Origin of the sequence: Photobacterium minamisatsumaniensis (assembly GCF_050336695.1) — a bacterium.
In the GTDB taxonomy this organism is placed as follows: domain Bacteria; phylum Pseudomonadota; class Gammaproteobacteria; order Enterobacterales; family Vibrionaceae; genus Photobacterium; species Photobacterium minamisatsumaniensis.
On record NZ_JAKJSI010000041.1, the window covers coordinates 1 to 57340 of the forward strand.

A 57340-nucleotide genomic window follows, 5' to 3' on the forward strand; every position below is an offset into this window, starting at 1 on the left:
GCTTATACCAAGAGCTGCGATGCACTACCAAGTGCGCTATTCAATGACTTCACTAAACACCCAAAACGAAAAAAGCCTGCGTCATAAGACCGGGACGCGCAGTTGAGGCTTTCGAAAAGTGGTCGGTGAAGAGGCCAAACCTAGGAAACAGGGAACCCCCGACCCTCTGGTCCGCTTATACCAAGAGCTGCGATGCGCTACCAAACTGCACTATTCAATGATTTAACCAAACACCCAAAACGAAAAAAGCCTGCGTCATAAGACCGGGACGCGCAGTTGAGGCTTTCGAAAAGTGGTCGGTGAAGAGGCCAAACCTAGTAAACAGGGAACCCCCGACCCTCTGGTCCGCTTATACCAAGAGCTGCGATGCGCTACCAAACTGCACTATTCAATGATTTAACCAAACACCCAAAACGAAAAAAGCCTCGTCATAAGACGAGGCTTTCGAAAAGTGGTCGGTGAAGAGGGATTCGAACCCCCGACCCTCTGGTCCCAAACCAGATGCGCTACCAAGCTGCGCTATTCACCGACTAAGTGAGCTTTGCGATGCCCTGCTCAAGGGTCGCCCTCTGGTCCGCTATTCCTAAAATCAGGATGCCCTACCAAGCTGCGCTATTCACCGACTTATATGTTTTACATCTTATCAGATGACTCTGCTCGACCGAAACCCAACAGATTAAAGAGTGGTCGGTGAAGAGGGATTCGAACCCCCGACCCTCTGGTCCCAAACCAGATGCGCTACCAAGCTGCGCTATTCACCGACTAAGTGAGCTTTGCGATGCCCTGCTCAAGGGTCGCCCTCTGGTCCGCTATTCCTAAAATCAGGATGCTCTACCAAATTGCGCTATTCACCGACATATATGTTTTACATCTTATCAGATGACTCTGCCCGGTCGAAACCCAACAGATTTAATAGTGGTCGGTGAAGAGGGATTCGAACCCCCGACCCTCTGGTCCCAAACCAGATGCGCTACCAAGCTGCGCTATTCACCGACTAAGTGAGCCTTGCGATGCCCTGCTCAAGGGTCGCCCTCTGGTCCGCTATTCCTAAAATCAGGATGCTCTACCAAATTGCGCTATTCACCGACTTATATGTTTTACATCTTATCAGATGATTCTGCCCGGTCGAAACCCAACAGATTTAATAGTGGTCGGTGAAGAGGGATTCGAACCCCCGACCCTCTGGTCCCAAACCAGATGCGCTACCAAGCTGCGCTATTCACCGACTAAGTGTAAAAAGCTCTTTTAAACTCTTTACTTGTCAACAGCAATGCTGCTGAGGTCGCTTATAATACCCAGCAAATTAAATTACGCAAGCAGAAAGCGTTTTTTTTTCTATTTCCAGATTTGATTGCCTATTGTTGCATCAATACACGTACAAAAGTGATCGTAAGCACATCATTCAGAACAATGATGGTACATATACTTAACCATTGATCCAGATCATCATAACAATTGCACGCCATTGGTTATCTTATAGCCATTCTCACGTACCCAGAGGCAATAATATGGATTTTTGGTTAGACCTTCTTTTTGGTAATGCCGTAGGCCTTTCTTCAATGATTGTTATCTTTGGAACGCTGGGATTAATGTTATTTTTTGGCGGTTATTTTATTTATAAAACACTGTCAGCACCCTCTCCTCACTAGAGCCATTTAGCAAAGTAATTTGCTTGCGCCAGAGCCAAACATGTCGGTGTTGGCTCTGGATTTCTTTTATGCCTATCTGAACTAAATTGATATAATCTACGTTATTAGTATTAGTTTCTAGCCTGTTAGCACTATGTCAGATAACGATGAACTCGATCTCTTTAGAGAGATGATGGCTGATGTCTCGCCTATACAACAAGACAAAGTTGAAGTTGCCTCAAAGCACCAAGTGACCGAGGCTCATCTCGCACGTCGCCTTGCTGCCCAAACCCTGTCCGATAGCGACCCTGAATACCTGTCACTTGATCACGCCACCATGCTAAAGCCTAATGATATGGTTGAATTCAAGCGTGATGGTGTACAAGAAGGCGTATTTAGAAAACTACGACTAGGCAAATATGATATTCACGCCAGACTCGACCTTCATCGTAAAACCCTAAAACAGGCTCGAGATGAAGTATTACATTTTCTCAAGCAATGCCAGCGCATGGATCTTCGTACCGTGATCATTATTCATGGCAAAGGGGAAAAGTCGAACCCACCAGCATTAATGAAAAGCTATATCGCAACGTGGTTGGAGCAGATATCTGATGTGATGTGTTTCCACTCGGCCTTACGGCAGCACGGTGGAAGTGGCGCTTTGTATGTCATGCTGAAGAAAAGCCCAGAGCGTAAACAGGAAAACCGTGAAAAACACAGTAAACGCCAACGCTAGAAACAACAAAGAGGAGTATTCACTCCTCTTTTTAGTACATAACCAGAAAGAATTACGCCTGTATAACCACTCGTAATGCCAGCAAAATCAACACGACCCCAGATAGCTGATCGATACGTTGTGCTTTGGTCCGTAATTTATCAAAGACTTTCGGGCTCGATAATACAAATGCGATAAAGGTGTACCATAAACTATCGACCATCATCGGTGTTGCCACAATAGCGGCACGACTCGTCAGATCGGTACCCACGGCAACAAACTGACTGAATAACGCCAAAAAGAATAGAGCCAGTTTCGGGTTAAGCAGCGAAATCATTGCACCATCTCGGGCAGCAACCCATAAACTCGTAGGCTCTCCAGCAGTCAGCTTAGCTGCAACACCACCTTTAGAGCGTAATGCATTAACACCTAAATACGCTAAATACGCAGCACCAGCATAAGTGATCACTGAAAATACCATTGGTGATTCTTTTAGAACAACGGCTAATCCAAGCAAGGTCAACAACGCATATAAACCAACCCCCAACGCATGGGCCCACGATGCCACGATGCCATGAAGACGCCCGCCAGAAAGGCTATGTTTTGCCACCACTGCCAAGCTTGGGCCTGGTGACATTGCACCCAGCATGCAAACCATTAATAACGAAAGCCAAATTGTAAATGTCATTGTGTATCTCCTTGTATTGCCAGCACAGTACCAATGACAGGGCATTCTTGGAAATCAAAAGAAGTCATTACCGCTATGACTTTAAGTCATAGCGGTAGTGTTTTTCGGGCGGGTTAATCGTGTACATCGATCCACGCATCACGAGTAAGACCTGATCTCTGAACCAGCGATGAGCCGGGTCGGCATCATATTTTGGATGCCACACCAGCCAATACCGATGTTCAGGCATCGGCACAGGTAAAGCCTTAAATGTAATCGGCAATGACCTCTGCATGTTCACCGCAATATGCTTAGGCGTTACCATTAACATATCGGTGCGACACATCGTTTGAAAAGCAGAGCTAAAAAAAGGAACAGAGAATTGTACATGACGAGATAATCCCAAGGCTTTTAGCTCTTTATCAATAAAGCTGTCTTTATCTCCCCCCGCAGATACACGCATATGAGCATACTGCACGAATTGCTCAACCGTAATGTCACTTTGCTGGGCTAATGGGTGTGTATCCCGCATAACACAGACGGGGAAATCAGCACCGATTGATGCACCACATAATCCATCAGGAATTGATGGCAACATGGTTGAGACCAGCTGCACATCTAGGTCTGGAAGCTGTGATAATTTTTCTGGCGACCACAGTTGGTAACGTAAATTTAAATTTGGCGCTTTTTGCTGCACGTGTTCGACAATGTCAGGCAAGATATATTGTGCGACATAGTCTGATGATGCGAGAACCATGGGCCCCTGCCATAAGTTCGGCACAAAATCATCACTGCTGAAAAGCGCATCACACCCAGCAAGTATCGCATCAACACGTGATTGTAACTGCAACGCTTTTGCCGTTGGCAGCAAACGGTTACCATCACGGATTAGCAGTGGATCAGCAAACAGTACTCTTAACTGATTAAGCTGACGACTCACCGCAGACTGAGTAACAAACAACCGTTCGGCAGCCCGACTGACATGACACTCCTCAAGCAATACTTGCAGTGTGCGCATTAAATTTAAATTGATTTGATTCATCACATTTTCAGCCATAACGGTCGTTACTGCGGCATTTTAGCAATCGGAGCAAACTGCCCAGACGTTAGTTGTATTAAATCTTTTGGTGCCAGTTCAATTTCAAGCCCACGGCGGCCTGCGCTGACGCAAATCGTCTCAAAACTCTGTGCGGAAGCATCCAAAAAAGTCGGCAAGCGTTTTTTTTGTCCAAGCGGGCTGATCCCTCCCACAATGTACCCCGTCGTTTTTTCTGCTATTTGCGGATCTGCCATATCCGCCTTTTTGCCACCAGCTGCTTTGGCAGCCGCTTTTAAATCAAGCATGCCAGCAACAGGGACAATAGCTACCGCTAACTTTTTCGGATCGCCATTGAGTGCAAACAATAATGTTTTAAATACCTGGTTGGGGTTTTGGCCTAATACTTCCGCAGCTTCTAAGCCAAAGTTTGTATTGGCAGGGTCATGCTGGTATTGATGAATGGTATGCGGCACTTTCTTTTTCTTGGCCAAGTTAATAGCAGGGGTCATGGCGGTTGAATCCAACATTAAAAATGAACTGCCAATATAGCCCAAAAAACAAAGCCCCAGCAAATGGCTGAGGCTTCAGGTCTGTATTTAAATAACCTTGGAGTTATTTATAAATCATCTCACCTTTTGGCGCGAATACATTCACGTCAATAGGGCTATTGGCTTGTAAGAACTCTTTCAGTACCTCTGCGTCCACAAAGCCGGTATTTACATGCCCTGAATGATTAGAGATTTTTGGATAACCATCACCACCGGCAGCATTGAAGCTCGGCACAGTGAAGCGATACGTACCATTCAAGTTCAACGGCTTACCACCAATACTCACGTTACTAACTTGATTGTTTGCAACTGTCATCGAAATACCATAGAACTGCGCGTAAGCACCTGAATCTATTGGCTTCGTCGCTACAACGTTCAAATAGTCCATCACTTCACTGCCGCTCATATCGGTATAAGTGATGATATTGCCAAACGGTTGAACGGTTAACACATCTTTATAAGTGATGTTACCCGCCGCAATTGAATCACGTACCCCACCTGAGTTCATTACCGCAAAATCAGCTTGTGCTCGCTGCATATGAGAAGCGGCAATCAAACGACCAAGGTTTGTCTGCTGATAACGCACTACATTACGGTCGCCTTCAAGTTTACCGTTCGACTCTGCAATTTTGATGTTTAACTGATCTTGTCCACGCTCTTGGTAAGGTTTGAGAAACGCTTTTACATCAGCGTTTTCTACGATTTCATCTTGAATAAAGACACGCTGCTTCGACCCATCAGCCAGCTTTACTTTTTTCTTCAGGTTAACTGGGATCAGATCATAACTGACCATTTGAAGTTCGCCATTTTGAAACTCAAAATCAGCTCGGCCGACATACTTGCCCCACTCATGAGCCTGAACAATCCATGTACCATTCTGCTGATCGGGCTGACATTCATCACCCGGATTGAAGTTCTTGTTGTACATGTTTGGGCCTTCCATGCAGACAGGCTCTTGTGAGTGACCACCCACAATCATGTCCAAATCGCCTTCATCCATGTAACGCGCTAAAGCCACATCACCCGGTGCATTCACACCACGGTTACCATTTTCATAATGGCCCATGTGCGTAGCCGCAATAATAACATCCGGATTTTCCGTTGCTTCTAGCTCTGCAATTAGCTTTTTCGCTTCCGCTTTAGGATCGCGAAAATCAACGCCACCGATATACTCTGGGTTACCAATTTTCGACGTATCCTCGGTGGTTAAACCAATGACAGCTATCTTGATGCCCTGCTGTTCAAAAATCTGATACGGCTGAAATAAACGCTCTCCCGACTCTTTATCATAGATATTCGCCGAAAGCATAGGGAACTCAGCCCATTCTTCTTGCTTACGTAATACTTCCAGTGGGTTATCAAATTCATGGTTACCAAGTGCCATTGCGTCATAACCCAACATGTTCATACCTTTAAAGTCAGGCTCTGCATCTTGCAAATCGGACTCTGGCACCCCGGTATTAATATCACCACCTGAGAGCAACAAGGTTGTACCGCCTTGCGCGGCAACTTCAGTACGAATTTGATCTAGCAACGTTTTACGAGCAGCCATTCCATATTCGCCGTACTGATTTTGCCAAAAACGGCCATGATGATCGTTGGTATGAAGAATGGTTAACTTGTACGTTTCATCTGCCTGCCAAGATGGCTGTGATATTTCAGATTGATTTGCACAACCGACAAGTGACGTCAGTACAGCGGCTGTTAATGCTGTTTTGGCGAAAAAACGTTGCTTCATGGGAGTCCCCTTAGCTTAATATTATTAAATCCCTTTACCGAATTTCTCGGTTTCTCTGCGCTAGTCTAAATTATTTAGTTAATAGCGTTATATTGTTCTCATTAATTTGTTGCTTAGATCACCATACTAAGCACTGAAAACCTCAACACTTAACTAGCAAGCATAAAAAAGCCTCGCAAGAGCGAGGCTATTGATAATACTGATTGTTCTTATATTTACGCTAAATTAAGCCGTTGCCACTTTTCGAGCTGGGTGCTTAATAAAGACGGCAACCACCGCCGCAATGGCTAGGAAGAAGCAATAGTAAGAGTGGCTGACCACTTCCAGTGGCGATAAACCAAATACCGAACCAAGCAATAGCGCCTGCGCACCATAAGGTAATACGCCCTGAACCACACAAGAGAAGATATCAAGTAGGCTCGCTGAACGACGCGGCGTTACACCATTCTCTTCCGCTAGCTCACGTGCCACGCCACCAGAAACAATAATCGCAACAGTGTTGTTTGCAGTACAGACGTTTGTCATGCCAACCAAGCCTGCAATACCAAGCTCACTCGCTCGTAGATTTTGGCCTTCTGTATGTTGCTTGCTAAAGACACGGATAACTTTGCTCACCAATTGTGTCAGGTAAGCTAGCCCACCTTGCTGACGCATTAGCTCACTGATACCACCGATTAACATCGACAGTAAGAAGATTTCCTGCATATTGCCAAAACCAGCATAAATATCTTGGCCGACATTAAACAAGCCATAATCGGCCACAGAGAACAGGCCAATACCACCCGCTAATACAATACCAACCGATAGGACAACAAACACATTCAAGCCAGAAACAGCCAATATTAGAATCGTGAGGTATGGAATGACCTTCAGCCACTCTACATCCGATGTCGCAGGTACTTCTGTTGCCGTGCTACTGAACAAGAACAAAGCGATAGCCGCAAATGCTGCAGGCAAAGCAATTCGAATATTTTCACGGAACTTGTCTTTCATCTGACAACCCTGTGAACGGGTAGAAGCAATAGTCGTATCAGAAATAATGGATAAGTTATCACCGAACATCGCACCACTTAACACCACACCAGCGGTTAGGGCGATATCAAAGCCAGCAACTTGGGCAATGCCGAGTGCAACTGGGGCAACCGCAGCAATGGTTCCCATTGACGTTCCCATTGCAGTCGCGATAAACGCTGAAATAACAAAAATGCCCGGTAGGATCATGCTCGCAGGCAACATCGACAAACCAAGGTTTACCGTTGCATCAACACCACCAGTCGCCTTCGCAACAGATGCAAACGCACCCGCTAAAAGGTAGATCATACACATCGCAATAATATCGCTATGGCCTACACCACGTAAGAACTGTTCGATGGCTTTATTTAGCTTTTCTTTGCTCAGCAAAATAGCAATCACTACCGCAGGTAAGGCAGCAACTGGCGCAGGCAATTGATAAAAAGCGAAGTCGACACCTTGCATCGTAAGGTAAGCACCTACCCCAATGAATAATGCAAGGAATACTCCCAGTGGAAGTAACGCCAGCGCAGATGGCGCGGGGGCAATATGAGTTTGTTGTGTTGTGTTTGACATGATGACTACAGGACATCTATTTTAAAATTTCGCCTAGACTAATCATTACCACTAGCCATGTCAACTTCTAGACGTCTAAACATCCAGACGTTGCATTTATTTACTGATAACCCGCTAGTCTCATTTTGATGAGGGCCAAAGCTACAATGCACCTGCTGCGACATAAATATGACGATTAAATTGAAAATACGTCAATTTTTTCACTTAACATTCATGCCGTTAATTTTTTTATGATATAGGTCACTTTTTCGTGCAGCATGCGTAAAAACGCTATAAAATCCACCACCTCTTGATGAGGAGCCACCCTCCCTCATTCCCCGAACCTTTCGGATTAAGTGAAGTAATGAAACTATCATTAAAACAAAAACTCATTGGAGCTAGCCTCTCCGCTGTGGTCATTATGGCCTCGGCGCTCACTTGGCTGGCAGCAGACCAGCTGTTTGAACAAACTCGTAATGGTATCTATTCCCGTGCAGAAAGCCTTGGTGAAGCCGCAAGCGAAGGTATTTCTGAATGGGTTGAGATCCGCCGTGATATCGCAAGCGCATTTAATGACTACAGCACCGAAGCTGACGTTGTTCCCTTTTTACAACAAGCTCGTAAAGCTGGTGGGTTTGATGACATCTTCTTAGGAACGCCAGCGGGTGATATGTATCGCTCCCACCCAGAACGCAACCGAGCAGATTATGATCCTCGTACCCGCCTTTGGTATCAAGATGCTCAACGTGCTGGTAAGCAAATAGTGACCACCGCCTATCGTGACGCCATTACTAACGCGCTGCTGGTTACTATTGCAGAACCCGTAACGAAAAATGGCACCATGATAGGTGTCGTCGGAGCCGATGTATTAATTGATCAGCTCGTACGTGACGTTATCAGCTTAGATGCCGGTAACAATGCCTATGCCATGTTAATTAACAAGCAAGACAACACCTTCTTGGCACACCCTAATGAGTCACTGCTACTTCAACCGATCAATCGCTTTACCAACCAGCTAACGATGGATGGAATTGAGCAAGCAGCACGTACTGGCAGCATTGAAGTTGCAACGATTAACGGTAAGGAGAAACTCTTCTACTTCACCAATGTGCCAAATACCGATTGGGTGCTGGGCCTCGAAATGGATCGTGCAACAGAAGAAGCCAGCCATACATCCCTACTTCGCCAGCTGATCATCACATCCATTATTATTACGCTTATTGTGGTGAGTGCAGTTGCCTTCTTAGTCGGCTACCTTTTCCGCGATCTTGCCCGAGTGTCAGACGCATTGGCAGAAATCGCCACAGGTGAAGGCGATCTTACCCAGCGACTAGAACCGCGCAGTGATGATGAAGTCGGTCTTCTTGCCCATAACTTCAACCGCTTTGTCGGTAATATGCACAGCATGGTGTGTAAGCTCAACGAGATCTCAAATTCGTTAAGCCAGCAAGCTCACCTTACCGCATCACAAGCTGAAGAACGCAGTACGCGTATTCAGCACCAGCAAGATGAAATTAATATGGTGGCGACAGCCATCAATGAAATGGCGGCGGCGACACAAGAAATTGCCGGAAATGCTGATAATACTGCCGCTACTTCAGGTGATACAGTGACCGTTGCTGAGCACGGTGCGACGCAAGTTAGTCAAAGCCAGCAATCAATCTCAAGCCTAGCAACCGAGGTGGATACTGCAACAGGTGTGATCAGCGAACTGAATACTCACGCTCAAAGCATCAATACCATCTTGTCGACCATTCAAGGCATTGCCGAACAAACTAACCTGCTAGCACTGAATGCGGCCATCGAAGCGGCCCGTGCTGGCGAACAAGGCCGTGGTTTTGCCGTCGTTGCTGACGAAGTACGCGTGTTAAGCCAACGCACACATGCGTCAACGCAAGAAATTCAACAGATGATTGAAACCCTGCAGCAAACAACCGGTCGTGCTGTCGGCATTATGGAAGACAGCCGCCGCCTTGCTGAAACCAGCGTTGATGACGCCAATTCAGCGTCTGCTAGCTTATCGCAAATCAACAGTGCCGTAACCAATATCAGTGACATGGCGACCCAGATTGCGTCAGCCGCTGAAGAGCAATCATCTGTCACCTCTGAGATCACTCGTAATACTGAAGGGATCCGCGATGTTTCAAATGAGTTAGCAACTGAAGCCAACGAAGCCGCCCAACAAGCCGCTGAACTCTCAGAACTTTCTCATCAGCTACATCAAGAAATCAGTCGATTTAAGCTATAAACCGCACATAATAAAAAGGCTTACCTAGCGGTAAGCCTTTATTTCTTCGTTATTCCAACGTATCAAATTACGCTAGAAAGCAAAAAAACCTATAATTACAATAAATTATAAACTATCGCGGATACCGCCAATAGACCCATCACTAAGATAAAGTACGTGCTGATATGACGGCGGTAGTGTGTTAGCGACTGCACTTTGAATATGGCCAACATTGGCATAACAAACAAGATCATCGCAATTACAGGGCCAGAGAAGGCTTCCATCATGCCAAGAATGCTTGGGTTTGCAATCGCAGCCCCCCAAATACTCATGAACATAAAAACAATACCCACCCTGTCAATGGTACTAGCACTGAAACGGCTTTGCTTTTGCAACATACCATTCAAGCTCTCGCGAGCGCCCAAAAAGTGCCCCAAGAAAGAAGAGGTAATCGCAATGAAGGCAATTAACGGCCCCAAGGCAACAATGAATGGGCTCTCATGAATATTCGCTAAGTAAGACAGCACTGAAACATTTTGTGTTTTGGCTTCTAACAATTGCTCAGGGCTTAAACTCAGTACACAAGAGAAAACAAAAAATAGGACAAAACCAATCAACATAGCTGAAGTACGCTTCAAGATATATTCTGTTTTCTCAACGGCTTTCTCACCATAATGGCGACGTTGTGCCCCAGCAAAGCTAGAGATAGCAGCCGCATGACTGAATGCAAAAACCGTCACAGGAATTGCAAGCCACAATGTCCCCAACAGTGCTCCCGCGTCTAATGACGTGTTCACCTCAGGCATATTCCAACTAGGGATCAGATACAGTGATAGAGCCGCTAGTATAACAGCTAACGGGTAGACAATAATTTGAAACGCTTTCAGCATGACTTTTTCGCCCGCCATCATAATGGCAAACATGCTAAAAATGAGTCCTCCCGACAATATTGTCCGTGAAGGAGAAGCCATACCCAACTGATTGACAAGAAAGCTGTCTACTGTATTTGTCAGCCCCACCCCATAGATCAACAGGATTGGAAAGATTGACAGGAAATACAAAACAGAAATAACCCGCCCCAACGACACGCCGAAATGGGTTTCCACCACATCTGTAAAATCGGCATCAGCTTGAGTAGAAGAAAGAACGAATCGAGCAAGACCACGGTGCGCCCAAAATGTCATTGGGCCAGCTAGCAATGCCATGATCACTAACGGCCAGAAACCACCCGAGCCAAGATTAATCGGTAAAAACAATATACCGGCTCCCACAGCCGTACCAAACAGACTCAACATCCAGCGGGTATCATGAGGTGTCCAATGATGTTTAAGGGGAACAGCCTGCTCAATGAGGTCCGATTGCGATAATGCCACAGTACATCCTATATATTCAAAATTAATTCGCGGCAAAGTATGCACTGGCAGAATAAAACACTCAAAAACCATATGTAACAGATATAACTCGACAATGGCACGCCTTGCAGTACCATTCGCTGATACAAATAAAATTAACACTCCACCCAACTGATTAATTGGCTATTAATGGTATTAAAAACCAAATTTAAACCCGTGGCGATATTTTATATATACACGCGGAATTGTTTAAAATAGAAACAACAAAAAAAACGGCTAAGTAGAACTCTCTACTTAGCCGCTATATCATTCATAATCAACGATATGAATATTCTTCATCCCATATTGTTGATGCTAGGAAAGCAATTAGTTGACCTCAATCGCCTCGAAGCCTTTAATCAGATCATCGAGCTGTTTAAGCTGGGTAAGGAATGGCTCTAGCTTATCCAGTGGGAACGCTGATGGACCATCACAACGCGCTTGATCAGGTGTTGGATGCGCTTCCATAAACAGACCAGCAATCCCCGTTGCTAGACCTGAGCGGGCTAAATCAACGGTTTGCTCACGACGGCCACCTGATGCAGCGCCTTGAGGATCACGGCATTGCAGTGCGTGGGTTACATCAAAGATAATTGGACTACCTTTAGACGCTTTTTTCATTACGTCAAAACCCAGCATATCCACTACAAGGTTGTCGTAACCATGTAATACACCACGCTCACACAGAATAATATTCTCGTTACCACATTCGGCAAACTTATCAATAATATTACCTACTTGGCCCGGGCTCATGAACTGCGGCTTTTTCACGTTGATCACAGCACCTGTTTTCGCCATCGTTTGTACCAAGTCGGTCTGACGAGCAAGGAAAGCAGGTAACTGAATAACATCAACAACATCAGCAACGGGCTGTGCTTGATGATGCTCATGAATATCAGTGATAATCTTAACGCCAAAAGTATCTTTCAGTTCTTGGAAGATTTTTAGGCCTTCCTCCATACCTGGACCACGGTATGAATGTACCGATGAGCGGTTAGCCTTATCAAAAGAGGCTTTGAATACGTAAGGGATCCCAAGCTTGTCTGTCACTTCTACATACTTTTCGCAGATCTGCATTGCTAGATCGCGAGACTCAAGTACATTCATTCCGCCAAACAGGACAAACGGCTTGTCATTGGCAACATCAATATCACCAACTCGAACAACTTTCTGTTCCATCATATTCTCTCTTTTATTCATTTAGCCTTAGCGCTACTGACGATTAGTGCAGTACTAACGGCTCTTGATTGAGCTCTTCAACCTGTAGTTTCAACAATTTTATTGTCGGGTCTTCAGGGCATTGCTCGATAAAATATTCAAAATCCATCACAGCAGCATGGCTGCATTCCAGCTGTTGATAAATATAACCACGATCACGAATTTCATGTGGGTCGCCAGGACGGAACGCATTTAACACCACATCACTACAACGCAATGCATCTGCAAACATGCCTTCACGTAACAACGCACTTTTCATGACGGTTAACCAACGGGCAAGTACATCGGTGTGCTCAGCGGTGTCAAAATACTCATTACGTAACTCACTGAATGGCCCACGATGGCCTTTTAGCCATGCTCCCATCAGTCGCTTACTCAAGTATTCACCGTCAAATGGGTTGATATACTGTGTTTCACCATCAAGCCAATCAACTTTCAGGACAAACTGAGTCGGAAAGCCGACACCGTGAACAGGTAAATCTAAACGTTCGGATAAATATAAAAAGATAGCACCGAGGCTAACGGGAATACCTTTCTTACGTTCTAGTACTTTATCTAAATAAATATTCTCGGACGAAAAGTACTGCTCATGATCACCAATAAAGCCCCATTCACGGTAGAACAAGCGGATCAAGCCTTCAAGACGAAGGTGTGCATTTGGCTCATGCATCAACCGTTGCTCAGCTTCTTGAGCCAAGCGTTCAAGCTGAGTTTTTACCCAGCCTGCTGGAAAGGCGGGATCAACCGCAGCAGTCACTTCCAATGCCCCTTCAGCCAGCGACATTTGAGCCAATTCTTGTTCTGTAAAACGTAGCATGATTATCCTAAAAACGACGATTTCGTCATTGCAATGTTTGCCGCTGCCATCACCCAACCAAGTGAACCTAAGAAGGCAAACGTCTTAAAGACTTTGTTAGAGCCTATTTTCAGAGTGAAGAAACCCAAGGCAATATAAGCTAACACACAACTCAATTTTTGGGTTAGCCAGCTACCCGCTTCAGTAAACGGCATGAAACCGGTAATCAAAATTAACGCAACACCTGATAACAACATAACGGTATCAACAACGTGTGGCGTGATTTTCAGAAATTTCTTTTCGTTAAGCGTCGAGTTAGCCATCATCAAAAAATAGCGAACCACAAAAAGCAGGACACTCAGCGCAATAGCAATCATGTGTAGGTGTTTAACAGCGGTATACATTCTTTTCTCTCTCTATCCTTGCCAACAGCCAAGAGTTACTCGGTCGAGTCCGGCATAATCCTGTGCAGTTGAGATCTGGTTATAACCCAGTTCCAGTAAAATGGCTCTTACAGCTTCACCTTGCTCAAAGCCATGCTCCATAAGCAACCAACCACCAGCTTGTAAATGCTGGCGTCCTTGCTCACTAATAATTCGAATGTCTGCAAACCCATTATCATCAGCAACAAGCGCACTTTTCGGCTCGAAACGCACATCGCCTTGCGATAAATGTGGATCGGCCTCGTCAATATAAGGTGGATTACTCACAATGACGGCAAAGCAATCGCTCGATTGAAGCGGGCTATACCAACTTCCAGATAAGAAATGGGCATTAGCAAGCTTCAAGTTGCTACCGTTTTCTTGTGCCAGTGCCGCAGCATCAGGGCGTAAATCAATCCCTGTTACTGCGATGTCACGGCGTTCTGATGCGATGGCTAATGCGATAGCACCAGTGCCTGTCCCTAAATCCAGTACAGCGCAAGACTGAGCGGGGATTTTTTCAAGAGCCAGCTCAACAAGACGTTCTGTATCAGGACGCGGGATCAACGTGTGAGGGGCAACTTTCAACGGTAATGACCAAAACTCACGCTCACCGACAATGTAAGCCACAGGCTCACCAGTTAAGCGACGTGTAATCACGGCTTCAAAGGCGGCAAGTTGCTCGTCATCCAGCACTCTTTCAGGCCACGTTAATAAGTAACTGCGTGGCTTATCCAGCACATGACACAGCAAAACGGCGGCATCAATGTGCGGGCTCTGAGAGCCCGCCTTGGTCAACTGTTCAACCGCAAGCTTAAGCTGGGTATCAATTGACAATGTCATTAGTTTTGGTCAGCCATTGCTGCCAACTGATCAGCTTGGTGCTCTTGTAGCACAGGCTGGATCAAGCTATCCATATCCCCTTCCATCACTTCATTCAAGCGATAAAGAGTCAACGTAATACGGTGATCAGATACACGACCTTGAGGGTAGTTGTAAGTACGGATACGGTCAGAACGGTCGCCTGAACCTAGCAAATTGCGACGTGTACTTGCTTCTTCTGCATGACGCTTTTCTTCTTCAGCTTTAATAATACGAGCAGCCAATACAGACATTGCCTTCGCTTTATTCTTATGCTGAGAACGCTCATCCTGACATTCAACCACAATGCCTGTTGGCAAGTGAGTAATACGAATAGCAGAATCGGTGGTGTTAACGTGCTGACCACCGGCGCCAGACGCACGGAATGTATCAACTTTCAAATCGCCAGCATTGATTTCTGGGATTTCAGCTTCTGGAATTTCAGGCATGACAGCAACAGTACATGCTGAAGTATGAACACGACCTTGTGATTCTGTCGCAGGAACGCGCTGAACACGGTGGCCACCAGATTCAAACTTTAATGTACCGTAAACCGCTTCGCCGCTAACTTTGGCAATCATTTCTTTGTAACCGCCCTGTTCAGAACGGTTTTCATTAACCACTTCGACACGCCAGCCTCGACGTTCCGCATATTTGCTGTACATACGGAACAAGTCTCCAGCAAAAATACCGGCTTCATCACCACCAGCACCAGCACGGATTTCAACAAAGCAGTTACGCTCATCGTTTGGATCTTTCGGGATTAACAGAACCTGTAGCTCATCTTCAAGGCGTACAATCTCGCTTTTCGATTCTTTGACTTCTTCCAGTGCCATTTCGCGCATTTCTGGATCGTCTTCATTTGCCATTTCTTCAGCGGTGAGCAGATCTTCTTTTGCTTGCTGGTAAGCTTGGAAGCATTGAGTCACCTCTTCTAGTTGAGAGTATTCACGAGATAGAGCACGGAACTTATCCTGATTGCCAATCACATCTGGATCGCCAAGCAGGTGCTGGACTTCTTCGTAACGCTCAACCAGCGTTTCTAATTTCACTAAAATTGAAGATTTCATAGTAGGTATCTATTGTTCCGTTTATGGCAGAGCGTTTCACTCTGCCTGATATTAATTTTTTAACGAGTCTAACCCAAGCGTCTCTCGGATCACTGCCAGCTTTTCGGGCTCACCATTATGGGCTGCCTGCTGCATGGCTCTCGTTGGCGCATGGATCAGTTTATTAGTTAGCTTATTACTGAGCTCAACTAACACCTTTTCAGGATCACCGCCATTGGCCAATGTTTGAAGACTACGAGCCACAAGATCCGCTTTAATGTCATCGGCTTGCACTCGGTATTGACGAATACTGTCAACGGCCTCTAGTGAGCGTAACCAGCGCATGAACGCTGCACTTTCTTCACTCACAATCGCTTCAGCTTGAATGGCCGCAACTTTACGTTGTTCACGATTTTTTTCAACGATGCTGTGTAAATCATCAACAGTATAAAGGTAAGCATCGCTTAACTCGCCGACTTCCGGCTCAACATCTCGAGGAACGGCAATATCAACCAATAACATTGGTTGATGACGACGGGCTTTAATGGCTTTTTCAATCATGCCTTTACCCACAATCGGCAATGGACTTGCTGTCGAGCTGATCACAATATCAGCTCGATGCAGGTAATCAGGGATATCTGGCAAGCCAATGATTTCCGCACCAAATTCAATGGCCAGATTTTCAGCCCTCTCTTTCGTGCGATTAGCCACAATCAATTTATTACACCCTTGATCAACTAAATGTCGAGCAACTAATTCAATCGTCTCACCCGCACCAACAAGCAATACCGTTGCCTCAGTCAATGACTCAAATATTTGCTTTGCTAAGGTACAGGCAGCAAATGCCACTGAAACCGCATTGCCACCAATGTCCGTTTCAGTTCGAACCCGCTTCGCAACGGTGAAATTTTTATGGAACAGTTTTTCCAACATGCCATGAATAGCGTCATGATCACGCGAGTCTGAATACGACTGCTTCACCTGCCCTAAAATTTGAGGCTCACCCAATACCAGTGAATCAAGGCCACATGACACACGCATTAAATGACGCACAGCGGCCTGCTCTTCATGGAAGTACAGGCTAGGCATTAATTCTTCAGTCGTGATCTGATGGAACTTAGTCAGCCAGTCAATCATGACTCCAGGGCCTGACTGATTAACATCACAATAAAGTTCTGTGCGATTGCAGGTCGAAACAATAACCCCACTGTTAACCTCTGGGTGTGTTTCTAGCTGGTGTAACGCCTGTTTCAGCTTTTCAGGTGAAAACGCAACACGTTCGCGTAAATCCACAGAGGCTGTTTTATGGTTGATTCCTAATGCAAGCAATGTCATGGAGACGGGGTACCACTTCGCCAGTGAAAAAGATCTAGGGCGGGATTTTACTTGATGCCCCATCGTAATAAAAGAACACAAACCTAATCAATATGGCATAACTAAGTAAAAGTTGATTTCTAAATACTTATTACACAATAAATTTTAACGATTATCTTGTTTAAGATAGATAAAAAAAATACCACTATAGAGTTGCTAAGAAGTTGGAAATCTATGACTTTACAGCTATTGTTTGCCACATCATACCCAAACGATAAGCAAAGCATACTATGCACATGACTCAGTCTGTTACTTATTTGCCTTCAAACAAAAAAAAATATTGGTTATTTTTTCCTTTCCTATTTTCTCTCTTAGCGGGCTGCGCGACTCAACCGCCGCCACAATCAACAACTGACTGGGAAAGCCATGAAGCTAAATTGAGAGAACTCAACACATATCAAGCAAAAGGTAAGCTCGGTTACAAGGGTAGTCAACGCTTTGGTGCCAACCTTATCTGGGACACACAGCCAAATAACGATCACCTACTATTGACTAACTTCCTGGGAAGCACCCTGCTAAAGCTTGATGCGAGCCCTGACAAGGTTACCTTGGTCAACCATGAAGGAAAAACATTTCATGGCACTGATGCTTCAGCCTTAATTTTAGAGTTAACAGGTATTAACTTGCCCATTGCACAAATGCGTGACTGGCTTATTGGCTTACCAACTGCGGCTGACACGTACCAATTAAATAATGAAGGCCGAGTGGGCTACCTTGCCAAACAAATAGACAACCAATATTGGCAACTCGATTACAACGAATATGACTATACTGTGAGCCCATCCCTACCTAAGCGTATGGTTTTAAGCACAACAGGGGTTACTATAACCCTTATTATCCACAACTGGTCTATCAATTAGAGCGTACTATGATCACCCGTACTACCTGCTGGCCAGCACCGGCCAAACTCAACTTGTTTCTGTATATCACAGGCCAACGCCCTAACGGTTACCATGAGCTACAAACATTGTTTCAGTTTATTGACCATAGCGATACGCTGACAATCACGGTAAATAATTCCAACGACATTACATTAACGCCAGCGATTGACGGTGTTGCAACCGAAGATAACCTGATATACCGAGCCGCTGATTTGTTGCGTAAGAAAGCAGGGATCCAGGCTGGCGCTGAAATCCATATCGATAAAATCCTTCCTATGGGGGGGGGATTAGGCGGAGGATCATCTGACGCGGCAACAACACTTATTGCGCTTAATTATTTGTGGCAGACCCACCTATCAACTGACACCCTAGCCGAGATCGGCCTAGCGCTCGGTGCCGATGTCCCCGTATTTGTAAGAGGCCACAGTGCATTCGCTGAGGGAATTGGTGAAGAATTGCAACCTGCAGATCCCACAGAAAAATGGTATTTGGTCGCAAAACCAGAGATCAACATTGCAACTGTCGATATTTTCACCCACCCTGAATTAAAACGTGACAGTAAAAAAAGATCACTGAATGCCCTAATAACGGGGGTTTACGAAAACGATTGCGAAAAAATTGTCAGATCACTGCACCCCGAGGTTGATAAGGCGCTTTCGTGGCTGTTAGAATATGCGCCGTCAAGATTGACCGGTACTGGCGCTTGTGTGTTTGCTGAATGTAGCACCCAGCAAGAGGCCGATGCAATACTGAAAAAATTACCTAACTGGCTTCATGGATTTGTCGCAAAAGGTGTCAACACATCTCCCCTTTTGACAACCTTGACCGCCCATTCTATGGACTGCCAGTAATTACAACTTGGACGCAACCTGAGGTTTCCACCGTGCCTGATATGAAGCTGTTTGCTGGTAACGCGACACCAGAATTAGCCCAACGCATTGCTGATCGTCTTTACATTTCACTAGGAGACGCAACAGTTAACCGTTTTTCCGACGGTGAAGTCTGTGTTCAGATTAATGAAAACGTTCGTGGTAGCGACGTATTTATCATTCAATCTACTTGTGCTCCAACGAATGACAACCTAATGGAATTGGTTGTTATGATCGATGCATTACGCCGCGCTTCTGCGGGTCGTATTACTGCTGTGATCCCTTACTTCGGCTACGCTCGTCAAGACCGCCGTGTTCGTTCTGCTCGTGTGCCAATTACAGCAAAAGTTGTTGCTGATTTCCTTTCAAACGTTGGTGTTGACCGTGTTTTGACTGTTGATCTACACGCAGAGCAAATTCAAGGTTTCTTCGATGTACCAGTAGACAATGTATTCGGTAGCCCTGTGCTACTAGAAGACATTCTGGCGAAAAACCTAGAAGATCCAGTGGTTGTTTCTCCTGATATCGGTGGTGTTGTACGTGCTCGTGCAATCGCTAAGCTATTAGATGACACAGACATCGCGATCATCGATAAGCGCCGTCCACGTGCTAACGTTTCTCAGGTAATGCACCTGATTGGTGACGTTGAAGGCCGTGACTGTATCATCGTTGATGACATGATCGATACCGGTGGTACATTGTGTAAAGCTGCTGAAGCACTGAAAGATCGTGGTGCTAAGCGTGTATTTGCTTACGCAACACACCCAGTATTCTCAGGTAATGCTCCACAGAACATCCGTGAATCTGTTATTGATGAAGTTATCGTTACTGACTCAATCCCACTATCACAAGAGATCCTAGACACTGGTCGTGTATCAGTACTGACTCTATCTGGTATGCTAGCCGAAGCAATTCGTCGTATTAGCAACGAAGAGTCTATCTCTGCGATGTTCCAGCACTAATCGCCCTTCTGCGATAGATTGCTAACGCCCCGCCTTGTGCGGGGCGTTTTTCGTTACTTAAGGTCACACCAACCGAAATAAGTATGAGATATCAATTCTGCCGTATTTGGTATAATATGGCGCGCGTTTTAAGCCCCTAAGAGTTGAGAGACTAGCGTGAGTAATAACATTCGCCTATTAGTCGGCCTGGCCAATCCCGGTGCCGAGTATGCTAAAACCCGCCATAATGCGGGCGCATGGGTGGTCGAAGAACTGGCCCGTGTACATAATATTAGCCTACGTGAAGAATCAAAATACTTCGGCCAAACTGGCCGGATCTTGGCGAATGGCCACGATCTTCGCTTGTTGATCCCTTCGACGTATATGAACTTATCCGGTAAATCAGTTGCAGCACTCGCAAACTTTTACCAGATAAAACCGGAAGAGATCTTAGTGGCGCATGATGAACTCGACCTACCACCCGGCGTTGCTAAATTTAAAAAAGGCGGCGGCCATGGTGGGCATAACGGTCTAAGAGATATCATCAGTAAAATGGGCAACAATAAAGATTTTTATCGCCTACGTATTGGCATCGGCCATCCGGGTGATAAAAACAAAGTTGCCGGCTTTGTTTTAGGCAAAGCGCCAGCCAAGGAACAAGATAATATTGATGCAGCAGTCGATGAAGCCGTACGCTGCATGGACGTTTTGTTAAAAGACGGCTTAAACAAAGCACAAAACCGACTACATTCATTCAAAGCCGAATAATTGTAGTTAAATCATCATATTTATTTTCATTAGCCCACCTATACGCGCTAATGAAATGTTTGACCGAATAATCACCAAAAGGGTTTCACACCATGGGTTTTAAATGCGGAATCGTTGGCCTGCCTAACGTCGGTAAGTCAACACTATTCAACGCCTTGACCAAAGCGGGCATCGAAGCAGCGAACTTCCCGTTCTGTACTATCGAACCAAACACTGGCGTTGTACCTGTGCCAGATCTACGCCTAGACGCACTGGCTGCAATTGTTAATCCAGAGCGCATCTTGCCAACAACCATGGAATTTGTGGATATTGCTGGTCTTGTTGCTGGTGCATCGAAAGGTGAAGGTCTTGGTAACAAATTTCTAGCGAACATCCGTGAAACCGATGCTATTGGTCACGTTGTTCGCTGTTTCGAAGACGAAAACATCATTCACGTCGCGGGTAAGATAAACCCGATTGATGACATCGAGGTCATCAACCTTGAGCTTGCTCTCGCTGACCTTGACACGTGTGAGCGTGCAATTTTCCGTCAAGCGAAAAAAGCGAAAGGTGGCGACAGCGATGCTAAGTTTGAGACCGCTGTATTAGAAAAACTACTGCCGACGTTGACAGAAGGCGGCATGGTTCGCTCTGTCGAGCTAAGTAAAGAAGAACTTGCAGCCATTGATTATCTGCACTTCCTTACTGTTAAACCAACGATGTATATCGCCAACGTCAGCGATGATGGCTTTGAAGATAATGAATACCTTGACATGGTTCGCGAATACGCAGAAAAAGAAAATGCTGTTGTTGTCGCGGTATGTGCAGCTATTGAATCTGAAATCGCAGAGCTTGACGATGCTGATCGTGAAGAATTCCTTGCTGATATGGGTATCGAAGAACCAGGCCTGAACCGAGTGATCCGCTCTGGCTATGAGTTGCTTGATCTGCAAACTTACTTCACTGCCGGTGTGAAAGAAGTGCGCGCATGGACAATCCCTGTTGGTGCAACAGCACCACAATCAGCAGGTAAAATTCACACTGACTTTGAAAAAGGCTTTATCCGAGCTGAAGTTGTTGGTTACGACCACTTCATCGAGTTCAAAGGTGAAAGCGGTGCGAAAGAAGCGGGTAAATGGCGCCTAGAAGGCAAAGATTACATCGTGAAAGATGGCGATGTTGTTCACTTCCGTTTCAACGTATAACTAGGAAGGCCATAAAAGCCAACCAGTTAGCGACAGTTATACTAAGCCAGCTTAATAGCTGGCTTTTTTTGTAACTAAGGTATTTATTCATTATCGCAATATAACCATGCGAAGGTCAGCCGTACGTTTAGTTCTGTGCGCTAAAAACCCCCAACTTAGCATGGCATTCGCCCAGTTCGTCCAAATAAGCAACGAACAATTCAATTTTCTAAAGATATTTAAAAAAACTATTGACCCTTTTCGCTGGTATGAGCATAATGCGCCCCGTTCCCGAGACAGCGGTCAACTATGGCAACTGCCACGGAAACAACAAAATGGCTACGTAGCTCAGCTGGTTAGAGCACATCACTCATAATGATGGGGTCACAGGTTCGAATCCCGTCGTAGCCACCATTTCTTTCTTCGGAAAGACATCGAAAGATGTAAAATTCTACTAGATGCGGAAGTGGCGGAATTGGTAGACGCACCAGATTTAGGTTCTGGCGCCGCAAGGTGTGAGAGTTCAAGTCTCTCCTTCCGCACCATTCTCTTTRYGAAGAGAAKTGTTCTTAAATGAACAACTGTAGGKCTATCGCCAAGCGGTAAGGCAGCGGCTTTTGATGCCGCCATCCCCTGGTTCGAATCCAGGTAGMCCTGCCACATTTAATTATGTGGTTTAATTATTTATTTTTGAAATAATTAATCAAACGGCATAAATAAAATGGCTACGTAGCTCAGCTGGTTAGAGCACATCACTCATAATGATGGGGTCACAGGTTCGAATCCCGTCGTAGCCACCATTTATTTTCTCTTTTTGAGATGATTTATGGTAAAAATATAAATACGCGGAAGTGGCGGAATTGGTAGACGCACCAGATTTAGGTTCTGGCGCCGCAAGGTGTGAGAGTTCAAGTCTCTCCTTCCGCACCATTTATATTTTGTGACTGTGATTTATCGCAGTAATACAGGTTGAGCTTTACCAGTTCTTCAATCTGTACAATAAGCTCTAGAGAACACTCGCTCGAATGTATTCGAATGAGAYAATATGCGGAAGTGGCGGAATTGGTAGACGCACCAGATTTAGGTTCTGGCGCCGCAAGGTGTGAGAGTTCAAGTCTCTCCTTCCGCACCATTCTCTAAGACTTATTAYTCTCTTTAAATAGGGAACTGTTCTTAAGTGAACAACTGTAGGGCTATCGCCAAGCGGTAAGGCAGCGGCTTTTGATGCCGCCATCCCCTGGTTCGAATCCAGGTAGCCCTGCCACATTTTATTATGTGGCTTGATGACTTCTTCATAAGAAGATAAATCGTTAAGCGATGTAAGCTCGTTAAGAGCAATAAAAYATGCGGAAGTGGCGGAATTGGTAGACGCACCAGATTTAGGTTCTGGCGCCGCAAGGTGTGAGAGTTCAAGTCTCTCCTTCCGCACCATTATTCTTTGAATAAAAGAATCGTTAATCATTCGGTGATTAACACATGTACAGTTCGAATTTTTACCAATTCTTAGATCTGTACAATAAGCTCTAGAGAACACTCGCTCGAATGTATTCGAWTGAGACAATATGCGGAAGTGGCGGAATTGGTAGACGCACCAGATTTAGGTTCTGGCGCCGCAAGGTGTGAGAGTTCAAGTCTCTCCTTCCGCACCATTCTCTAAGACTTATTATTCTCTTTAAATAGAGAGCTGTTCTTAAGTGAACAACTGTAGGGCTATCGCCAAGCGGTAAGGCAGCGGCTTTTGATGCCGCCATCCCCTGGTTCGAATCCAGGTAGCCCTGCCACATTTAATTATGTGGTTTAATGAGTTATCTTTCGAAGACAATTAGTTAAACGGCATAAATAAAATGGCTACGTAGCTCAGCTGGTTAGAGCACATCACTCATAATGATGGGGTCACAGGTTCGAATCCCGTCGTAGCCACCATTCTTTCTGCGGAAAGACATCGAAAGATGTAAAATTCTACTAGATGCGGAAGTGGCGGAATTGGTAGACGCACCAGATTTAGGTTCTGGCGCCGCAAGGTGTGAGAGTTCAAGTCTCTCCTTCCGCACCATCTATTCTTTAAGTTGGAACACCAATTCCCAGCTTAAACAATATAGTCAGAGATACAGCTGGTAACAGCATAAAAATGCGGAAGTGGCGGAATTGGTAGACGCACCAGATTTAGGTTCTGGCGCCGCAAGGTGTGAGAGTTCAAGTCTCTCCTTCCGCACCATTCTCTCTGATTAATTAAGTCTCTGAAAAGAGCATCTGCAGGTCTATCGCCAAGCGGTAAGGCAGCGGCTTTTGATGCCGCCATCCCCTGGTTCGAATCCAGGTAGACCTGCCACACATTGCTTAACGTTATAGTTATTTGATTGCTAAGATCAAACTAAACGAGAAGTATGCGGAAGTGGCGGAATTGGTAGACGCACCAGATTTAGGTTCTGGCGCCGCAAGGTGTGAGAGTTCAAGTCTCTCCTTCCGCACCATTATTTAAGGAACCCACTTTTTAGTGGGTTTTCTTATGTCTGCGATTTAAGTTTCTTAACTTGATAAACAGGCTACAGTTTTTACAACCTACTCAATGATCGTATCTCTCTGGTTGTTAAGCCGAATGTTTTCAATAACATTCGGCTTTTTCTTTACTGGCATAAAAAAAGTGAGCACTAAGCTCACTTTTCCCATCAATAAAGAGTCTATTTAGTGGTTACTGATAGACCTGATGTTACATCCCCATCGCATACTTCAATACTTTTTGCTTAATCGGCCCTGCGTGCTCGGCCAACTTAAGCCCTGCATTCCGTATAAACTTAATCGGTGCCAGCGAATTACTGAATGTGGTGTAAAAAAAGTCCATACCTGTTTGCATCATTACGTTATCTGGTCGTCTACGGCATTGATAAGCCTTCAATACCGAAGGTTTATCCCACGCTTGACCCGCCTTCTCTATTTCATGCAAAAGCACATCGACATCTTTAAAGCCCAGGTTGACACCTTGACCAGCCAGTGGGTTTATCGTGTGGGCAGCATCTCCCAGCAGCACAACACCAGACTTATAATAGCGCTGAGCATGCCTGCGAGTTAGCGGGAAGCTCCCGTGACCTTGTACCGTAAACTCGCCTAACTCTTTGGGGAAATGCGCCTGAATCTGCGCTTTTAGTTGCTCAGGTGCCATCACTGATAACTGTTTAATACGCTCAGGGGTGTCATACCACACCAGTGATCCTTTATGACCAGGCAGCGGTAAAAAAGAACGGGGACCATGTGGTGTAAACATTTGCCAAGTAATGTCCTGTTGAGCCATTTCGGTATCAATATTAATTAACATGCAATGCTGGCGATAATCCCAAGCCGTTATACCAATGCCAACTTGTTGCCGCACCTGTGAATTAGCTCCATCAGCCCCTACCAATAATCGAGTCTTAAGCTGTCGACCATCATCAAGCGTAACGATATACCCCGCCTCTGATTTACATTCATCTGCCTTGACGATTTTAGCGGGGCATAATGCAGAAAGTGTTGGGTATGAATCGAACTGTTGCCATAACGCCAATTGAATAACCCGGTTTTCAACAATGTACCCCAGGCGATCTAGATGCAATTCAGAGGCATTGAATCGTGTCCGGCATTCTGGGTGCTCCCACGTTTCCAGTCTTTTGTAGGGGCATAAACGCATTCCTAATACCGCAGGCCATGCACCAAGGCGCTCTAGCAAAGCAACAGAGTTTGGTGAAATGGCTGAGACGCGTAAATCCATCGCTTGCGAAGTATCAAAAGCCGCTGGTGCCGTACCTTCAATAACGGCGACATGTAACCCTTGCTGGGCCAAACCAACTGCTGTAGCCGCACCAACCATGCCGCCACCAGCAACAACAATGTCAAATTGCTCCATACCCATTCCTGTTATGCTCAACAAATTACCTACAATATTAACCAATTCTACCGAAAAACCAGTGGCGCATCAGCGATTAATCTCTTTGGTAACAAAACCACAATTTATTCGGGGTGGTGATGATCTAGTCAGACAAGGTTTAAAGCAGTACAATACGCGGCTTGCTACAGCTGACAGCTGGATTTAACCTGTCGGCCGAATGAAGCAATGTGGAATGCAATGATTAAACACTACGAGTGAAGAGTTAGACATGGCTAAGAAACTGCTTATCAAAACCTGGGGCTGTCAGATGAACGAATACGATTCATCAAAAATGGCCGATCTTCTCAATGCAGCCAATGGCTTCGAGCTAACAGAAGTCCCAGAAGAAGCAGATGTGCTGCTGCTTAACACCTGTTCAATCCGTGAAAAGGCACAAGAAAAAGTGTTCCACCAGCTAGGCCGTTGGAAGCGCTTAAAAGATAAGAAGCCTGATCTTGTGATTGGTGTTGGTGGTTGCGTTGCAACCCAAGAAGGTAAATCAATTCGTCAGCGTGCGCCGTATGTGGATGTGATTTTTGGGCCACAAACCCTGCACCGCTTGCCAGAAATGATTAAAAGTTCTCAATCTACTCACGCACCCGTGATGGATATCTCATTTCCAGAGGTTGAGAAATTCGATAATTTACCAGAACCGCGCGCTGACGGCGCAACTGCTTTCGTTTCTATTATGGAAGGTTGCTCTAAGTACTGCACTTATTGCGTAGTACCTTACACGCGTGGCGAAGAAGTAAGCCGTCCATTAGATGACGTTCTTTATGAAGTCGCTCAGCTTGCAGAGCAAGGTGTTCGTGAAGTAAACCTATTAGGTCAAAACGTTAATGCTTTCCGTGGTCCAACTCACGATGGCGAATTGGCAACATTTGCAGAACTGTTACGTCTTGTTGCTGCAATTGATGGTATTGACCGTATTCGTTATACCACCAGCCACCCAATCGAGTTTACTGATGACATTATTGATGTTTATACCGATACACCAGAACTCGTAGACTATTTACACTTACCAGTACAAAGTGGTTCAGACCGTATTCTAACGATGATGAAACGTCCTCACACGGTTCTGGAATACAAATCTAAAGTTCGTAAGCTACGCAAAGTACGTCCGAATATCACAATGAGTTCTGACTTTATTGTTGCGTTCCCTGGCGAAAGTGACCAAGATTTCCAAGATACGATGAAACTGATCCGCGATATCGATTTTGATATTAGCTTCAGTTTTGTCTTTTCTCCTCGCCCTGGTACACCAGCAGCAGATTATCCGTGTGATCTTCCTGAAGAAGTTAAAAAAGAACGCTTGTACGAACTGCAACAACAGATCAATACTCAAGCAATGCGCCATGCTCGCCAAATGTTAGATACCGAGCAACGTATCCTTGTTGAAGGCCCTTCTCGTAAGAACATTATGGAATTACGTGGTCGCACCGAGAATAACCGCATTGTAAACTTTGAAGGCTCTGCTGAATTAATTGGTCAATTTGTTGATGTGAAAATCATTGACGTATTTACCAACTCACTACGTGGCGAATTGGTGCGTACTGAAGCAGAAATGGATCTACGTGTTGCCATGACACCATTAGAGGTTATGGAAAAAGCACGCAAAGAAGATGAATTGGGTGTAGGCGTATATACTCCATAGTATAACGCCCGTCTCACGACAAGTAGGACGCGCCCAGAACCATGGCCACCCAACTTTTGCGGGTGGCCACATTGAAGAGGCAAATCTTGAGCAAAGTTATTACTGTAGAATTCAACCTGGAACCCGCCAATAACCAGCGCCTTTCCAGCCTTTGTGGCCCTTTCGACGATAACATCAAACAACTTGAACGCCGTCTGGGTGTAGAAATCAACCACCGAAGCAGTAGTTTTAGTGTGGTTGGCCAACCTCATACTGCTGAAGCCGCCGCTGATATCATCAAAACCTTGTATGTTGATACTGCTCCAGTACGTAATACAACCCCTGATATCGAACCTGATCAGGTTCACCTTGCCATTAAAGAATCTGGCGTGCTTGAACAGTCGACTGAATCAAGTATTCCTTACGGCAAGGAAGTAACGATCAAAACCAAGAAAGGGGTGATCAAACCACGTACGCCAAATCAGGCACAATACATCAGTAACATGGTTCGCCATGATATTACTTTTGGCATTGGCCCTGCTGGTACTGGTAAGACTTACCTTGCGGTTGCTGCCGCAGTTGACGCCCTTGAGCGCCAAGAAATCCGCCGTATCCTATTGACTCGCCCTGCGGTTGAAGCCGGTGAAAAATTAGGTTTCTTACCGGGTGATTTAAGTCAAAAAGTCGATCCTTACTTACGCCCTCTTTATGATGCTTTGTTTGAAATGCTCGGCTTTGAGCGCGTAGAGAAACTGATTGAGCGCAACGTAATCGAAGTTGCACCACTGGCTTACATGCGTGGTCGTACGCTGAACGATGCCTTTATTATTCTTGATGAAAGCCAAAATACCACCGTCGAACAAATGAAAATGTTCCTAACCCGTATCGGATTTAATTCTCGCGCGGTGATCACTGGTGACGTGACACAAATTGACTTACCTCGAGGCGCGCGTTCAGGTTTACGCCATGCTATTGAAGTGCTCTCTGACGTTGACGAAATTAGCTTCAACTTCTTCTTAGCTGATGATGTAGTACGTCACCCTGTCGTTGCACGTATTGTTCAAGCCTATGAGGTTTGGGAAAGTGCAGACCAAAAGCAACGTAAGATAAATGAACAACGCCGTCGAGATGAACAAGCAGCCATTGTTGCTGCAGCGACTGCCACAGTAGCAACATCAGCGGTTGATACGGAAAAAACAAATTAATGGCTATCTATTTAGACCTGCAAATGGCGACTGACGATCAGAACGGCATGCCAGGTGAGGCTGACTTTCAGCAGTGGCTCGACGCAACGATCCTTCTCTTTCAACCAAATGCGGAATTAACTATCCGTTTGGTTGATGATGCAGAAAGTCATGCTCTGAACCATGAGTACCGTGGTAAAGATAAGTCAACGAATGTACTGTCATTCCCATTCGAGTCACCACCAGGTGTTGAACTTGATCTGCTGGGTGATTTAATCATTTGCCGACAAGTTGTCGAAAAAGAAGCAAAAGAGCAGAATAAACCGCTTAATGCCCACTGGGCACATATGGTTGTACACGGCAGTCTTCATCTGCTAGGTTATGACCATATCGAAGATGAAGAAGCCGACGAAATGGAAGGCTTGGAAACAGAAATCATGCAAAAAATGGGATTTAATGACCCATATGCAGAAGAAAAACTGTAACCTTTCTTTGAGACTGTTGTCGTATAGGTGTTGCAGCCAATACAGGATGCAACACAACTCCCGTGGCACCGCCACTTAATTGATAGAGAAGTAATTCTTACAAGCAATGAACGAAGATAACCCCCAAAATTCTGAAGGTCCGAGTAGAAAGTCCTTCTTTGAACGTCTTGGCCAGCTTTTTCAAGGTGAGCCACAGAATCGTGAAGAACTCGTTGAAGTTTTTCGAGATTCAGAAGAAAACGATTTGATCGACCACGACACCCGCGACATGCTCGAAGGTGTAATGGAAATTGCTGAGATGCGTGTTAGGGATATTATGATCCCACGCTCTCAAATGGTCACAATCGAACGTTCTCAGAAGCTAGATGATCTGATTGATTTAATTGTTGATGCCCAGCACTCACGCTACCCGGTGATCAGTGACGATAAAGACCATGTCGAAGGAATCCTTCTGGCAAAAGATTTACTCCGTTACTTACTACCAAACAGCGAACCATTTGATATGGACAAAGTGCTACGACCTGCGGTTGTAGTACCTGAAAGCAAGCGTGTAGACCGTCTACTAAAAGAATTCCGCGAAGAACGTTACCACATGGCTATCGTTGTCGATGAATTCGGCGGGGTATCAGGCGTTATCACCATTGAAGATATTCTTGAGCAAATCGTTGGCGAAATCGAAGACGAATTCGACGACGAAGAAGAGCAAGAAGTCCGTCAATTAAGTAAGCATACTTTTTCGGTTAAAGCACTGACGACTATCGAAGATTTTAACGAAATGTTCCAAACTCACTTTAGCGACGAAGAAGTCGATACGGTGGGTGGTTTGGTAATGACCAGCTTTGGCCATCTACCCGACCGTGGTGAGATCGTTGAACTTGATGGTTACTCATTTAAAGTAACGTCAGCCGACAACCGCCGGGTTATCCAGTTGCAAGTGACCGTGCCTCACGAAGCACCCCAACCGACAACCACACCATAACGAATGACAAAAAATTCTTTAATGAAGTTGGGACAGCTAGCCTTAGCTGTTCCAGCAGGTGCATTAGCAACACTCTCTTTTGCACCTTATAATCACTGGTACCTCGCACCAGTATCTCTTTTTATCCTCTTTTTCTTACTCCAAAACCAATCAGCTAAACGATCTGGCCTTATCGGTTTCTTATGGGGACTTGGCTTATTTAGTACCGGGATCAAGTGGGTACATGTCAGTATTGCTAATTTTGGTGGTATGCCATGGCTCGCTGGCTGGGCATTAATGGCATTACTGATTGCCTACCTTGCCTTCTACCCTGCACTCTTTGGTTTTCTATTTAACAAATTCAATCGAGGGCGACCATTTCATCAACTGCTATTGAGTGGCCCAGTGATCTGGCTACTACTCGATTGGATACGTGGCTGGTTCATGACAGGCTTCCCTTGGTTATGGATGGGTTATGGTCAAATTGATGGCCCCTATGCCTCACTCGCCCCTATTCTAGGCGTTGAAGGGATAACGTTAGCATTAGTGCTAACCAGTGCAGCATTTGTTGCGGCGAGTTATTACCGCAATTGGAAGCCCCTGCTAATGCCTATCGGTATTATTGGGATCTGCTTACTGGCAGGCAATAAGCAATGGGTGGTACCGAATCCAGATAAAGCCATTGATGTCGCAATGATCCAAGGCAATGTCGCGCAAGAGATCAAATGGTTGCCGAGCCAACGCTGGCCAACCCTAATGCAATATACTGACCTAACCCGAGAAAACTGGGATGCCGATCTGATCATCTGGCCAGAAGCTGCGATCCCTGCACTTGAAGCACAAATCCCGACGTTCTTACAGAATCTGGATGCTGCTGCGCGCAACAACAATAGTACGGTTATTACCGGTATCCTTGATCAAAATGAACAAGGCCAGTACTTCAATAACATTCTTACGTTGGGTATGAACCAAGCTGGACCATATCAATACGAAAGTGCTGAGCGTTACACTAAGCATCACCTACTACCATTTGGCGAATTTGTTCCATTCGGCGATTTGCTTCGTCCAATAGCCCCGATTTTCAACTTGCCGATGTCTTCATTCAGCCGTGGTGAATTTATTCAACCGAACCTTGAAGCTAACGGTATTTCACTCGCACCAGCCCTGTGCTACGAAGTAGCCTTCAGTGAACAAGTTCGCCGTAATGTGAATATTGATACCGAGTTCTTACTCACGCTCTCGAATGACACTTGGTTTGGTACCTCTATTGGTCCTTTCCAGCACATGGAAATCGCCCAAATGCGCTCACTTGAGTTGGGCAAGCCATTATTACGCTCAACCAACAGCGGCGTCACCGCAGTTGTTGATCATACTGGTAAAATTACCGAACAAATCCCACAGTTCGAAGTCGGTGTACTACGTACCAAAGTGCTGCCAACAGACGGGATGACCCCCTATACCACCCTTGGTAGCTGGCCACTGTACCTATATATTTTATGGTCGGTCACCCTGTCGTGGATTTTAATCCGTCGCCAGAACGGCCGCTTCCGTGACGAGCAGCCACAAATTGACTATCACGACTAGCTTCAAGCTGATTCAAGCCTGAATCCCAGCTGAAAAATGATAAAAAGGCGAAGGTGACCCCTTCGCCTTTTTATTCACCTTGATAATATATCGACAGAAAAACATAAAAGCACAATACAACTCGCGCTACTAAGGGAATACACCCATGAAAATAATTACCAAGTTATTCACGACACTCAGCGCCGTCGCCATGCTATGCGTCGCTACCGGTTCAATCGCGAACGAAAACCTTGAAACTCAAGCGGCGTTAAACCAATTCAAAGCCTCTGCACAAACCCAACCCTTCTTTCTTTCATCATATGGTTATGCGGTCTTTCCATCGGTTGGTAAAGGTGGGTTCTGGGTTGGTGGCGCTTACGGCAGCGGAACCGTTTATAAAGATCATGACATTACAGGCACGGCAAAACTGTACCAACTTTCTTTTGGCTTACAATTTGGTGGCCAGTCATACAGCGAGATTATTTTCTTTCAAGACAAGCGAGCATACGAACGCTTCACCAGTGGTAGCTTTGAGCTAGACGCTCAAGCATCAGCTGTTGCACTTACAGAAGGCGCACAAGCCAAAGCCGGCACAGCAGGGTTTAGTGCCAGCGCCAGTGATAACTACGTCGATACCAATTATACCAACGGTATCTCTGTCTTCACCTTTGCAAAAGGTGGAATGATGGTTGAAGCTTCGCTGGCTGGACAAAAGTTCAGTTTTAAACCTCTGCATAACGCTTCAGCCGACACCCTGTCTCAAGATATCGCTCAAGACATAACTCAGCCGGTTCAGTTACCAGAGCCTGCTCCAACGGCTATGATTGTCGAGACGGTAGAGCGCCCTGAGTAATCAGACTCAATAACATCACAAATAAAATAGCGAGGCTAAAGCCTCGCTATTTTTATTTTTTCTCTCCGTCTCACTGGTTCAAATGTTAAGGAGATAATGGCCGGCGGGTAAAACGCTCATGACCACACTTTAAACACGGTTCTATTTTTTTTACGTGAGTGATCAATTCATGGTGTCCGCATTTTTCACAAACTAAATTTCCAAGGCCTATCACTTCACCACTTTGATAAACACCTTGGTGCTTGAGATCATCCATTACTTCACGCCACTCTATCTGCGTTTTATCCGTAATTTCGGCCAACCCTTCCCAAATGGTTTCCTTAACAACCTGATAAAACGGACTTTCTGAAAACGGCTCCGAACTTTCTTCTACATTTTGACCGAACTCTTTCAGGTCTCGCTTAACATAAGCAGAGATCAGTGCCAGTTCATCTTTGGTCATGTCACTTGCAGCCTGACGGTATTTTGCCGTTGTCTCTGCCCATTGTTTAAGTTCATCAGGACTATGCTTAAGGGTTTCAGTTACCTGCTCCAACAGGGCTTCGTACTCTGATCGTTGCTTAGCCATAGGTCACCTCCTATCTGCTATTTCAGCAGCAAATTACGTGCCGCAAGCCCATTTACCGCGATTAAGCGGTAACTATTACGGCCCGAAACGGCCTTAGCTATTGTTGACACCTTTACCTTTAGTTATTCTATGCCGATTATATTGAATGTGTTTGTACTTAACTCACAAAATCCCGGATGTCATCGATGCAAGAACAATATCGTCCACAGGACATTGAACAGAAAGTTCAAGAACATTGGGACAACAAAAAGACCTTTGTTGTAAGTGAAGACCCTAATAAAGAAAAATTCTACTGTCTCTCCATGTTCCCGTACCCAAGTGGTCGACTGCACATGGGTCACGTGCGTAACTACACCATCGGTGATGTGATTTCTCGTTACCAGCGCCTGCAAGGCAAAAATGTTATGCAACCAATCGGTTGGGATGCATTTGGCCTACCAGCAGAAAATGCGGCAGTTAAGAACAAGACAGCACCTGCGCCTTGGACTTACGAGAACATCGAATACATGAAGAACCAACTTAAACTGTTGGGCTTTGGTTACGACTGGGACCGTGAATTCGCCACCTGTACCCCTGAGTATTACCGTTGGGAACAGGAGTTCTTCACTAAGCTTTATGAAAAAGGCTTGGTTTACAAGAAAACCTCTTCGGTTAACTGGTGTCCAAACGACCAAACCGTTCTAGCGAACGAACAGGTTGAAGACGGTTGCTGTTGGCGTTGTGATACCCCTGTAGAACAAAAGAAAATTCCACAGTGGTTCATCAAGATTACCGAATACGCACAAGAGCTTTTAGACGATTTAGATAACCTAGACGGTTGGCCTGAAATGGTTAAGACCATGCAGCGCAACTGGATTGGCCGCTCTGAAGGTGTTGAGCTGAAGTTTGACGTGAAAGATCACGAAGAGCTAGAAGTGTACACCACACGTCCAGATACCCTAATGGGCGTAACCTACGTAGGCATTGCCGCAGGTCACCCACTGGCTGACGCTGCAGCAAAAAACAACCCAGAACTTGCTGCGTTTATCGAAGAATGCCGTAACACCAAAGTTGCTGAAGCTGAACTAGCAACGATGGAGAAAAAAGGCATGGCGACTGGCCTAACGGCTATTCACCCGCTAAACGGCCGTGAAGTACCAGTATTCGTGGCGAATTTCGTCCTGATGGATTACGGCACAGGTGCGGTAATGGCGGTTCCAGCCCATGACCAGCGTGATTTCGAATTCGCGACTAAGTACGGCCTAGATATCGTTCCTGTGATCAAACCTGAAGACGGTAGCGATCTAGACGTATCTGAAGCCGCTTACACCGAGAAAGGCGTACTGTTTAACTCTGGTGAGTTCGACGGCCTAGGTTTCCAAGCTGCTGTTGATGCGATTGCTGCGAAGCTTGAAGCGGAAAACAAGGGTAAGAAAACCGTAAACTTCCGTCTACGTGACTGGGGTGTATCTCGTCAGCGCTACTGGGGTGCTCCAATCCCAATGGTAACGACTGAAGATGGTGAAGTTCACCCAGTTCCAGCCGATCAACTACCAGTGATCTTGCCGGAAGATGTGGTAATGGACGGCGTAACAAGCCCAATCAAGGCTGATAAGTCTTGGGCTGAAACCACCTTTAATGGTGAACCAGCACTGCGTGAAACAGATACTTTTGATACCTTTATGGAATCATCATGGTACTACGCACGTTACTGTTCACCACAAGCAGATGACATCCTAGACCCAGAGAAAGCAAACTACTGGCTACCGGTTGATCAGTACATTGGTGGTATCGAGCACGCATGTATGCACTTGCTATACTCGCGCTTCTTCCACAAACTGCTTCGTGATGCAGGCTACGTAACATCAGACGAGCCGTTCAAGCAACTTCTTTGTCAAGGTATGGTATTGTCAGACGCGTTCTACCACACCAATGAGAAAGGCACGAAAGAGTGGATTGCACCAAACGATGTGACTATCGAGCGCGATGCCAAAGGTCGTATCGAAAAAGCGGTTGATGACCACGGTCGCGACGTTGCTCACTCAGGCATGATCAAAATGTCTAAGTCGAAGAACAATGGTATCGACCCACAAGAAATGGTCGACAAATACGGCGCCGATACTGTACGTCTATTCATGATGTTCGCATCTCCAGCAGACATGACGCTTGAATGGCAAGAATCTGGCGTTGAAGGGGCTAACCGCTTCCTTAAACGTGTTTGGAAACTGGTTAACGAACATGCAAGCAAAGGAACAGCCGACGCTGTTGATGTTGCTGCACTGTCATCAGCACAGAAAACACTACGCCGTGATGTTCACAAAACGATCGCAAAAGTGGGTGATGATGTTGGCCGCCGCCAAACCTTCAATACCGCTATTGCTGCTATCATGGAGCTGATGAACAAATTGGCTAAAGCCTCTCAAGAAAGCGCACAAGATCGTGCCCTACTTGACGAAGCACTGAAAGCAATCGTTCGTATGCTATACCCAATGACACCGCATATCTGTTTTGAAATGTGGGAAACGCTGGGTGAAAGCAACATCGATGACGCACAGTGGCCAATCGCTGACGAAAAAGCAATGGTTGAAGATGAGAAGCTAATTATTGTTCAAGTGAACGGTAAGCTTCGCGCTAAATTTACTGTTGCCGCAGACTCAACCAAAGAGCAAGTCGAAGCACTGGCTCTAGGTGATGAGAATGTCACTAAGTTCACTGACGATAAAACAATTCGTAAAGTGATCTATGTACCAGGTAAATTACTGAATATCGTTGCTAATTAATATCGCTGCGAACTAAAGTAATTTCCTAGTGCCTAATCTGTGACCCTGATAAAGGGTCACAGTTATTCCGGCTCACCTTCTTTACCAGCACCACCAACGTCAGCCGGTCAGTTTTCACTCATTTTTCATGGAGCAGACTCGGTGAAAGCTTTATTTTCCCTTAAAAGCACAATCCGAACCCTCTTTGTTGCAGTTTTGGCACTCGCCACTGCTTCCTGTGGTTTCCACCTTCGCGGTAACTATATGTTGCCTGATGATATTGCCAAACTTTCCCTTACGAGCTTTGACCGTTATGGCCAACTACACCGTCAGGTTAAGTCCCAATTTAAACTTCACGGTATCGAGCCCGTCGCCCCATCGAGTAAAGTGCCTAACTTACACTTGATCAGCGAATCAACAGGCGAGCGTACCTTATCCCTGTATCAAAATGCTCGCGCGGCTGAGTATGAACTTACTTATACCGTTCGCTATCGTATTGTCGTACCAAACAAAGGCAGCCAGACCTACACATCCCGTGTTAACCGAACGTTTTTGGATAACCCATTAACCGCCCTGGCAAAGTCTGTTGAACGTGACATGATTGAAGATGAGATGCGCCAGCAAGCCTCACGCCAAATTATGCGCCAACTTGCTCGACTCACCGCCGACTTCAATAAGATGGAAGCCAATGAGCTAGAGTTATTGCTTAAAGAAAATACGAATGAAGACGGTATAACAGTCACCACCGAAGAAGACACGGATCAACAAGCGGCGAATGACATTTTCAATAATGATTCGAGCAGCGATGAAGCCAACAATGCGAGTCGTACCAATCAGGTGACCACGGCAGAATGAGGATTTACCCAGAACAACTGGCGCAGCAATTAACAAAAGGGCTGCGCCAAACTTACCTGCTATTTGGCAATGAACCACTGCTAAAACTAGAGTGTAGTGATCAAATCAAGCAGGCGGCTATTACGGCAGGTTTTGAAGAGCGCCACACCTTTACGGTTGATGCCCAGCTTGACTGGAACCTTGTACTTGATTGCTGCCAAGCCATGAGTCTCTTTTCAGCTCGCCAAGTGATTGAGCTCATGCTCCCGGAAACGAGCTTGAGCACTCAGCAAGTAAAATCATTACAAGAGGTAACGGCCTGCCTGCATCCTGACATTCTTCTTTTACTGCAAGGCCCACGCCTGAATAAAAAGCAAGAAAGTGCAAAATGGTTTAAAGGGCTTGAAAGTAATGCCCTCTACTTACCTTGTAACACTCCCGATAGTCGCCACTTGCCAAGGTTCATCCAAGGCCGGTGCCAGCAGCTCAATTTAAAGCCCGATCATGAATCAGTACAAATGCTAGCGCAATGGCATGAAGGCAACTTACTTGCCTTATCACAAAGCCTGCAAAAGCTCGTGCTGCTCTATCCTGATGGTGAGCTTAACGTAGTCCGCCTTGAAGCGGCCTTAAGCCGTCATAACCACTACACGCCCTTTCAATTACTTGATGCCGTGCTCGCAGGCCAAGGCAAACGTAGTCAACGGGTACTTCGCCAGCTACAAGGTGAAGGCGTTGAAGCCATTATTTTGCTACGTACACTGCAGCGAGAGCTGACTCAACTGTATAAAATGCAAGAGATGGGCAGTAAAGGCACCCCGTTAAATGTGATTTTTGAAAATTACCGCATTTGGCAAAGTCGACGAGAAGTCTATATTGGGGCGCTGCATCGGCTACCACTTCCTGTACTAATTCGCTTATTACAGCAATTAGCACATTTAGAGGTTAAAGTTAAAACTGACTACGATTATCAGCCTTGGGCTGACTTATCAGCTCTTTGTGCCGAAATGTGTGGGATCCGCACTCACCTGAATGGCGAGTTTTAATACAATATCGCAGTATTATGTAAAGTTAATGCCAACTTGTATCGCATAAGGTTGTGCGTGCTATACTGCGCCGCTAAATTGTAGCCCATATAGTCTGGCTACATTAATGACATATACACTCAAATGAGAGGTTTCCTTTGCAGGTTCAAGAACTACACGATTTTATTGTTGATAAAGTTGACGATATTAAAGCCCAGGACATCGTTACTCTAGACGTTCGTGATAAGTCTAGCATCACCGAGTTTATGGTTTTGTGTACAGGTACATCTAACCGTCATGTTGCCTCAATTGCTGATCACGTTAACAAAGAAACTAAGCTAGTTGATTTCCCTCCGTTTGGGATCAGCGGCGAAGACGATGGTGAGTGGGTAATCGTTGATATGGGTAGTGTCATGCTGCATATCATGCAAGAAGACGCACGCAACCTTTACCAACTGGAGAAGCTTTGGGGCTAATTGATCATGAAGCTTCAACTGATTGCTGTTGGCACTAAGATGCCTAAATGGGTCGAGGAAGGTTATAAAGAATATAGCCGCCGCTTCCCTAAAGACATGCCACTAGAACTGGTAGAAATCCCTGCGGGTAAGCGTGGTAAGAACGCTGATATTGCGCGTATTCTGCAAAAAGAAGGCGAGGCAATGCTAGCTGCGGTTGCGAAAGGCAACCGTATCGTCACGCTTGATATTCCCGGTAAGCGCTGGGAAACCGAGCAACTGGCAGCGCAACTTGAAAGCTGGAAGCTTGATGGGCGTGATGTTTCGATTCTTATCGGTGGTCCTGAAGGTCTTGCACCTGCATGTAAAGCAGCAGCAGATCAAAGCTGGTCATTATCGCCATTGACACTGCCCCACCCTTTAGTGCGTGTCATTATGGCAGAGAGCCTCTACCGAGCGTGGAGCATCACTGCTAATCACCCGTACCACAGGGAATAGTGCCAATGAGACAAAAGCGAACGCAGATCCGCGATCATCGGGCTGAGTCGGCGCTATTTTTCCGTCGAGCTCTTGTCTCATTTATTGGCATTATCGTGCTGGTAGGTATTCTGCTCACCAATCTCTATCATATCCAGATCAGTGAGCATGAGGACTACCAGACACGTTCCAACGATAATCGGATTAAAGTTGTCCCTGTCGCACCCAATAGAGGCCTGATCTACGATCGAAATGGCATTTTATTGGCAGAAAACCGCCCCGTTTACTCACTTGAAATTACCAGTGAGAAAGTTGCCGATCTCGAAGAAACATTCCTAAGTCTGAAAGATTTAATGGGCGTGACCGATGATCAAATCGAGCGTTTCCAACGCGAGCGACGCCGTACCCGCCGTTTTAAATCCGTACCAATCTTGAACCAGATGTCTGAACAGCAAGTTGCCCTGTTTTCAGTCAATCAACACCGTTTCCCTGGTGTAGAAGTAAAAGCTTACCTTAAGCGCCACTATCCTTATGGTGAAGCCCTAACGCATGTGCTTGGCTATGTAGCCAAAATAAACGACCGTGACATACAGCGCCTTGAGCGTGAAGAAAAAATCAATAACTACAAAGCAACCCGTGATATGGGTAAGCTTGGTATTGAACGGTATTATGAAGACTTGCTTCACGGTACTTCCGGCTACCAAGAAGTCGAAGTAAACAGCCGGGGCCGCGTCATACGTACGCTAAAATATGTACCACCGATCCCGGGAAAAGACATTAAGCTCAACCTTGATATTGAGCTGCAACTTTATGTCAAAGAACTCTTAACCGTGCGTAGCCAAGATCCAGATACTGGAGAGGAGAAAATCAAGTACAGACGTGGCTCAGTTGTCGTCCTTGATCCGCGCGATTCATCTGTCTTAGCGATGCTTTCCAGCCCAAGCTATGATCCAAATTTATTCGTCCACGGTATTTCCAGCAAAGAATACAGTGCACTGCTCAATGATATAAACCGTCCACTGGTTAACCGAGTCACACTGGGAATATATCCCCCTGCTTCAACGATCAAACCTATGATAGCCGTTGCCGCATTAACGGAAGGGGTGATCACAACGCGCACAACGCGTAATGATCCCGGTTATTGGCGCATCCCTAATTCAAACAGTCGTCCTTTCCGCGACTGGCTACGCTGGGGCCACGGAAAAGTAAATATCCACAAGGCCATTGAAGAATCTGTCGATACCTTCTTCTACCAAATTGCTTATGATTTAGGGATCGACCGCATTTCAGGTTGGATGTCCCGCTTTGGTTTTGGTGAATATACTGGGATTGATATCCGTGAAGAGAGCAAAGCGAACATGCCAACACGTGAATGGAAACAGGCTCGTTTCCGTCAGCCATGGTATCAAGGTGACACGATCCCTGTTGGTATCGGCCAAGGCTATTGGACTGCGACACCAATTCAGATCGCCAAAGCGACCACGGTATTAGTGAATAAAGGCCGCGTACAGGCACCTCACCTACTCAAAGATATCATTGATGACAATGTTGAGATGCCTGCTCAATTTGATGACTATCCACCGATTGATAATGTCACCCCTGAAAATTGGGAGGTCGCCAAAGAAGGAATGCGTCGCGTACTGTTCGGTACTCGAGGTACGGCACGCCGCGCCTTCTATGGTTCAGAATATCAAGCAGGTGGAAAATCTGGCTCAGCGCAAGTCTTTGGCTTAGCAGAAGATCAGGAATATAACGCCGAGGAACTTGAAGAACACCTACGAGACCATGCCTTGTTTACCGCATTTGCACCGTATGACAAACCGGAAGTAGTGGTATCAATGGTACTTGAAAATGCGGGTGGCGGTTCATCAAACGGGGGGCCGGTTGCCCGTAAGATCTTTGACCACCTACTCCTCAAGCCAGATAGCTTAGAGCCAGAGGCGACCGTGAACAAAAGTAAAATAGCAGAGGTATCTCAATGACAGTGATGGCCGCCACGGGCAGCAAGCGTACCCTTAGTGAACGCATTCACATTGATGTGCCGCTGTTGCTCGGGATCCTTACCCTAATGGGGTTTGCGCTCATGGTTATGTACAGCGCCAGTGGCCAGAATTTACCAATGATGGAGCGCCAAGCTGTTAGGATGGTGCTGTCTTTGGGTGTTATGTTTGTACTTGCCCAAATATCCCCTCGCCACTACGAAACATGGGCACCTTACTTGTTTGGGATCGGGCTTCTTCTGTTGCTCGGGGTACTGTTTTTTGGTGAAAGCTCAAAGGGGGCACAGCGGTGGCTAAACCTTGGTTTTATACGCTTTCAGCCTTCAGAGCTCATTAAGCTCGCCGTACCGTTGATGGTGGCTCGTTTTATTGGTAGCCAGCCTCTGCCACCCAGTTTTAAAAACTTAGTCATTGCTTTGGTTATGGTTTTTGTCCCCACCATACTCATCGCGAAGCAACCCGACCTCGGTACTTCTATTTTAATTGCCGCATCAGGCATATTCGTCTTATTTTTATCTGGCATGAGTTGGCGTATTATTTTCGCCGCTGCCGCCCTCGCCGGGGCGTTTATCCCTGTTATGTGGCTATTTTTAATGCGCGACTACCAGCGTACGCGCGTATTAACACTGTTTAATCCTGAATCGGATCCGCTCGGGGCGGGTTACCACATTATTCAATCGAAAATAGCGATCGGTTCGGGTGGGCTAACGGGCAAAGGCTGGATGCAAGGTACCCAGTCACAATTGGAGTTTTTACCAGAGCGTCACACTGACTTTATCTTTGCTGTTATTGCTGAAGAGTGGGGCCTCATTGGTGTCATTTGCTTGCTGGCAATTTACTTATTTATTATTGGCCGAGGACTATTGCTCGCCAGCCGTGCCCAAACCGCATTTGGCAGGATGATGGCTGGAAGTATCGTACTCAGCTTTTTTGTTTATATCTGTGTAAATATCGGCATGGTCAGTGGTTTATTGCCCGTGGTTGGTGTTCCTCTTCCATTGGTCAGTTACGGGGGAACATCAATGGTTACCCTAATGGCAGGCTTTGGCATCCTGATGTCGATCCACACTCATAGAAAAATGTTGTCTAAGGCGACCTAAATGCGCAAATATCCTTTATTCCTATTGCTTCTTTTGGCTGGTTGTAGCTCAGCACCCAGTACTGAGCGCTATGACATCGCTGACGACATTGCGCCGGAATTATCACCAACGCTGGATCATATCGAAGATGCACAGCCCCGCTATGAAGCTAAAAGTTTAGCGGGAAATAAAGACTACACCTTACGCGGCCAAGATTACCAAATCGTTAGCAGTAATGAAGCTTTCACCCAAGAAGGTGATGCCTCTTGGTATGGCCAGAAATTTCATGGCCACAAAACCTCCAACGGTGAGGTTTATGATATGTACTCAATGACGGCTGCGCATAAAACCCTGCCGCTGCCGAGCTACGTAAAAGTCACCAATACCAACAATGGCAAAAACGCCATCGTTAGGGTTAATGATCGCGGCCCATTCCATGAAGGACGTATCATCGACCTCAGTATGGCAGCGGCAGCACGCCTCGATGTCATAAAACACGGAACAGCCCCCGTTAAAATTGAACTGATTCAAATTGAGAAGCCGGAAGATCCAGAAGAGTGGCAAAGTGCCAACCCAAATCTGTATTTTGTTCAACTCGCTGCCGTAACCAACGAGAAAAAAGCGCAAGAAATTGCGGTTAGACTAGAGCAAGAGTTTGATACAACCGTCGATCTTAAAAAAGCTGATTCGGCAGAAATTTACCGTCTTCGCTTAGGCCCCTATATCGACCGTGATGAAGCGATCTCTCTGCGAGAGAAAGCAAAAACAACGCATTATCCACAAGCCTTTATTATTACATCGAAGCGGGAATTTGACCCCAAATCATAGTCTAATAGGATGAATATCATTATTTGGCTGTTTATACAGCCAAATAATTGATGCTTTACGCACACACCTTCAATCGATTCCACCCATATCAGTTCTAACATCATGATGACCTACAGCACTGGTCACCAAATGACAATCTGATATAGTGTGTGAAATTTTTTTGCAATCGACAAATTAAGTTACAACTATCATGAAAAAATCTGTTGCACTTATTCGCTCAGTCGCTATTTCAGCAACGCTCCTTGCGACGGCTACCGCTGTAGCTGCACCTGCTGTCGTACCAGAAGCTCCACAGATCGCGGCCAAGGGCTACGTTTTAATGGACTACCATTCTGGTAAAATTTTGGCCGGTAACAAAGAGTACGACCAAATTCCACCAGCAAGTTTGACCAAAATGATGACAAGCTATGTCATTGGCCAAGAAGTCAACCGTGGCAATATCTCGATGGATGACACGGTTGTGATCAGTAAAAATGCATGGGCGAAAAATTTCCCAGGCTCATCAAAAATGTTCATCGAAGTCGGTAGCGAAGTCAAAGTATCAGATCTAAACCGTGGCATCGTGATCCAATCTGGTAATGATGCATGCGTGGCAATGGCTGAACATGTTGCAGGCTCTGAAGACTCATTTGTTGACCTAATGAATGCTTGGGCAAAAACATTGGGGATGGACTCAACCCACTTTGCCAATGTCCATGGACTCGATAACCCAGATCTATACTCTACCCCTTATGACATGGCACTACTCGCACAAGGTTTGATCCGTGATGTGCCAGAAGAGTTTGCCATCTATAAAGAGAAATCTTTTACTTATAATGGCATAACCCAATATAACCGTAACAGCCTACTGTGGGATAAAAGCCTCAACGTTGATGGGCTAAAAACGGGGCATACTAACAATGCTGGTTACAGCCTTGTTAGTACGGCAACAGAAGGACAGATGCGACTCATCTCTGTTGTTATGGGTACCAAAACCCCTAATGCTCGCAAAGCTGAAAGTAAGAAACTGCTAAATTACGGTTTCCGTTTCTTTGAAACTGTTTCTCCACACAAAGCAAATGAAACATTCGTTTCTGAAAAAGTATGGATGGGTGACACCGCTGAAGTTTCACTGGGTGTTAGCGAAGATACTTTTGTCACACTGCCACGAGGTCAAACAAAAGATCTCAAAGCAAGCTTTGTGCTAGAAAAAGAACTGAAAGCGCCAATCAGCAAAGGCGATGTTGTCGGTAAACTGTACTACCGCGTGGGTGACGAAGATATTGCTGAATATCCACTGTTGGCACTAAACGATGTCAACGAAGGTGGTTTATTTAGCCGTTTAATTGACTACATCATGCTGCTATTTAAAGGCTGGCTGAGTTAATCCCCTCACGTAATACTAAACGCCGCCCTATGGGCGGCGTTTTTGTTTTCGCAAAATATATAGCGAAAGCAAAGACTTTATAGAAATAGATCACAAATCATACTGCCACGTATTTTATACGACATAGATCACATTAACGACCAAACTTGTGTTAACTCACCTGAGCTATTAATATGCTCTGCTAAAACGCAGCAATTCAAATGCAATAGCTCGGAGTTCAGCATGCAGCAGCAAGAACAGCCAAAACTAAAAGACCTACTGGAGTTTCCTTGTAAATTTAGCTACAAGGTAATGGGTTACAACAAGCCTGAACTCCCAGATCTTGTGGTTGAGGTCATCCAACGCCACGCACCCGGTGACTACACACCAAGTGTTAAACCAAGTGGTAAAGGTACATACAGCGCCGTTTCTGTTTCAATTACAGCAACATCGATTGAACAAGTAGAAATCCTGTATAAAGAATTAGGCGAAATTGATATTGTTCGCGTGGTTCTATAACGACCACAATACCCCTATAAAATTGGCGGCTGAAAATTAAGCTGCCACGTTTTATAATACAAATCGGTATCATGCACCCATGCGGGGGTGTCATCATTTCAGGCTATGCCGAGTGACAAACATGATGGGTGTTACATTGCAAAAAAAGATTATCATCAGAAATCTTGGCCGTCGGGACTATGAACCAACCTGGCAAGCCATGCACGAATTTACCGATACACGCGGTGCAGACACACTGGACGAAATCTGGTTGGTTGAACACAATGCCGTGTTTACCCAAGGCCAAGCGGGAAAAGCCGAGCACTTAATCAACACTGGTGATATACCAGTTGTACAAAGTGATCGTGGTGGACAAGTTACCTACCATGGCCCTGGCCAGCTAGTCGCCTATGTATTGGTTGATCTGCGTCGTGACAAACTTGGTGTGCGTGATTTAGTTACCCACATCGAGAATACTGTTATAAATACTCTATCCCACTTTGGGATTGAATCTAATGCCCGCCCTGATGCGCCGGGTGTGTATGTCAATGAACAAAAGATATGCTCACTGGGTTTGCGGATCAGACGCGGTTGCTCTTTTCATGGTCTGGCACTCAATATCAATATGGATCTGGCACCATTTCTGCGTATTAATCCTTGTGGCTATGCCGGAATGGAAATGACGCAAACAGCGTTATTGAACGGCCCGAATGAACTTATGGAAGTTCAGCCTGTACTTGTAGAAGAACTGATCAAACTGCTTGATTATCAGAGCGTTGAGTGGAAAACGGAAAGCAATTCAAATGAGTAAACCAATAAAAATCGAGAAAGGTGTCAAGTACCGCGATGCCGACAAAATGGCGCTGATCCCTACCCGCAATGTCGAGGTAGAAGATGCACCAAAGGAAGTACTGCGTAAACCAGAATGGATGAAGATTAAACTTCCATCTGATAGTCACCGTATTCAAGAAATTAAATCGGCGATGCGCAAAAATAATCTCAACTCTGTGTGTGAAGAAGCATCATGCCCAAACTTGGCAGAATGTTTCAATCACGGTACGGCCACCTTTATGATCCTTGGTGCGATCTGTACTCGTCGTTGCCCATTCTGTGATGTTGCCCACGGCCGACCACTTCCACCCAATGCGGAAGAGCCTACGCAATTAGCTCAGACCATTGCAGACATGAAACTACGCTACGTGGTTGTCACTTCTGTTGACCGTGATGATCTTCGTGACGGTGGTGCTCAGCACTTTGCTGATTGTACCCGAGAGATTAGAGCGAAAAACCCAAGTATCAGAATCGAAACATTAGTGCCCGATTTCCGTGGCCGTATGGATCGTGCGCTTGAAATCCTGCGTGATAGTCCACCAGATGTATTTAATCACAACCTAGAAACAGCGCCTCGCCTTTATCGTAAGGCTCGACCTGGCGCGAACTACCAGTGGTCACTCGATCTACTGAAGAAGTTCAAGGAAATGCACCCTGACGTCCCGACAAAGTCTGGTGTCATGATGGGCCTAGGTGAAACTAAAGAAGAGATTGTCGAAGTATTGAAAGATCTTCGTGCCCATGGTGTAACCATGCTTACTTTAGGTCAATACCTTGCGCCAAGTCGTCACCACTTGCCGGTTGAGCGTTATGTGCCGCCAGCAGAGTTCGACGAACTAAAAGATATCGCTCTTGAACTTGGCTTTACTCACGCTGCTTGTGGCCCGTTTGTACGTTCATCGTACCATGCTGATATGCAGGCTCGCGGCGAAGAAGTGAAGTAAACAATCTTACTCACTGCAATAAAAAAACCGCTATCGGCTGAGCCAATAGCGGTTTTTTATTAATCGAAGAAAATAGACTTTAGCTATTATTTGCGCGTTCAATCGCCGCAGCTAATACTGGTGCTAAGCTATCCAGTTCTTCCTCTGTAACAGGCTTGCCATCAGAATCAGTTATACTGATTGACGTTCGGTTACCAAGATCACCAAGCTGAATATTATACGTGCGATCATCCAGTGCAATTGGCTTAGTACCCAGCTCTGTCCAGAATTCATCATCTGGAGACTTGAACTTCACTTCAACCGTACCTTGTGATCGGTTACGCCCTTCAACAGTGAAGCCTAAATCACCCAGCACTTCTGGGAATCGCTCCCAAAATACGTTATAAGGCGCACGTGCAATAATGATCGGTAAACCACTACGATCTTGTCCCATTGAAATTGGAATTTGTTTCACCAACTCCTGAGCTTTTATACGTGCTTCATCTCGTACTTGTTGATCATATCGAGCGGTGATCAAGTTAGTCATTAAGATGCTATAACGTTCTTTATTATCCGCAGAAACAGGTTGCTCTACACCAGCTTCACGCCAAGCAACTAAACTTACCTGATAGGTATAACGCCCACCTTCTGCTGACTTTTCAATACGGTATCGACTACCGATTTCGCTATCTTCATCAGCATTTGTCCAGCTCACCCAATCCGTATCCATCACATTCGCGGTTTGGTTTAGTAAGCTGATATCTTGCTCAGCAATAACTTTCTGGCTTAGTGTCCAAACTTTACTCAGCTCTTCTTGCTTGAGTAAGACTAAAGTCACGCCATCTTCATGCTTGATAGTACGAGCACCAGGAATAAGCGCTAAGACCTGTTGTGGCGGTCGAATATCAACCTCTGGCCCTAACCCTCCCTGAACATTCGACGCAGGAATAGTATAGTCGCTGACCTGAGAAGGCTGCGCTCCAGCGGGTAAGCTCCACTCTTCCAATGGCTTTGTATTCAGGTATTCAAAATCCTGATTTGCCTGACGGCGGCGATCTGCGCCATCAGAACAACCAGCCAGTATTGCTACAGCAACAGCTGTAACCACTAGCTTATATTTGTAATTCATTACGCTTTTGCGCTCCTACGCTTTCGCAAATTACAGCAGTACGTTGGCATCTTTCAGAGCTTCTAATACTACTGGTTGTGCAGATTCACTTAGCTCAGTCAATGGTAGACGAAGGTCACCATATTTGATCAAACCAAGTTGTTGCGCTGCCCATTTTACTGGGATTGGGTTCGATTCAACAAACAAGTGCTTATGCAATGGCATAATACGCTGATTAATTTCCTTTGCTGCTTCAAGTTGACCGGATAATGCCAGCTTAAACATGGCCGCCATTTCAGGTGCAGCCACATTTGCTGTGACCGAAATCACACCGTGTCCGCCTTCTGCAACAAAATCTAGTCCTGTCACATCATCACCGCTTAATTGGATGAAATCCTCACCACAAAGTTCCCGTGTTTTTTTCACTCGTGACAAATCAGCCGTGGCATCTTTAATACCGATAATATTATCAATTACAGCAAGACGGCCAACCGTTTCTGGCAACAAATCTACCGCGGTACGACCCGGTACATTATAGAGAATTTGGGGTAAATCCGTTGCTTCAGCAATAGCTTTGAAATGCTGGAACAAACCCTCTTGTGTCGGTTTGTTATAGTAAGGCGTAACCGTTAAGCATGCCGCAACACCTGTACCGGAAAACAATTTGCTAAAGGTGATGGCTTCATGAGTCGCATTAGCACCAGTTCCTGCAATAACAGGCACTCGGCCTTTAGCATACTCTAATGTTTTTAGTACCACCTTCACGTGCTCATCAACAGTCAATGTTGCTGACTCACCGGTGGTTCCTACCGCTACAATTGCATCCGTTCCTGCATCAATGTGGTATTCAACTAATGATGCTAAGCTAGCGTAATCAACTTCACCAGCTTCATCTAGTGGCGTAACTAACGCTACCATGCTTCCTGAAAACATCTCCATCTCCCCTTAAGAATAAATTCTTGGCAGCTTTATTATTTGGCACCACTTCAAATCATAAGACCCCGAAAACGATAACCCGAATAATAAAGCGGCCAAGCAAAACCATACTACTTTTCAGTTACAGTAAACTCAAGACAGAAGTAAGTAAATCAGTTAACTACCGCAACAACGTATTCGCTAAATTTTGTCGAGTGGGTAGCTAGCCGGATCCAATGACTGTGCTACCATGCTGGAGTATTCATTACGTGATATAAAAAATATGGAACATTACTTAGTTATTACTGCTGTTGGTACGGATCGCCCAGGGATTTCAGATGAAATCACACGTTTGATCACTCATTGTGGCTGTAATATTGTTGACAGCCGACTGGCACTCTTTGGCCATGAATTCACGCTAATCATGCTACTTTCGGGTAACACCAATGCGATGTCGCGGGTTGAAGCCACTTTACCGCTTAAAGCCCAAGAGCATGATTTGTTAACCGTAATGAAGCGGACAGAAAAACATGAATATCGTTTTTTCCCTTACACCGCTGATTTTAGTATCGAGGCAACTGACAGCCCTGGTCTGATCGAGCAGTTCACCCATTTTTTTGCCCATAAAAACGTTGATATCGCATCATTAAGTGCCCAAACTCACGAAAGTCATGACGTAGACGCACCAAACAAATTTCAGTTGCAGATAAGTACAAACTTACCTGAAGACTGCAACTTAATAACACTACAAGAAGAATATGAAGCACTCTGCCAAGATCTTTTAGTAACCGGTAGCGTGACCTTCGTCGGCCATAATCAATAAGGAAAACACTATGAAGACTTTGACCGCAGGTACGCCAGCGCCAGCCTTCACATTACAAAACCAAGATGACACCCCCGTTAGCCTTGCTGACTTTAAGGGAAAAAAAGTACTCGCTTATTTTTACCCTAAAGCGATGACGCCAGGCTGCACAGTACAAGCATGTGGCTTGCGTGACAGCAAAGCAGAGCTTGATGCCTTTAATGTTGAAGTGCTGGGGATCAGTATTGATGCCGTTAAGCGTCTGCCTAAGTTTATCGAGCGGGATAACCTAAACTTCACCCTGCTTTCTGATGAAGATCATGCGGTGACTGATCAGTTCGGTATTTGGGGTGAGAAGAAGTTTATGGGTAAAGTCTACGATGGCCTGCATCGTACCAGCTTCCTGATTGATGAAAACGGTATTATTGAGCACGTATTCAATAAGTTCAAAACCAAAGATCATCACGAAGTCGTATTAAGCTACCTCAAAGAAAACAGCTAAATATTATCGCTCAAATGAAAAAGGCCGCTCTCGCGGCCTTTTTGCTCACTCTATATTGCGTATCGCTATTCTAAGGTGTCATCAACGAACGGCTCAGATGCATGTAATGCACGCCACACAGCTTTCACCAACGTGGCCAGCGGTATAGCAAAGAAGACCCCCCAAAAACCCCACAGGCCACCGAAGACTAATACTGCAACAATGATCCACACAGGATGCAGGTTCACCGCTTCTGAAAACAAAACAGGCACTAGCACATTACCATCGAGAGTTTGAATAATGCCGTAGGCAACTAACAACCACCAGAAGTCAGGACTGACCCCCCACTGGAACAAACCAACCATGGCAACAGGCAATGTCACCACAGCAGCGCCTATATAAGGAATGAGAACCGAGAAGCCAACCAGTACACCTAACAAAACAGCATAGCGAAGATCCATGACTGCAAACGTCACATAACTCGTAATGCCCACAATGAATATTTCAGTGACTTTACCTCGAATATAATTCGAAATTTGCTGATTCATTTCAGCGCCAACTTTGCTCGCTAAGCGACGATTTTTAGGTAAAACACCACTTAATGTTGCGAGCATTTCTTCTTTGTCGATCAACAAGAAGAACACCAATAATGGCACCAAAATGAAATACACTGCCAACGTAGCCAAACTGACCAATGAAGCAAATGAACCTTTTACCGCACTTTCCCCCATCCCCAATACTTTTTCACGTAAAGTATTCATGAAGGTGCCCACTTGGTGTGGTTGCACAAAGTCAGGGTAGCGCTCAGGTAAACTCAATACATATTCTTGAAAACCGTTAAACATACTGGGTACATCGGCCAATAGGTTACCGACCTGATGCCAAATAGTTGGAACCAGCCCAAAAACAGCCATCATCATCAAACCCGCAAATATCATCAATACCGTGATGACGGCAAACCGGCGTGGTAAACCTAGCCGATTGAGCTGCATGACTGGCCACTCAAGTAAATAGGCAAGAACAATAGCAACAAGCAATGGTGCGATGAGGTTACCGAAAAAGTAAATTGTCAGAAATCCACCCAACAAAATAGCGACTAAGCTAACTGCATGGGGATCAGAAAAACGTCGCCTGTACCAGCGATTGAGCATATCCAACATAAAAAGATTACTGCCTTTTGGTCACAATTATTACAAGTACCTGATGACTATCAGCCTGTACTTCGATATTAAAGCCATTAGCTATAAGATAACGGGGAATGTCTTGCCGTGCACCTGAATCAGCAATATGGATTTCAATCTGCTGACCAACACTTAATGCCTTGGTCGCTCGTTTAGCCATTAACAGTGCCATAGGGCAACGTTCTGCAGTCAAATTTAGTAACGCGGTTTCCATTCCAGTATACTGACAATTATTCTCCATAGGGGTATTGTAAAGGACATCTACTCGACAAAAAAGAAACCTGTGCAAGGATTCGTTGTCTTAGCTACTCATCACTCTCTTAGCCAGAGCAGATTTAGTTTCGCATCACGCGAAAAACAGTAAACGTAACAAGGCGGTTGTATTTTAAATATGTTTCGATTTACTAAGGCACCAGCCTTTATACTCATTAGTGCATTACTTGGTACCAGTTTTCCTGCGTCAACGAACTCGATAAGTAGCCTACCAGAAATTGGGATGGCAGCAGCCTCGACCTTAAGTATCGAAAAAGAAATTGAGTATGGCGATGCTTACATGCGTATGATCCGGGCAAGCATGCCTGTCGTTAGCGATCCACTCCTCTCTGAATATATCAGTGATCTTGGCCATCAATTGGTCGCTAATGCGAGTGATGTTCGTACCCCATTTAACTTTTTCATGATCCAAAATCGCGAAATTAATGCATTTGCCTTTTTTGGTGGTCATGTCGCGATTCATACCGGTTTGTTTCTTCATGCAAATACTGAAAGTGAGCTTGCCTCTGTTGTTGCCCACGAAATAGCACATATTACCCAACGCCACTTAGCCCGAAGTATGGAGGATCAAGCCAGGAAGTCACCAGCGACCATGGCTGCACTCATTGGTTCTTTGATGTTAGCAATCGCTTCTCCTGAGGCAGGAATAGCCGCCATTCATGCAACAACAGCAGCATCGGCACAAGGGCAAATAAACTACACCCGTAGTAATGAAAAAGAAGCGGACTATATCGGTATTACAACCTTGGAAAAATCTGGCTTTGATGTTCAAGCTATGCCGCGATTTTTTGGTCGATTAGCCGACCAATATCGCTACGCAAGCACACCACCTCAAATGCTACTGACTCACCCATTGCCTGAATCGCGGGTTACCGACAGCCGAGAACGGGCCAACCAATACCCAAGCCGTCAAGTTAAAGACTCTGTACGCTATGAGCTTGCACGAGCACGCATCATTGCCCGCTATGCTGGTCTCGATAGTAATGCCGCGTTAGATTGGTTTGAACGCCGGCTGAAACGTGCCAATGGCGCTGCCCGCGATGCATTAAACTATGGTAAGGCTCTGGTTTATATTGATACCGGTAAATACCAACAAGCACATGCCTTACTTGACCCACTTCTGGCTGCTGAGCCTAACAATCGCTTTTATATTGATTCAGCGACTGATCTCGACTTATATGAAAAACAATTTGATAGGGCTATATCTCGTTTAGAAAATGCGCTCAAGGCTACCCCTAATCATAAAGTGCTGAACTTGAACTTAGCGCATGCATTACAAGAGGCTGACCGTAATAACGAGAGTATCCCCATTCTGACCCGCTACACCTATGACAACCCACAAGATGCAAACGGCTGGCACTTACTTGCTCAAGCACAAGCCGCAAATGGGCGCCGAGATGCCGAGTTAGCAGCACGGGCAGAATTAATGGCATTACGAGGGGCTTGGGAAAAAGCCATTCAATTTTATATTCAGGCAAGCCAGCTTGTTGATATAAATTCATTAGACCAAGCTCGCTATGACGCTCGTATTGACCAACTACGTTTGGCACGTTCACGGTTTGCAAACCTCTGATCGCGCTCTCAAACCACAATGCTAATCCATTTCTTCTTGCTGACACTTGCTCTACAATAGGGCAACATAACTAAAACACTCTATTGGCCGCTGGAAAGCGGCCATCAGCGCTTATAGGAAGAAACCATGCCAGTGATCATCTATCATAACCCTCGCTGTTCTAAAAGCCGCCAAACATTGGCCTTACTCGAAGAAAACAATGTTTCTCCAGAGATTGTCAAATACCTTGATGACACCCCAAGTAGCGAGCAATTACAAACGCTGCTAAAGCAACTCGGTTACAACTCAGCGCGCGATATGATGCGTACCAAAGAAGCTCTTTACAAAGAATTAGCGCTTGGCGAAGACAGTGTGACCGAGCAACAGCTCTTTGAGGCCATGGCTGCAAACCCTAAACTGATCGAACGCCCAATTGTTGTCAATGGCGATAAAGCAGCTATGGGTCGCCCACCAGAGCAAGTACTCACCATTCTGTAGTAAACGCAGATTGGCTAACACCGCAGTTAAGGCAGATTGATGAATAGTATTTTAGTGCTCTATTACAGTCGTCATGGCAGTACACGCCAACTCGCCCGACAAATAGCCCGTGGAATCGAACAAGTTGCTAATTGTGAAGCCGTTTTACGCACAGTGGCCGATATCAACCATCTCGGTCAAACCACGGAGATATCACAAGGTGATCTGCTGGTTTCTCGAAACGATCTCGATCAATGTCTCGGGCTAGCAATGGGAAGTCCTGTACGGTTTGGCAATATGGCAGCACCGTTAAAACACTTTATTGATTCGACCAGCACTGAATGGTTATCAGGCACGCTTATTGGTAAGCCTGCATGTGTTTTCACCTCCTCATCATCGATGCATGGAGGCCAAGAAACGACCCTGCAATCCATGATGTTGCCATTGCTACATCACGGCATGTTAGTCATGGGGATCCCCTACTCACAGCCTGCTTTGCATACAACAACATCAGGCGGTACACCGTATGGGCCATCTCACTTGAATCATGGATCAGACCGGCAGTTAAGCCGAGAAGAGTGTGAACTCGCACAAGCGATGGGAAAACGGCTAGCTCAAGCTGCGCTTAAATTACAATGATCACTATACCCCGCTCACTGGGTACGAATAGGTCATAAAAGGATGTCACATGACCGCGATGAGTAAAACAACCCGCAGCTTACGCTATGCGGCACTAACGGCGAACCTTTCTTTATTAGGCTGGGTGGGTTTATGGCAAAGCACCTTATCGCCACACCCACACCTTAACAGTATCGTTCTTGCCGGTGTATGGATGCTGCCTATACTGCTTCCTCTAAAAGGCATTTTAGCGGGTAAACCCTATACCCACGCCTGGGCTAACTTCATTTTAATGTTTTACTTCCTTCATGCTCTTACCTTGCTATGTGTGGATGAAGGTGAACGCTGGCTGGCGTTAGTCGAACTCATACTGACGACTAGCGCATTTATAGCCAACATTTTATTTGCGCGGATGCGAGGTAAAGAGTTAGGAATAAAGCTGAAGCGATTATCTCAAGTAGAGAAAGAAGAAAAAGCCCGACATGAAGAGCCAAGGTCCTAAAAAATTATCGTAGTACGATCAAAAACGGTGGGCATGCCCACCGTTTTTTCAAGATTCAAATCACATAGAGACGACTAAGGCGTCCAATGGAATACTTGGGCTTGCTTCGCTGGACGCGTATTAACAGGTGCCACCTCTAGTTCTTCGCTGCTGCTATTTTCTACGTCAGGCACAGAGATTGATACTCCTTCTGTATCAATAGGTTGACTTGCCTTAGACGTCGATTCTGGTGCTTGTAACTGAGTCGCCCGGATCATTCCCTCAACCGTTGGCTCGCTGTTGATTTCTTCCTCAGCCTCAATGACCTCGCTCGCTTGCGTGTCTTCTGCAGCAACAGGCATTGCTGATGAAAGTCGACGGTCTTGGCTTAACTCTCGCTGAAAGGCATCTTCAGTACTTAAGAGCTGAACGGTAAACTCAACACTCTGCCCTTGGATTTTATGCGCATTTACCGCAGCAACAGACGTTAAGTTGGTCATCATTCGCTCTAGTGTAAAGAAATCTTCTGATGATTGAATATTATCCACCACCACCGACACTAAACCAGAATTATCGCCTCCAAGTGGCACCGCATATTTTGCCGCCAAATGATCAGTAATCTGGCCCACCATTTGAGTTATGGCCTCTGCCTTCGTTGCTTCAATACGCCCTTCTACAGGTACTAACTGAGCCGTGGCAAGACGGTCTGCTTTTTCCGCAAAAAGTTGCCAGCCAAGTTGTACACTTCCATCATTCATTTGACGTGAACGAGCAACTACGATGGCATCTGGCTGATAACGAAGGCTCGCACTCGATATTGGCTGAATAAATCCACCCCAAAGATCGGGAATACTAATTGCTGTAACATCTTCAAAATCACCAATAGGTAACATCACAGGTAAACCACGCACATCTGATGCACGTTTTACATCCTGTAATAAAGCATTGCTGGACTGATCCCATACAATATTACGGCTTCGGTTGGCATCTTCGACCAGCCATATCAGTACATTTGGACGCTGCTCACCCCATAGTGTGGAACCCGCTTGCGTTAACAAGTTACGGATCCGCGCACGGTCAAACGTCAAATCCAGTGTTTGTTGACCATCCAAATTACCATAGCCAAACTGACTAACATACTGACTACTATTCTTGATTGCTTTGGCAATCACTTCATTTTGTATTATCCCACTCTGACCAGAAACTTTGATCAGCACCTGTTGCAGCGCCTGATTACGAGCGGCTTGCTCAGACTGTCTATCCGTATCTGGCAGTATCACCTGCGCTTGATACAAGTTGGTAACCGTTGCCGCTTTTAACGGCAGGGCTAATATCACCATGAAAAGTAACGCAACACGCAACATAGTAAACTCATTCATTACTTAATTAAGGCCTGATCATAAAGTGATCGTATCTCGCTCGGCAACTGCTTCTGACACAAAATTCGAACTCTTTTAAGTATTTTCACCACGAATTGCTAATAAGTATCTGTCATTACAAGTAATCCATCGTCAGTAAATTGTGATAATTCCGTTTTTACATAAGTAACACAATGTATCGAGCAAATAATTGATCTCCCTTCTTAGGCAAACGTTTTCTACTGTGATAACATTCCGCGATTTTTTTTATTGCTTGGGTGGAATTTATAATGATGCAGATATTACAGGGTGCTCAAATGCTATTTGTCGCATTTGGTGCCTTAGTCTTGGTACCCCTTTTAACAGGGCTGGATCCTAACGTTGCCCTATTTGGTGCTGGTATCGGCACACTTCTTTTCCAAGTTATCACCAAACGATCTGTCCCAATCTTCCTTGCTTCCTCTTTTGCTTTTATTGCTCCTATCATGTACGGCGTCCAAACCTGGGGCATTGCTGCAACCATGGGCGGCCTAATGATGGCAGGGGTGGTTTATATTTGCATGGGTGTCGTCATTAAAGTTCGTGGCGTCGGTATTATCCATAAACTACTTCCTCCCGTCGTGGTGGGTCCTGTAATTATGGTCATAGGCCTCGGCTTGGCCCCCGCTGCTGTGAACATGGCTGTAGGCAAAACAGGTGACGGTGCCGTTCAGCTCGTTAATGGTGATGCTGCCATCTGGATTTCTGCAATTTCCCTACTAGTAACGATTGGGGTTAGTGTTTTTGCAAAAGGTTTCTTCAAGCTCATGCCTATCATGGCGGGTATCGTTACTGGCTACATGACAAGCTTGGCATTCGGCGTTGTTGACTTTACGCCCGTTCAACAAGCTAGCTGGTTGGCCATGCCAAACTTTACCTTTCCTGAGTTCAACATTAATGCCGTATTATTTATGATCCCTGTAGCGATAGCGCCTGCTGTCGAACACGTAGGTGACATGCTAGCAATATCGAATGTTACGGGTAAGGATTACCTAAAAAAACCAGGCCTACATCGCACTATAGCTGGTGACGGAGTGGCAACGATTGCGGCTTCAATGGTTGGAGCTCCACCCAATACCACATATTCAGAAGTAACAGGCGCTGTAATGTTAACAAAGTCATTCAACCCTGTGATTATGACTTGGACTGCGGTAACCGCGTTGGTATTAGCGTTTGTGGGTAAGCTCGGCGCAATGCTTCAAACAATTCCAGTCCCGGTTATGGGCGGTATAATGATCCTGTTGTTTGGTTCAATTGCCACTGTTGGGCTAAATACCCTCATCAAAAACCAAGTTGATTTACATAAAGCTCGTAACCTAGTGATTGTGGCTGTTACTCTCGTATTTGGTATTGGCGGTATGGCATTTGGTATTGGCGAGTTTAGCCTACAAGGGGTAAGTCTTTGCGGTATCGTTGCGATACTCCTAAACCTGATCTTACCTGATGATCTTGGTGAAAATCACGTTGTTGATAACGCTCAAATCGATGAAAATCACCACTAGCATTGATACATATTGCTAAACCTCAGATATAAAAAAACCGGACTATCGTCCGGTTTTTTTTCGCTCGAGTAATTACTTCGTGCCGAAGATCTTATCACCCGCATCGCCCAAACCAGGGACGATGTAGCCTTTATCATTTAGCTTTTCATCAATTGCTGCAGTGTACAGCTCTACATCTGGGTGTGCTTTCTTAAGCGCTTCAATGCCTTCAGGAGCAGCAACCAACACCAGAACTTTAAACTGCTTACAACCTTGCTCTTTCAATAGGTCTAATGTAGCAATCATAGAGCCACCAGTCGCTAGCATTGGATCTACAACCAATGCAATACGCTCATCGATGTTTGACGCCAGCTTGTTAAAGTATGGGACTGGCTCTAGTGTTTCCTCATCACGGTAAATACCGACAACACTAATGCGCGCACTTGGCATATGCTCAAGTACACCATCCATCATACCCAAACCCGCACGCAAGATTGGCACTACAGTAACTTTCTTACCTTTGATCTGATCAATTTCAACT

Annotated in this window: 53 protein-coding genes and 19 tRNA genes (1 of these 72 cut by a window edge); 48 read left to right on the plus strand and 24 right to left on the minus strand. The window is 45.5% G+C overall.

Going from position 1 to position 57340, the window contains the following annotated elements; all coding sequences use genetic code 11:
- Positions 1–452 precede the first annotated feature (452 nt).
- The 4 genes from L4D78_RS20720 to L4D78_RS20735 form a co-directional block, all read right to left on the minus strand.
- Positions 453–529: transfer RNA gene (locus tag L4D78_RS20720), tRNA-Pro, on the minus strand.
- 155 nt (positions 530–684) lie between these two features.
- Positions 685–761 (minus strand) — tRNA-Pro (locus L4D78_RS20725).
- 155 nt (positions 762–916) lie between these two features.
- A tRNA-Pro gene (locus L4D78_RS20730) sits at positions 917–993 on the minus strand.
- 155 nt (positions 994–1148) lie between these two features.
- Positions 1149–1225 (minus strand) — tRNA-Pro (locus L4D78_RS20735).
- Between the two features lie 283 nt (positions 1226–1508).
- On the opposite strand from L4D78_RS20735, the gene L4D78_RS20740 reads away from it, so the two are divergent.
- Together L4D78_RS20740 and smrA are read left to right on the plus strand one after the other, a co-directional pair.
- On the plus strand, positions 1509–1649 hold the full coding sequence (locus L4D78_RS20740; protein ID WP_428468695.1) for a DUF3149 domain-containing protein: 141 nt from the start codon (positions 1509–1511) through the stop codon (positions 1647–1649).
- A 133-nt stretch (positions 1650–1782) separates the two neighbouring features.
- Positions 1783–2364 carry a DNA endonuclease SmrA gene (smrA, locus tag L4D78_RS20745; RefSeq protein WP_428468696.1) on the plus strand — a complete coding sequence of 194 codons (582 nt, stop codon included), beginning with the start codon at positions 1783–1785 and terminating at the stop codon, positions 2362–2364.
- 52 nt (positions 2365–2416) lie between these two features.
- Here smrA and L4D78_RS20750 read toward each other — a convergent pair whose 3' ends face one another.
- The 5 genes from L4D78_RS20750 to L4D78_RS20770 form a co-directional block, all read right to left on the minus strand.
- Complete coding sequence (locus L4D78_RS20750) at positions 2417–3031, minus strand: LysE family translocator (protein ID WP_428460597.1); 615 nt, start codon at positions 3029–3031, stop codon at positions 2417–2419.
- A gap of 73 nt (positions 3032–3104) precedes the next feature.
- Positions 3105–4052: a LysR family transcriptional regulator gene (locus tag L4D78_RS20755; protein ID WP_428468697.1), complete on the minus strand. Its 948-nt coding sequence runs from the start codon at positions 4050–4052 to the stop codon at positions 3105–3107.
- Positions 4053–4075: 23 nt separating this feature from the next.
- Positions 4076–4558, minus strand: a complete 483-nt coding sequence (gene ybaK, locus L4D78_RS20760; RefSeq protein ID WP_428468750.1) for a Cys-tRNA(Pro) deacylase — start codon at positions 4556–4558, stop codon at positions 4076–4078.
- A 103-nt stretch (positions 4559–4661) separates the two neighbouring features.
- Positions 4662–6335 (minus strand): bifunctional UDP-sugar hydrolase/5'-nucleotidase UshA, encoded by a 1674-nt coding sequence (gene ushA, locus L4D78_RS20765; protein WP_428468698.1) that lies wholly within the window; start codon positions 6333–6335, stop codon positions 4662–4664.
- 225 nt (positions 6336–6560) lie between these two features.
- Positions 6561–7922: a Na+/H+ antiporter NhaC family protein gene (locus tag L4D78_RS20770; protein WP_428468699.1), complete on the minus strand. Its 1362-nt coding sequence runs from the start codon at positions 7920–7922 to the stop codon at positions 6561–6563.
- Between the two features lie 343 nt (positions 7923–8265).
- On the opposite strand from L4D78_RS20770, the gene L4D78_RS20775 reads away from it, so the two are divergent.
- The gene (locus L4D78_RS20775) at positions 8266–10149 is read left to right on the plus strand and encodes a methyl-accepting chemotaxis protein (protein WP_428468700.1); all 1884 of its coding nucleotides are present in this window, start codon (positions 8266–8268) and stop codon (positions 10147–10149) included.
- Positions 10150–10244: 95 nt separating this feature from the next.
- On the opposite strand, the gene L4D78_RS20780 is transcribed toward L4D78_RS20775, so the two are convergent.
- The 7 genes from L4D78_RS20780 to hemA form a co-directional block, all read right to left on the minus strand.
- Complete coding sequence (locus tag L4D78_RS20780) at positions 10245–11423, minus strand: aromatic amino acid transport family protein (RefSeq protein ID WP_428468751.1); 1179 nt, start codon at positions 11421–11423, stop codon at positions 10245–10247.
- 423 nt (positions 11424–11846) lie between these two features.
- Positions 11847–12701: a 3-deoxy-8-phosphooctulonate synthase gene (gene kdsA, locus L4D78_RS20785; RefSeq protein ID WP_428468701.1), complete on the minus strand. Its 855-nt coding sequence runs from the start codon at positions 12699–12701 to the stop codon at positions 11847–11849.
- Between the two features lie 40 nt (positions 12702–12741).
- Positions 12742–13554 (minus strand): SirB1 family protein, encoded by an 813-nt coding sequence (locus L4D78_RS20790; RefSeq protein ID WP_428468702.1) that lies wholly within the window; start codon positions 13552–13554, stop codon positions 12742–12744.
- A gap of 2 nt (positions 13555–13556) precedes the next feature.
- On the minus strand, positions 13557–13937 hold the full coding sequence (locus L4D78_RS20795) for a SirB2 family protein (protein ID WP_428468703.1): 381 nt from the start codon (positions 13935–13937) through the stop codon (positions 13557–13559).
- 12 nt (positions 13938–13949) lie between these two features.
- Positions 13950–14798: a peptide chain release factor N(5)-glutamine methyltransferase gene (gene prmC / locus L4D78_RS20800; RefSeq protein ID WP_428468704.1), complete on the minus strand. Its 849-nt coding sequence runs from the start codon at positions 14796–14798 to the stop codon at positions 13950–13952.
- On the minus strand, positions 14798–15886 hold the full coding sequence (gene prfA / locus L4D78_RS20805) for a peptide chain release factor 1 (RefSeq protein WP_428468705.1): 1089 nt from the start codon (positions 15884–15886) through the stop codon (positions 14798–14800). The genes prmC and prfA overlap by 1 nt, the downstream gene beginning before the upstream one ends.
- 51 nt (positions 15887–15937) lie before the next feature.
- Positions 15938–17200 carry a glutamyl-tRNA reductase gene (gene hemA, locus L4D78_RS20810; protein ID WP_428468706.1) on the minus strand — a complete coding sequence of 421 codons (1263 nt, stop codon included), beginning with the start codon at positions 17198–17200 and terminating at the stop codon, positions 15938–15940.
- 275 nt (positions 17201–17475) lie between these two features.
- Here hemA and lolB point away from each other — a divergent pair, with 275 nt between their 5' ends.
- From lolB to L4D78_RS20910, 20 genes are all read left to right on the plus strand, one after another.
- A complete protein-coding gene (gene lolB / locus L4D78_RS20815) occupies positions 17476–18099 on the plus strand; it encodes a lipoprotein insertase outer membrane protein LolB (RefSeq protein WP_428468707.1) in 624 nt (207 codons plus the stop codon).
- Positions 18100–18107: 8 nt separating this feature from the next.
- The gene (gene ispE, locus L4D78_RS20820; protein WP_428468708.1) at positions 18108–18971 is read left to right on the plus strand and encodes a 4-(cytidine 5'-diphospho)-2-C-methyl-D-erythritol kinase; all 864 of its coding nucleotides are present in this window, start codon (positions 18108–18110) and stop codon (positions 18969–18971) included.
- A gap of 32 nt (positions 18972–19003) precedes the next feature.
- Positions 19004–19951 carry a ribose-phosphate pyrophosphokinase gene (locus L4D78_RS20825; RefSeq protein ID WP_428468709.1) on the plus strand — a complete coding sequence of 316 codons (948 nt, stop codon included), beginning with the start codon at positions 19004–19006 and terminating at the stop codon, positions 19949–19951.
- Positions 19952–20107: 156 nt separating this feature from the next.
- Positions 20108–20698: an aminoacyl-tRNA hydrolase gene (gene pth, locus L4D78_RS20830; protein WP_428460611.1), complete on the plus strand. Its 591-nt coding sequence runs from the start codon at positions 20108–20110 to the stop codon at positions 20696–20698.
- A gap of 92 nt (positions 20699–20790) precedes the next feature.
- A complete protein-coding gene (gene ychF, locus L4D78_RS20835) occupies positions 20791–21882 on the plus strand; it encodes a redox-regulated ATPase YchF (protein ID WP_428468710.1) in 1092 nt (363 codons plus the stop codon).
- A 316-nt stretch (positions 21883–22198) separates the two neighbouring features.
- Positions 22199–22275, plus strand: a tRNA-Met gene (locus L4D78_RS20840).
- Positions 22276–22321: 46 nt separating this feature from the next.
- Positions 22322–22406 (plus strand) — tRNA-Leu (locus L4D78_RS20845).
- A 40-nt stretch (positions 22407–22446) separates the two neighbouring features.
- Positions 22447–22521, plus strand: a tRNA-Gln gene (locus L4D78_RS20850).
- Positions 22522–22584: 63 nt separating this feature from the next.
- Positions 22585–22661 (plus strand) — tRNA-Met (locus L4D78_RS20855).
- Positions 22662–22706: 45 nt separating this feature from the next.
- Positions 22707–22791: transfer RNA gene (locus L4D78_RS20860), tRNA-Leu, on the plus strand.
- Positions 22792–22908: 117 nt separating this feature from the next.
- Positions 22909–22993, plus strand: a tRNA-Leu gene (locus L4D78_RS20865).
- A gap of 57 nt (positions 22994–23050) precedes the next feature.
- Positions 23051–23125, plus strand: a tRNA-Gln gene (locus L4D78_RS20870).
- A gap of 82 nt (positions 23126–23207) precedes the next feature.
- A tRNA-Leu gene (locus tag L4D78_RS20875) sits at positions 23208–23292 on the plus strand.
- A gap of 133 nt (positions 23293–23425) precedes the next feature.
- Positions 23426–23510 (plus strand) — tRNA-Leu (locus L4D78_RS20880).
- Positions 23511–23567: 57 nt separating this feature from the next.
- Positions 23568–23642: transfer RNA gene (locus L4D78_RS20885), tRNA-Gln, on the plus strand.
- A gap of 65 nt (positions 23643–23707) precedes the next feature.
- Positions 23708–23784, plus strand: a tRNA-Met gene (locus L4D78_RS20890).
- 45 nt (positions 23785–23829) lie between these two features.
- Positions 23830–23914 (plus strand) — tRNA-Leu (locus L4D78_RS20895).
- 77 nt (positions 23915–23991) lie between these two features.
- Positions 23992–24076: transfer RNA gene (locus L4D78_RS20900), tRNA-Leu, on the plus strand.
- 39 nt (positions 24077–24115) lie between these two features.
- Positions 24116–24190: transfer RNA gene (locus tag L4D78_RS20905), tRNA-Gln, on the plus strand.
- A 57-nt stretch (positions 24191–24247) separates the two neighbouring features.
- Positions 24248–24332, plus strand: a tRNA-Leu gene (locus tag L4D78_RS20910).
- A 236-nt stretch (positions 24333–24568) separates the two neighbouring features.
- Here the strand turns inward: L4D78_RS20910 and L4D78_RS20915 are convergent.
- Positions 24569–25735: a 2-octaprenyl-3-methyl-6-methoxy-1,4-benzoquinol hydroxylase gene (locus L4D78_RS20915; protein ID WP_428468711.1), complete on the minus strand. Its 1167-nt coding sequence runs from the start codon at positions 25733–25735 to the stop codon at positions 24569–24571.
- A gap of 250 nt (positions 25736–25985) precedes the next feature.
- Between L4D78_RS20915 and miaB the strand changes: the two genes are divergently transcribed.
- The 6 genes from miaB (at position 25986) to L4D78_RS20945 (ending at position 32432) form a co-directional block, all read left to right on the plus strand.
- Positions 25986–27410, plus strand: a complete 1425-nt coding sequence (gene miaB / locus L4D78_RS20920) for a tRNA (N6-isopentenyl adenosine(37)-C2)-methylthiotransferase MiaB (protein WP_428468712.1) — start codon at positions 25986–25988, stop codon at positions 27408–27410.
- A gap of 41 nt (positions 27411–27451) precedes the next feature.
- A complete protein-coding gene (locus L4D78_RS20925; protein WP_428468713.1) occupies positions 27452–28594 on the plus strand; it encodes a PhoH family protein in 1143 nt (380 codons plus the stop codon).
- Entirely contained in the window at positions 28594–29058 is a 465-nt protein-coding gene (gene ybeY, locus L4D78_RS20930) for an rRNA maturation RNase YbeY (RefSeq protein WP_428468714.1), read from the plus strand. The genes L4D78_RS20925 and ybeY overlap by 1 nt, the downstream gene beginning before the upstream one ends.
- A 106-nt stretch (positions 29059–29164) precedes the next feature.
- On the plus strand, positions 29165–30037 hold the full coding sequence (corC, locus tag L4D78_RS20935; protein ID WP_428468715.1) for a CNNM family magnesium/cobalt transport protein CorC: 873 nt from the start codon (positions 29165–29167) through the stop codon (positions 30035–30037).
- Between the two features lie 3 nt (positions 30038–30040).
- Positions 30041–31600, plus strand: coding sequence for an apolipoprotein N-acyltransferase (gene lnt / locus L4D78_RS20940; RefSeq protein ID WP_428468716.1), 1560 nt, complete (start codon positions 30041–30043; stop codon positions 31598–31600).
- A 145-nt stretch (positions 31601–31745) separates the two neighbouring features.
- Positions 31746–32432 (plus strand): lipid-binding SYLF domain-containing protein, encoded by a 687-nt coding sequence (locus L4D78_RS20945; protein ID WP_428468717.1) that lies wholly within the window; start codon positions 31746–31748, stop codon positions 32430–32432.
- Positions 32433–32517: 85 nt separating this feature from the next.
- On the opposite strand, the gene L4D78_RS20950 is transcribed toward L4D78_RS20945, so the two are convergent.
- A complete protein-coding gene (locus tag L4D78_RS20950) occupies positions 32518–33000 on the minus strand; it encodes a zinc ribbon-containing protein (RefSeq protein ID WP_428459525.1) in 483 nt (160 codons plus the stop codon).
- Between the two features lie 185 nt (positions 33001–33185).
- Between L4D78_RS20950 and leuS the strand changes: the two genes are divergently transcribed.
- The 12 genes from leuS (at position 33186) to lipA (ending at position 46054) form a co-directional block, all read left to right on the plus strand.
- Positions 33186–35759, plus strand: coding sequence for a leucine--tRNA ligase (leuS, locus tag L4D78_RS20955; RefSeq protein ID WP_428468718.1), 2574 nt, complete (start codon positions 33186–33188; stop codon positions 35757–35759).
- A gap of 141 nt (positions 35760–35900) precedes the next feature.
- On the plus strand, positions 35901–36593 hold the full coding sequence (locus L4D78_RS20960) for an LPS-assembly lipoprotein LptE (protein ID WP_428468719.1): 693 nt from the start codon (positions 35901–35903) through the stop codon (positions 36591–36593).
- On the plus strand, positions 36590–37618 hold the full coding sequence (gene holA, locus L4D78_RS20965) for a DNA polymerase III subunit delta (protein ID WP_428468720.1): 1029 nt from the start codon (positions 36590–36592) through the stop codon (positions 37616–37618). Before L4D78_RS20960 ends, holA begins: the two co-directional genes overlap by 4 nt.
- A gap of 137 nt (positions 37619–37755) precedes the next feature.
- Positions 37756–38073: a ribosome silencing factor gene (gene rsfS / locus L4D78_RS20970; RefSeq protein WP_428459521.1), complete on the plus strand. Its 318-nt coding sequence runs from the start codon at positions 37756–37758 to the stop codon at positions 38071–38073.
- Positions 38074–38079: 6 nt separating this feature from the next.
- Positions 38080–38550, plus strand: a complete 471-nt coding sequence (gene rlmH / locus L4D78_RS20975) for a 23S rRNA (pseudouridine(1915)-N(3))-methyltransferase RlmH (RefSeq protein WP_428468721.1) — start codon at positions 38080–38082, stop codon at positions 38548–38550.
- 5 nt (positions 38551–38555) lie between these two features.
- Positions 38556–40511, plus strand: a complete 1956-nt coding sequence (mrdA, locus tag L4D78_RS20980) for a penicillin-binding protein 2 (RefSeq protein ID WP_428468722.1) — start codon at positions 38556–38558, stop codon at positions 40509–40511.
- The gene (gene rodA, locus L4D78_RS20985) at positions 40508–41629 is read left to right on the plus strand and encodes a rod shape-determining protein RodA (RefSeq protein WP_428468723.1); all 1122 of its coding nucleotides are present in this window, start codon (positions 40508–40510) and stop codon (positions 41627–41629) included. Before mrdA ends, rodA begins: the two co-directional genes overlap by 4 nt.
- Entirely contained in the window at positions 41630–42436 is an 807-nt protein-coding gene (locus tag L4D78_RS20990; RefSeq protein ID WP_428468724.1) for a septal ring lytic transglycosylase RlpA family protein, read from the plus strand.
- Positions 42437–42626: 190 nt separating this feature from the next.
- Complete coding sequence (locus tag L4D78_RS20995) at positions 42627–43802, plus strand: serine hydrolase (protein ID WP_428468725.1); 1176 nt, start codon at positions 42627–42629, stop codon at positions 43800–43802.
- A gap of 222 nt (positions 43803–44024) precedes the next feature.
- Positions 44025–44300 carry a DUF493 family protein YbeD gene (gene ybeD, locus L4D78_RS21000; RefSeq protein ID WP_428459515.1) on the plus strand — a complete coding sequence of 92 codons (276 nt, stop codon included), beginning with the start codon at positions 44025–44027 and terminating at the stop codon, positions 44298–44300.
- A gap of 136 nt (positions 44301–44436) precedes the next feature.
- Positions 44437–45090: a lipoyl(octanoyl) transferase LipB gene (gene lipB / locus L4D78_RS21005; RefSeq protein ID WP_428468726.1), complete on the plus strand. Its 654-nt coding sequence runs from the start codon at positions 44437–44439 to the stop codon at positions 45088–45090.
- Positions 45083–46054: a lipoyl synthase gene (lipA, locus tag L4D78_RS21010; RefSeq protein ID WP_428468727.1), complete on the plus strand. Its 972-nt coding sequence runs from the start codon at positions 45083–45085 to the stop codon at positions 46052–46054. The genes lipB and lipA overlap by 8 nt, the downstream gene beginning before the upstream one ends.
- 79 nt (positions 46055–46133) lie before the next feature.
- Here the strand turns inward: lipA and bamC are convergent, their stop codons facing one another.
- Entirely contained in the window at positions 46134–47162 is a 1029-nt protein-coding gene (bamC, locus tag L4D78_RS21015; protein ID WP_428468728.1) for an outer membrane protein assembly factor BamC, read from the minus strand.
- Between the two features lie 30 nt (positions 47163–47192).
- Positions 47193–48074, minus strand: coding sequence for a 4-hydroxy-tetrahydrodipicolinate synthase (dapA, locus tag L4D78_RS21020; protein ID WP_428468729.1), 882 nt, complete (start codon positions 48072–48074; stop codon positions 47193–47195).
- A gap of 265 nt (positions 48075–48339) precedes the next feature.
- Between dapA and L4D78_RS21025 the strand changes: the two genes are divergently transcribed.
- On the plus strand, positions 48340–48879 hold the full coding sequence (locus tag L4D78_RS21025; RefSeq protein ID WP_428468752.1) for an ACT domain-containing protein: 540 nt from the start codon (positions 48340–48342) through the stop codon (positions 48877–48879).
- 10 nt (positions 48880–48889) lie between these two features.
- On the plus strand, positions 48890–49360 hold the full coding sequence (bcp, locus tag L4D78_RS21030; RefSeq protein WP_428468730.1) for a thioredoxin-dependent thiol peroxidase: 471 nt from the start codon (positions 48890–48892) through the stop codon (positions 49358–49360).
- A 65-nt stretch (positions 49361–49425) separates the two neighbouring features.
- Here bcp and L4D78_RS21035 read toward each other — a convergent pair whose 3' ends face one another.
- Positions 49426–50499, minus strand: a complete 1074-nt coding sequence (locus L4D78_RS21035; protein WP_428468731.1) for an AI-2E family transporter — start codon at positions 50497–50499, stop codon at positions 49426–49428.
- Between the two features lie 7 nt (positions 50500–50506).
- Positions 50507–50734 (minus strand): sulfurtransferase TusA family protein, encoded by a 228-nt coding sequence (locus L4D78_RS21040; RefSeq protein WP_428468732.1) that lies wholly within the window; start codon positions 50732–50734, stop codon positions 50507–50509.
- Between the two features lie 177 nt (positions 50735–50911).
- Here L4D78_RS21040 and bepA point away from each other — a divergent pair, with 177 nt between their 5' ends.
- The 4 genes from bepA to L4D78_RS21060 all read left to right on the plus strand — a co-directional run bounded on the left by bepA (position 50912) and on the right by L4D78_RS21060 (position 53942).
- Positions 50912–52366 (plus strand): beta-barrel assembly-enhancing protease, encoded by a 1455-nt coding sequence (bepA, locus tag L4D78_RS21045; protein WP_428468733.1) that lies wholly within the window; start codon positions 50912–50914, stop codon positions 52364–52366.
- Positions 52367–52492: 126 nt separating this feature from the next.
- Complete coding sequence (arsC, locus tag L4D78_RS21050; RefSeq protein WP_428468734.1) at positions 52493–52843, plus strand: arsenate reductase (glutaredoxin); 351 nt, start codon at positions 52493–52495, stop codon at positions 52841–52843.
- 39 nt (positions 52844–52882) lie between these two features.
- Positions 52883–53461: an NAD(P)H:quinone oxidoreductase gene (gene wrbA / locus L4D78_RS21055; protein ID WP_428468735.1), complete on the plus strand. Its 579-nt coding sequence runs from the start codon at positions 52883–52885 to the stop codon at positions 53459–53461.
- 49 nt (positions 53462–53510) lie between these two features.
- Positions 53511–53942, plus strand: coding sequence for a DUF2069 domain-containing protein (locus L4D78_RS21060; protein WP_428468736.1), 432 nt, complete (start codon positions 53511–53513; stop codon positions 53940–53942).
- Positions 53943–54016: 74 nt separating this feature from the next.
- Here L4D78_RS21060 and L4D78_RS21065 read toward each other — a convergent pair whose 3' ends face one another.
- Positions 54017–55285 (minus strand): DUF2066 domain-containing protein, encoded by a 1269-nt coding sequence (locus L4D78_RS21065; RefSeq protein ID WP_428468737.1) that lies wholly within the window; start codon positions 55283–55285, stop codon positions 54017–54019.
- A gap of 284 nt (positions 55286–55569) precedes the next feature.
- Between L4D78_RS21065 and L4D78_RS21070 the strand changes: the two genes are divergently transcribed.
- Complete coding sequence (locus L4D78_RS21070) at positions 55570–56820, plus strand: uracil-xanthine permease family protein (protein ID WP_428468738.1); 1251 nt, start codon at positions 55570–55572, stop codon at positions 56818–56820.
- 72 nt (positions 56821–56892) lie between these two features.
- Here L4D78_RS21070 and upp read toward each other — a convergent pair whose 3' ends face one another.
- Positions 56893–57340, minus strand: the 3' portion of a protein-coding gene (gene upp, locus L4D78_RS21075; RefSeq protein WP_428459500.1) for a uracil phosphoribosyltransferase. The gene runs 179 nt beyond the window's last position; the window shows 448 of its 627 coding nt (coding positions 180–627); the start codon falls outside the window, past its right edge; its stop codon occupies positions 56893–56895.

What these genes read in the sequence shown, in the direction of transcription:
- mrdA (WP_428468722.1), top strand. Translation starts at nt 38,556, where the DNA reads ATGAGACAAAAGCGAACGCAGATCCGCGATCATCGGGCTGAGTCGGCG.
- L4D78_RS20775 (WP_428468700.1), top strand. Translation starts at nt 8,266, where the DNA reads ATGAAACTATCATTAAAACAAAAACTCATTGGAGCTAGCCTCTCCGCT.
- corC (WP_428468715.1), top strand. Translation starts at nt 29,165, where the DNA reads ATGAACGAAGATAACCCCCAAAATTCTGAAGGTCCGAGTAGAAAGTCC.
- rlmH (WP_428468721.1), top strand. Translation starts at nt 38,080, where the DNA reads ATGAAGCTTCAACTGATTGCTGTTGGCACTAAGATGCCTAAATGGGTC.
- L4D78_RS20740 (WP_428468695.1), top strand. Translation starts at nt 1,509, where the DNA reads ATGGATTTTTGGTTAGACCTTCTTTTTGGTAATGCCGTAGGCCTTTCT.
- leuS (WP_428468718.1), top strand. Translation starts at nt 33,186, where the DNA reads ATGCAAGAACAATATCGTCCACAGGACATTGAACAGAAAGTTCAAGAA.
- smrA (WP_428468696.1), top strand. Translation starts at nt 1,783, where the DNA reads ATGTCAGATAACGATGAACTCGATCTCTTTAGAGAGATGATGGCTGAT.
- L4D78_RS20990 (WP_428468724.1), top strand. Translation starts at nt 41,630, where the DNA reads ATGCGCAAATATCCTTTATTCCTATTGCTTCTTTTGGCTGGTTGTAGC.
- L4D78_RS20780 (WP_428468751.1), bottom strand. Translation starts at nt 11,423, where the DNA reads ATGTTGAGTCTGTTTGGTACGGCTGTGGGAGCCGGTATATTGTTTTTA.
- L4D78_RS21060 (WP_428468736.1), top strand. Translation starts at nt 53,511, where the DNA reads ATGACCGCGATGAGTAAAACAACCCGCAGCTTACGCTATGCGGCACTA.
- L4D78_RS20750 (WP_428460597.1), bottom strand. Translation starts at nt 3,031, where the DNA reads ATGACATTTACAATTTGGCTTTCGTTATTAATGGTTTGCATGCTGGGT.
- L4D78_RS20925 (WP_428468713.1), top strand. Translation starts at nt 27,452, where the DNA reads ATGGCCACCCAACTTTTGCGGGTGGCCACATTGAAGAGGCAAATCTTG.
- hemA (WP_428468706.1), bottom strand. Translation starts at nt 17,200, where the DNA reads ATGACATTGCTTGCATTAGGAATCAACCATAAAACAGCCTCTGTGGAT.
- L4D78_RS21035 (WP_428468731.1), bottom strand. Translation starts at nt 50,499, where the DNA reads ATGTTGGATATGCTCAATCGCTGGTACAGGCGACGTTTTTCTGATCCC.
- miaB (WP_428468712.1), top strand. Translation starts at nt 25,986, where the DNA reads ATGGCTAAGAAACTGCTTATCAAAACCTGGGGCTGTCAGATGAACGAA.
- prmC (WP_428468704.1), bottom strand. Translation starts at nt 14,798, where the DNA reads ATGACATTGTCAATTGATACCCAGCTTAAGCTTGCGGTTGAACAGTTG.
- lipA (WP_428468727.1), top strand. Translation starts at nt 45,083, where the DNA reads ATGAGTAAACCAATAAAAATCGAGAAAGGTGTCAAGTACCGCGATGCC.
- ybeY (WP_428468714.1), top strand. Translation starts at nt 28,594, where the DNA reads ATGGCTATCTATTTAGACCTGCAAATGGCGACTGACGATCAGAACGGC.
- wrbA (WP_428468735.1), top strand. Translation starts at nt 52,883, where the DNA reads ATGAATAGTATTTTAGTGCTCTATTACAGTCGTCATGGCAGTACACGC.
- arsC (WP_428468734.1), top strand. Translation starts at nt 52,493, where the DNA reads ATGCCAGTGATCATCTATCATAACCCTCGCTGTTCTAAAAGCCGCCAA.
- ychF (WP_428468710.1), top strand. Translation starts at nt 20,791, where the DNA reads ATGGGTTTTAAATGCGGAATCGTTGGCCTGCCTAACGTCGGTAAGTCA.
- L4D78_RS20995 (WP_428468725.1), top strand. Translation starts at nt 42,627, where the DNA reads ATGAAAAAATCTGTTGCACTTATTCGCTCAGTCGCTATTTCAGCAACG.
- dapA (WP_428468729.1), bottom strand. Translation starts at nt 48,074, where the DNA reads ATGTTTTCAGGAAGCATGGTAGCGTTAGTTACGCCACTAGATGAAGCT.
- ybaK (WP_428468750.1), bottom strand. Translation starts at nt 4,558, where the DNA reads ATGACCCCTGCTATTAACTTGGCCAAGAAAAAGAAAGTGCCGCATACC.
- kdsA (WP_428468701.1), bottom strand. Translation starts at nt 12,701, where the DNA reads ATGATGGAACAGAAAGTTGTTCGAGTTGGTGATATTGATGTTGCCAAT.
- L4D78_RS20790 (WP_428468702.1), bottom strand. Translation starts at nt 13,554, where the DNA reads ATGCTACGTTTTACAGAACAAGAATTGGCTCAAATGTCGCTGGCTGAA.
- L4D78_RS20945 (WP_428468717.1), top strand. Translation starts at nt 31,746, where the DNA reads ATGAAAATAATTACCAAGTTATTCACGACACTCAGCGCCGTCGCCATG.
- bepA (WP_428468733.1), top strand. Translation starts at nt 50,912, where the DNA reads ATGTTTCGATTTACTAAGGCACCAGCCTTTATACTCATTAGTGCATTA.
- ybeD (WP_428459515.1), top strand. Translation starts at nt 44,025, where the DNA reads ATGCAGCAGCAAGAACAGCCAAAACTAAAAGACCTACTGGAGTTTCCT.
- lolB (WP_428468707.1), top strand. Translation starts at nt 17,476, where the DNA reads ATGACTCAGTCTGTTACTTATTTGCCTTCAAACAAAAAAAAATATTGG.
- L4D78_RS20795 (WP_428468703.1), bottom strand. Translation starts at nt 13,937, where the DNA reads ATGTATACCGCTGTTAAACACCTACACATGATTGCTATTGCGCTGAGT.
- L4D78_RS21070 (WP_428468738.1), top strand. Translation starts at nt 55,570, where the DNA reads ATGATGCAGATATTACAGGGTGCTCAAATGCTATTTGTCGCATTTGGT.
- bcp (WP_428468730.1), top strand. Translation starts at nt 48,890, where the DNA reads ATGAAGACTTTGACCGCAGGTACGCCAGCGCCAGCCTTCACATTACAA.
- L4D78_RS20770 (WP_428468699.1), bottom strand. Translation starts at nt 7,922, where the DNA reads ATGTCAAACACAACACAACAAACTCATATTGCCCCCGCGCCATCTGCG.
- L4D78_RS20915 (WP_428468711.1), bottom strand. Translation starts at nt 25,735, where the DNA reads ATGGAGCAATTTGACATTGTTGTTGCTGGTGGCGGCATGGTTGGTGCG.
- L4D78_RS20755 (WP_428468697.1), bottom strand. Translation starts at nt 4,052, where the DNA reads ATGAATCAAATCAATTTAAATTTAATGCGCACACTGCAAGTATTGCTT.
- bamC (WP_428468728.1), bottom strand. Translation starts at nt 47,162, where the DNA reads ATGAATTACAAATATAAGCTAGTGGTTACAGCTGTTGCTGTAGCAATA.
- L4D78_RS21040 (WP_428468732.1), bottom strand. Translation starts at nt 50,734, where the DNA reads ATGGAAACCGCGTTACTAAATTTGACTGCAGAACGTTGCCCTATGGCA.
- lnt (WP_428468716.1), top strand. Translation starts at nt 30,041, where the DNA reads ATGACAAAAAATTCTTTAATGAAGTTGGGACAGCTAGCCTTAGCTGTT.
- L4D78_RS21065 (WP_428468737.1), bottom strand. Translation starts at nt 55,285, where the DNA reads ATGTTGCGTGTTGCGTTACTTTTCATGGTGATATTAGCCCTGCCGTTA.
- rodA (WP_428468723.1), top strand. Translation starts at nt 40,508, where the DNA reads ATGACAGTGATGGCCGCCACGGGCAGCAAGCGTACCCTTAGTGAACGC.
- ushA (WP_428468698.1), bottom strand. Translation starts at nt 6,335, where the DNA reads ATGAAGCAACGTTTTTTCGCCAAAACAGCATTAACAGCCGCTGTACTG.
- L4D78_RS21025 (WP_428468752.1), top strand. Translation starts at nt 48,340, where the DNA reads ATGGAACATTACTTAGTTATTACTGCTGTTGGTACGGATCGCCCAGGG.
- holA (WP_428468720.1), top strand. Translation starts at nt 36,590, where the DNA reads ATGAGGATTTACCCAGAACAACTGGCGCAGCAATTAACAAAAGGGCTG.
- ispE (WP_428468708.1), top strand. Translation starts at nt 18,108, where the DNA reads ATGATCACCCGTACTACCTGCTGGCCAGCACCGGCCAAACTCAACTTG.
- L4D78_RS20950 (WP_428459525.1), bottom strand. Translation starts at nt 33,000, where the DNA reads ATGGCTAAGCAACGATCAGAGTACGAAGCCCTGTTGGAGCAGGTAACT.
- prfA (WP_428468705.1), bottom strand. Translation starts at nt 15,886, where the DNA reads ATGAAATCTTCAATTTTAGTGAAATTAGAAACGCTGGTTGAGCGTTAC.